The sequence below is a fragment of the Silicimonas lutimaris genome (assembly GCF_047314965.1).
In the GTDB taxonomy this organism is placed as follows: Bacteria; Pseudomonadota; Alphaproteobacteria; order Rhodobacterales; family Rhodobacteraceae; genus JAVJUV01.
In genome coordinates, this window is the sequence record NZ_JBLBVK010000058.1 from 168,872 (window position 1) to 225,264 (window position 56,393).

General features: G+C 60.6%; 54 protein-coding genes (2 of these 54 running past the window's edge). 23 read left to right on the plus strand and 31 right to left on the minus strand.

The features are described from left to right. Positions 1-456: the 5' portion of a TetR/AcrR family transcriptional regulator gene (locus ACKLNI_RS20460; protein ID WP_413720963.1), read on the minus strand. 147 nt of this gene lie to the left of the window's left edge; only the first 456 of its 603 coding nucleotides appear in the window; it begins with the start codon at positions 454-456; the stop codon falls past the left edge of the window. A 112-nt stretch (positions 457-568) separates the two neighbouring features. On the opposite strand from ACKLNI_RS20460, the gene ACKLNI_RS20465 reads away from it, so the two are divergent. Together ACKLNI_RS20465 and ACKLNI_RS20470 are read left to right on the plus strand one after the other, a co-directional pair. Beyond that, complete coding sequence (locus ACKLNI_RS20465; RefSeq protein ID WP_413720964.1) at positions 569-1,021, plus strand: ABA4-like family protein; 453 nt, start codon at positions 569-571, stop codon at positions 1,019-1,021. 4 nt (positions 1,022-1,025) lie between these two features. Next, positions 1,026-1,820, plus strand: a complete 795-nt coding sequence (locus ACKLNI_RS20470; RefSeq protein WP_413720965.1) for a hypothetical protein — start codon at positions 1,026-1,028, stop codon at positions 1,818-1,820. A gap of 62 nt (positions 1,821-1,882) precedes the next feature. Here ACKLNI_RS20470 and ACKLNI_RS20475 read toward each other — a convergent pair whose 3' ends face one another. After that, positions 1,883-2,437, minus strand: a complete 555-nt coding sequence (locus ACKLNI_RS20475; RefSeq protein ID WP_413720966.1) for a GcrA family cell cycle regulator — start codon at positions 2,435-2,437, stop codon at positions 1,883-1,885. Between the two features lie 527 nt (positions 2,438-2,964). On the opposite strand from ACKLNI_RS20475, the gene ACKLNI_RS20480 reads away from it, so the two are divergent. Next, positions 2,965-4,149 carry an aspartate aminotransferase family protein gene (locus tag ACKLNI_RS20480; RefSeq protein ID WP_413721135.1) on the plus strand — a complete coding sequence of 395 codons (1,185 nt, stop codon included), beginning with the start codon at positions 2,965-2,967 and terminating at the stop codon, positions 4,147-4,149. A 70-nt stretch (positions 4,150-4,219) separates the two neighbouring features. Next, a complete protein-coding gene (argF, locus tag ACKLNI_RS20485; RefSeq protein WP_413720967.1) occupies positions 4,220-5,146 on the plus strand; it encodes an ornithine carbamoyltransferase in 927 nt (308 codons plus the stop codon). A gap of 6 nt (positions 5,147-5,152) precedes the next feature. Here argF and ACKLNI_RS20490 read toward each other — a convergent pair whose 3' ends face one another. Continuing rightward, complete coding sequence (locus ACKLNI_RS20490; protein WP_413720968.1) at positions 5,153-6,304, minus strand: hypothetical protein; 1,152 nt, start codon at positions 6,302-6,304, stop codon at positions 5,153-5,155. Positions 6,305-6,398: 94 nt separating this feature from the next. On the opposite strand from ACKLNI_RS20490, the gene ACKLNI_RS20495 reads away from it, so the two are divergent. After that, entirely contained in the window at positions 6,399-6,689 is a 291-nt protein-coding gene (locus ACKLNI_RS20495) for a hypothetical protein (protein ID WP_413721136.1), read from the plus strand. On the opposite strand, the gene ACKLNI_RS20500 is transcribed toward ACKLNI_RS20495, so the two are convergent. The 5 genes from ACKLNI_RS20500 to ACKLNI_RS20520 form a co-directional block, all read right to left on the minus strand. Beyond that, positions 6,686-8,233, minus strand: a complete 1,548-nt coding sequence (locus tag ACKLNI_RS20500) for a Ppx/GppA family phosphatase (protein WP_413720969.1) — start codon at positions 8,231-8,233, stop codon at positions 6,686-6,688. The genes ACKLNI_RS20495 and ACKLNI_RS20500 overlap by 4 nt on opposite strands. Before the next feature lie 81 nt (positions 8,234-8,314). Continuing rightward, positions 8,315-9,745 (minus strand): cardiolipin synthase, encoded by a 1,431-nt coding sequence (cls, locus tag ACKLNI_RS20505; protein WP_413720970.1) that lies wholly within the window; start codon positions 9,743-9,745, stop codon positions 8,315-8,317. Positions 9,746-9,816: 71 nt separating this feature from the next. Beyond that, on the minus strand, positions 9,817-11,994 hold the full coding sequence (locus ACKLNI_RS20510; RefSeq protein ID WP_413720971.1) for an RNA degradosome polyphosphate kinase: 2,178 nt from the start codon (positions 11,992-11,994) through the stop codon (positions 9,817-9,819). Between the two features lie 50 nt (positions 11,995-12,044). Then, on the minus strand, positions 12,045-12,716 hold the full coding sequence (locus ACKLNI_RS20515; protein WP_413720972.1) for a P-loop NTPase family protein: 672 nt from the start codon (positions 12,714-12,716) through the stop codon (positions 12,045-12,047). A gap of 85 nt (positions 12,717-12,801) precedes the next feature. Beyond that, on the minus strand, positions 12,802-13,869 hold the full coding sequence (locus ACKLNI_RS20520) for an AI-2E family transporter (RefSeq protein ID WP_413720973.1): 1,068 nt from the start codon (positions 13,867-13,869) through the stop codon (positions 12,802-12,804). Positions 13,870-14,092: 223 nt separating this feature from the next. Between ACKLNI_RS20520 and proS the strand changes: the two genes are divergently transcribed. From proS to ACKLNI_RS20540, 4 genes are all read left to right on the plus strand, one after another. After that, positions 14,093-15,427: a proline--tRNA ligase gene (gene proS, locus ACKLNI_RS20525; RefSeq protein ID WP_413720974.1), complete on the plus strand. Its 1,335-nt coding sequence runs from the start codon at positions 14,093-14,095 to the stop codon at positions 15,425-15,427. A 3-nt stretch (positions 15,428-15,430) separates the two neighbouring features. Further along, positions 15,431-16,153, plus strand: a complete 723-nt coding sequence (locus ACKLNI_RS20530; RefSeq protein ID WP_413720975.1) for a ThuA domain-containing protein — start codon at positions 15,431-15,433, stop codon at positions 16,151-16,153. 228 nt (positions 16,154-16,381) lie between these two features. Further along, complete coding sequence (locus tag ACKLNI_RS20535; protein ID WP_413720976.1) at positions 16,382-17,917, plus strand: trimethylamine methyltransferase family protein; 1,536 nt, start codon at positions 16,382-16,384, stop codon at positions 17,915-17,917. Between the two features lie 55 nt (positions 17,918-17,972). Continuing rightward, on the plus strand, positions 17,973-18,794 hold the full coding sequence (locus tag ACKLNI_RS20540) for an enoyl-CoA hydratase-related protein (RefSeq protein ID WP_413720977.1): 822 nt from the start codon (positions 17,973-17,975) through the stop codon (positions 18,792-18,794). 94 nt (positions 18,795-18,888) lie between these two features. On the opposite strand, the gene ACKLNI_RS20545 is transcribed toward ACKLNI_RS20540, so the two are convergent. Then, entirely contained in the window at positions 18,889-20,364 is a 1,476-nt protein-coding gene (locus tag ACKLNI_RS20545) for an NAD-dependent succinate-semialdehyde dehydrogenase (protein ID WP_413720978.1), read from the minus strand. A gap of 81 nt (positions 20,365-20,445) precedes the next feature. On the opposite strand from ACKLNI_RS20545, the gene ACKLNI_RS20550 reads away from it, so the two are divergent. Then, positions 20,446-21,237 (plus strand): alpha/beta hydrolase, encoded by a 792-nt coding sequence (locus ACKLNI_RS20550; RefSeq protein ID WP_413720979.1) that lies wholly within the window; start codon positions 20,446-20,448, stop codon positions 21,235-21,237. An 83-nt stretch (positions 21,238-21,320) separates the two neighbouring features. Here the strand turns inward: ACKLNI_RS20550 and ACKLNI_RS20555 are convergent, their stop codons facing one another. Continuing rightward, positions 21,321-22,298, minus strand: a complete 978-nt coding sequence (locus tag ACKLNI_RS20555; RefSeq protein ID WP_413720980.1) for a P1 family peptidase — start codon at positions 22,296-22,298, stop codon at positions 21,321-21,323. Next, a complete protein-coding gene (locus ACKLNI_RS20560) occupies positions 22,295-22,642 on the minus strand; it encodes a hypothetical protein (protein WP_413720981.1) in 348 nt (115 codons plus the stop codon). Before ACKLNI_RS20560 ends, ACKLNI_RS20555 begins: the two co-directional genes overlap by 4 nt. 155 nt (positions 22,643-22,797) lie before the next feature. Between ACKLNI_RS20560 and ACKLNI_RS20565 the strand changes: the two genes are divergently transcribed. Together ACKLNI_RS20565 and ACKLNI_RS20570 are read left to right on the plus strand one after the other, a co-directional pair. Beyond that, positions 22,798-23,427 (plus strand): DUF1523 family protein, encoded by a 630-nt coding sequence (locus ACKLNI_RS20565; protein WP_413720982.1) that lies wholly within the window; start codon positions 22,798-22,800, stop codon positions 23,425-23,427. Between the two features lie 28 nt (positions 23,428-23,455). After that, complete coding sequence (locus ACKLNI_RS20570) at positions 23,456-24,385, plus strand: SMP-30/gluconolactonase/LRE family protein (protein WP_413720983.1); 930 nt, start codon at positions 23,456-23,458, stop codon at positions 24,383-24,385. Between the two features lie 67 nt (positions 24,386-24,452). On the opposite strand, the gene ACKLNI_RS20575 is transcribed toward ACKLNI_RS20570, so the two are convergent. After that, a complete protein-coding gene (locus ACKLNI_RS20575) occupies positions 24,453-25,181 on the minus strand; it encodes a VPLPA-CTERM sorting domain-containing protein (protein ID WP_413720984.1) in 729 nt (242 codons plus the stop codon). A gap of 337 nt (positions 25,182-25,518) precedes the next feature. Beyond that, positions 25,519-26,460, minus strand: coding sequence for an Acg family FMN-binding oxidoreductase (locus tag ACKLNI_RS20580; RefSeq protein WP_413720985.1), 942 nt, complete (start codon positions 26,458-26,460; stop codon positions 25,519-25,521). A gap of 277 nt (positions 26,461-26,737) precedes the next feature. On the opposite strand from ACKLNI_RS20580, the gene parE reads away from it, so the two are divergent. From parE to ACKLNI_RS20595, 3 genes are all read left to right on the plus strand, one after another. Continuing rightward, positions 26,738-28,696: a DNA topoisomerase IV subunit B gene (parE, locus tag ACKLNI_RS20585; protein ID WP_413720986.1), complete on the plus strand. Its 1,959-nt coding sequence runs from the start codon at positions 26,738-26,740 to the stop codon at positions 28,694-28,696. After that, positions 28,697-29,461, plus strand: a complete 765-nt coding sequence (locus ACKLNI_RS20590) for a hypothetical protein (protein WP_413720987.1) — start codon at positions 28,697-28,699, stop codon at positions 29,459-29,461. It abuts the gene before it with no gap. Positions 29,462-29,995: 534 nt separating this feature from the next. Next, positions 29,996-30,127, plus strand: a complete 132-nt coding sequence (locus tag ACKLNI_RS20595; protein WP_413720988.1) for a hypothetical protein — start codon at positions 29,996-29,998, stop codon at positions 30,125-30,127. A 55-nt stretch (positions 30,128-30,182) separates the two neighbouring features. Here the strand turns inward: ACKLNI_RS20595 and ACKLNI_RS20600 are convergent, their stop codons facing one another. Next, a complete protein-coding gene (locus tag ACKLNI_RS20600; RefSeq protein WP_413720989.1) occupies positions 30,183-30,665 on the minus strand; it encodes a DUF4188 domain-containing protein in 483 nt (160 codons plus the stop codon). Between the two features lie 200 nt (positions 30,666-30,865). Between ACKLNI_RS20600 and ACKLNI_RS20605 the strand changes: the two genes are divergently transcribed. Further along, positions 30,866-31,582 carry a DUF5765 domain-containing protein gene (locus tag ACKLNI_RS20605; protein ID WP_413720990.1) on the plus strand — a complete coding sequence of 239 codons (717 nt, stop codon included), beginning with the start codon at positions 30,866-30,868 and terminating at the stop codon, positions 31,580-31,582. A gap of 126 nt (positions 31,583-31,708) precedes the next feature. On the opposite strand, the gene ACKLNI_RS20610 is transcribed toward ACKLNI_RS20605, so the two are convergent. The 12 genes from ACKLNI_RS20610 to alr form a co-directional block, all read right to left on the minus strand. Beyond that, positions 31,709-32,110, minus strand: coding sequence for a c-type cytochrome (locus ACKLNI_RS20610; RefSeq protein WP_413720991.1), 402 nt, complete (start codon positions 32,108-32,110; stop codon positions 31,709-31,711). Position 32,111: 1 nt separating this feature from the next. Beyond that, positions 32,112-32,513 (minus strand): c-type cytochrome, encoded by a 402-nt coding sequence (locus tag ACKLNI_RS20615; protein WP_413720992.1) that lies wholly within the window; start codon positions 32,511-32,513, stop codon positions 32,112-32,114. Between the two features lie 142 nt (positions 32,514-32,655). Then, the gene (locus tag ACKLNI_RS20620) at positions 32,656-33,330 is read right to left on the minus strand and encodes an ABC transporter ATP-binding protein (protein ID WP_413720993.1); all 675 of its coding nucleotides are present in this window, start codon (positions 33,328-33,330) and stop codon (positions 32,656-32,658) included. After that, positions 33,323-34,606 carry an ABC transporter permease gene (locus ACKLNI_RS20625; RefSeq protein ID WP_413720994.1) on the minus strand — a complete coding sequence of 428 codons (1,284 nt, stop codon included), beginning with the start codon at positions 34,604-34,606 and terminating at the stop codon, positions 33,323-33,325. Before ACKLNI_RS20625 ends, ACKLNI_RS20620 begins: the two co-directional genes overlap by 8 nt. 135 nt (positions 34,607-34,741) lie before the next feature. Beyond that, complete coding sequence (purF, locus tag ACKLNI_RS20630) at positions 34,742-36,223, minus strand: amidophosphoribosyltransferase (protein WP_413720995.1); 1,482 nt, start codon at positions 36,221-36,223, stop codon at positions 34,742-34,744. A 689-nt stretch (positions 36,224-36,912) separates the two neighbouring features. Then, on the minus strand, positions 36,913-37,479 hold the full coding sequence (locus ACKLNI_RS20635) for a CvpA family protein (protein WP_413720996.1): 567 nt from the start codon (positions 37,477-37,479) through the stop codon (positions 36,913-36,915). A 34-nt stretch (positions 37,480-37,513) separates the two neighbouring features. Further along, positions 37,514-38,878, minus strand: coding sequence for a DNA repair protein RadA (gene radA / locus ACKLNI_RS20640; protein ID WP_413720997.1), 1,365 nt, complete (start codon positions 38,876-38,878; stop codon positions 37,514-37,516). A 40-nt stretch (positions 38,879-38,918) separates the two neighbouring features. Then, positions 38,919-39,542 carry a hypothetical protein gene (locus ACKLNI_RS20645; RefSeq protein ID WP_413720998.1) on the minus strand — a complete coding sequence of 208 codons (624 nt, stop codon included), beginning with the start codon at positions 39,540-39,542 and terminating at the stop codon, positions 38,919-38,921. A 146-nt stretch (positions 39,543-39,688) separates the two neighbouring features. Next, complete coding sequence (locus tag ACKLNI_RS20650; RefSeq protein ID WP_413720999.1) at positions 39,689-40,387, minus strand: RraA family protein; 699 nt, start codon at positions 40,385-40,387, stop codon at positions 39,689-39,691. A 4-nt stretch (positions 40,388-40,391) separates the two neighbouring features. Further along, positions 40,392-41,153: an ABC transporter ATP-binding protein gene (locus ACKLNI_RS20655; protein WP_413721000.1), complete on the minus strand. Its 762-nt coding sequence runs from the start codon at positions 41,151-41,153 to the stop codon at positions 40,392-40,394. Next, the gene (locus ACKLNI_RS20660) at positions 41,150-41,920 is read right to left on the minus strand and encodes an MlaE family ABC transporter permease (RefSeq protein ID WP_413721137.1); all 771 of its coding nucleotides are present in this window, start codon (positions 41,918-41,920) and stop codon (positions 41,150-41,152) included. Before ACKLNI_RS20660 ends, ACKLNI_RS20655 begins: the two co-directional genes overlap by 4 nt. Next, entirely contained in the window at positions 41,920-42,966 is a 1,047-nt protein-coding gene (gene alr / locus ACKLNI_RS20665) for an alanine racemase (RefSeq protein WP_413721001.1), read from the minus strand. Before alr ends, ACKLNI_RS20660 begins: the two co-directional genes overlap by 1 nt. Positions 42,967-43,065: 99 nt before the next feature. Between alr and ACKLNI_RS20670 the strand changes: the two genes are divergently transcribed. From ACKLNI_RS20670 to ACKLNI_RS20680, 3 genes are all read left to right on the plus strand, one after another. Further along, positions 43,066-43,707, plus strand: coding sequence for a histidine phosphatase family protein (locus tag ACKLNI_RS20670; protein WP_413721002.1), 642 nt, complete (start codon positions 43,066-43,068; stop codon positions 43,705-43,707). Positions 43,708-43,719: 12 nt separating this feature from the next. Beyond that, positions 43,720-44,331, plus strand: a complete 612-nt coding sequence (locus ACKLNI_RS20675) for a glutathione S-transferase family protein (protein ID WP_413721138.1) — start codon at positions 43,720-43,722, stop codon at positions 44,329-44,331. Between the two features lie 89 nt (positions 44,332-44,420). After that, on the plus strand, positions 44,421-45,392 hold the full coding sequence (locus ACKLNI_RS20680) for a DUF3179 domain-containing protein (protein ID WP_413721003.1): 972 nt from the start codon (positions 44,421-44,423) through the stop codon (positions 45,390-45,392). Between the two features lie 73 nt (positions 45,393-45,465). Here the strand turns inward: ACKLNI_RS20680 and carB are convergent, their stop codons facing one another. Both carB and ACKLNI_RS20690 read right to left on the minus strand, forming a co-directional pair. After that, on the minus strand, positions 45,466-48,813 hold the full coding sequence (gene carB, locus ACKLNI_RS20685) for a carbamoyl-phosphate synthase large subunit (protein WP_413721004.1): 3,348 nt from the start codon (positions 48,811-48,813) through the stop codon (positions 45,466-45,468). An 84-nt stretch (positions 48,814-48,897) separates the two neighbouring features. Further along, complete coding sequence (locus tag ACKLNI_RS20690) at positions 48,898-50,196, minus strand: glycosyltransferase family 87 protein (protein WP_413721005.1); 1,299 nt, start codon at positions 50,194-50,196, stop codon at positions 48,898-48,900. Positions 50,197-50,588: 392 nt separating this feature from the next. Between ACKLNI_RS20690 and aspS the strand changes: the two genes are divergently transcribed. The 3 genes from aspS to ACKLNI_RS20705 all read left to right on the plus strand — a co-directional run bounded on the left by aspS (position 50,589) and on the right by ACKLNI_RS20705 (position 54,028). After that, positions 50,589-52,364, plus strand: a complete 1,776-nt coding sequence (gene aspS, locus ACKLNI_RS20695) for an aspartate--tRNA ligase (RefSeq protein WP_413721006.1) — start codon at positions 50,589-50,591, stop codon at positions 52,362-52,364. Between the two features lie 125 nt (positions 52,365-52,489). After that, complete coding sequence (locus tag ACKLNI_RS20700; protein ID WP_413721007.1) at positions 52,490-53,176, plus strand: GNAT family N-acetyltransferase; 687 nt, start codon at positions 52,490-52,492, stop codon at positions 53,174-53,176. A gap of 120 nt (positions 53,177-53,296) precedes the next feature. Next, positions 53,297-54,028 (plus strand): BglII/BstYI family type II restriction endonuclease, encoded by a 732-nt coding sequence (locus tag ACKLNI_RS20705; RefSeq protein WP_413721008.1) that lies wholly within the window; start codon positions 53,297-53,299, stop codon positions 54,026-54,028. On the opposite strand, the gene ACKLNI_RS20710 is transcribed toward ACKLNI_RS20705, so the two are convergent. From ACKLNI_RS20710 to ACKLNI_RS20720, 3 genes are all read right to left on the minus strand, one after another. Continuing rightward, entirely contained in the window at positions 54,025-54,600 is a 576-nt protein-coding gene (locus tag ACKLNI_RS20710) for a L,D-transpeptidase (RefSeq protein WP_413721009.1), read from the minus strand. The two genes, ACKLNI_RS20705 and ACKLNI_RS20710, sit on opposite strands and share 4 nt — an antisense overlap. A gap of 146 nt (positions 54,601-54,746) precedes the next feature. Beyond that, positions 54,747-55,379, minus strand: coding sequence for an MT-A70 family methyltransferase (locus ACKLNI_RS20715; RefSeq protein WP_413721139.1), 633 nt, complete (start codon positions 55,377-55,379; stop codon positions 54,747-54,749). 88 nt (positions 55,380-55,467) lie between these two features. After that, entirely contained in the window at positions 55,468-56,184 is a 717-nt protein-coding gene (locus ACKLNI_RS20720; protein ID WP_413721010.1) for a response regulator, read from the minus strand. 146 nt (positions 56,185-56,330) lie between these two features. On the opposite strand from ACKLNI_RS20720, the gene mce reads away from it, so the two are divergent. After that, a protein-coding gene (mce, locus tag ACKLNI_RS20725; protein WP_413721011.1) for a methylmalonyl-CoA epimerase crosses the window boundary here: on the plus strand, positions 56,331-56,393 show its beginning. The gene runs 342 nt beyond the window's last position; 63 of the gene's 405 nt are visible here — the first part of the coding sequence; the start codon lies at positions 56,331-56,333; the stop codon falls past the right edge of the window.

A 56,393-nucleotide genomic window follows, 5' to 3' on the forward strand; every position in this document is an offset into this window, starting at 1 on the left:
GGTTCTCAGCTGACCATGGGGCAGGGCGCCCTTGTCCCAGTCAAGACCGGTCGAGATGTCTTCCAGAACGGCATAGCTCTTGCGGGCCTCGGTCGACAGGTCTTCGTCCGCGAAATCGCAGTACAGCGGCGAGAACATCATCGCGAACAATGCAGGATGAGCTTCGGCGAAGGCGACATAGCCGTCGATGGCAGCGCGCAACCGCTCCTTGCCTGGCGAAGTTTCGGAGACCCCGTCGCGCATCGCCCGCGCATGCATCCGAAATCCTTCCGCTCCGATCGCTGTCAGCAATCCCCGCAGCGAGCCGAAATGGTTCTTCGGGGCCGTATGACTGACGCCGACCCGGGCCGCGATGGCGCGCAAGGACAATCCGGGCAGGCCGTTTTCTTCCAGAATCTCCATACCCGCCTTGATCAAAGCGTTCCTGAGGTCGCCGTGATGATATTTTTTTTCCATTTTTTCAGTACTTTGCCGAACAACATATTTCCAATGTAAACATTTTTCTGGACAGAGCAAGAGAATCGTCGCAGGTATATTTCCAATGGAAACTTTCAGTGGAGCGTCTCGCATGACCCCGGAAACTCTTTTCAGTATGGCAGGTGCCCTCGTGATGCCCGCATGGCTTTTCCTGATCTTCGGCCCGCGCCGCTGGCCGCTCTTGAACGCCATTCCCGCCTATGCCGTGCCCCTGGCACTTTCGGCGCTCTATGCGGCGCTGGTCCTGACGCATTTCTCGGCAGCGGGCGGCGGCTACGGAACGCTCGCCGAGGTCCGGACACTGATGTCCTCCGACATGATGCTGCTGGCGGGGTGGGTGCATTACCTTGCCTTCGATCTCTTCATCGGGGCGTGGGCGGCGCGGCGCATGGATGCAGCCGGAATCTCTCGGATCATCCAGGCATTCGTCCTCCCGACGATCTTCCTCTTCGGACCGGCCGGACTACTGCTGACCTTCGCCATCGAGGCAGGAACGCGTCCCGTGCGGCTTTTCCCTTTCCCATCCTCCCTTCAGAAGGCCTGAGACAATGACCACGATGACCCTTCCCGCCGTGACGCGGGCAAATCCCTCTGTCTTCACGCAACTGACCGCCGCCGCGCTCGCCTTGCTCTTCATTACGCTTCTGTGGTCGCTCGTCGATCCGCGGCTGCTCGACGATGTGCCGGTCTGGATGAAACCCGCAAAATTCTCGCTGTCCTTCGTCGTGCATTTCGCAACGCTCGCGTTGATCACGGCCGCACTCTCTCCGGCGTCACGAAAGAGCCGCCTGATCGGCGTTGCCGGCGCCGTGATGGCCGTCGCGTTTCTCACCGAGATGGCCTACCTCTTCCTGCAGGCGGCACAGGCCGAGCACAGCCATTTCAATCTCTCGACACCGTTTCATTTCATGGCCTACCAGGTCATGGGGCTGGGGGCGGTGCTTCTGATCGCGATGCCCATACTCGTGGCTCATGTCGCGCGCCGTGAGACCGGCCTCGGTGCGGGCACGCGCGCCGGTATCTGGTGGGGGGCGCTGGTCTCGTTCGGGCTGACGCTGGTTGTCGCCGGCTACATGTCGAACGGCACCGGCCACTTCGTGGGAACGCCGTCACCCGGCGCGGCGACGATTCCGTTTCTCGGCTGGTCCGCCGAGGTGGGCGATCTGCGGCCTGCCCATTTTCTGAGCCTGCATGCGTTGCAGCTTCTCCCGCTGATCGGTCTCTGGGCCGACCGCACCGGAAGACCGGCCCGGATCATCCCCGCTGCCGCCACCGTCTACGCGCTGATCACATTCGGGGTTTTCGCCCAGGCGCTCATGGGGCTTCCGCTGATCCGGCTCTGAACACAGGTCACAAAAAGGAAAGGGCCGCCCCGGGGCGGCCCGCCTGCATTCTGTCGCCGTGCTCAGCGCCGCCGGTCGCGGCGGCTGGACATCGGCTGAAACGCCACGCTGACATGGGCTTCGCAATAGGGCTTGCCCTGCTGGACCGCCAGGCCGCAGAACCAGAAATCATCCGTCGCGGGGTCGCCGATCGGCCACTTGCAGGTGCGTTCGGTCAGTTCCATCAGGCTGATCTTCTTGGCGGTCTTTTCCACCTCGCGCACGTTGGCCAGGGTTTCCGCCGGAATCTCGTTTGCCGAAGGCTGCGGCGGCAGCGGCTGGCCGGCGGGCACGATGGGTTTGCGCGGTGTAACGGTGACTTCCACAACTTTTTCCTTTGGTGCCGGCTTGGCGGCTTTTTTCGGTTCGACCTTGGGGGCGGTTTCCACCTTGGCCGGTTTCTTTTCGGGTGCCGGAGCCGCGGCGGACCCGGCGCGGTTCGACAGCCCAAGGCGATGCACCTTGCCGATCACCGCATTGCGGGTGACCCCGCCCAGTTCCTTGGCGATCTGGCTGGCCGACTGGCCCTCGGTCCACATCTTCTTGAGAAGCTCCACGCGCTCGTCCGTCCACGACATCTGATTTTTCCTGCCTTACCGATGACGCTCTATTCTAATCACAGACCGTCCGGATACAAGGGAAGGCGCGTATGTCCAATCCGCCAACTGTCACCGCATTGGCACAATTCCCTTACTAACCGTTGAATGTCGTTGGTTTTCTCACCAATCCCACAAAATCGCCGAATTTGGGCCGAAGTCGATGAGTTTTGTCCCACATGCACTTGATCGGAGATCCTTGATGCTGAAGTTCCAGTATTTCATCGCGGTTATCGCCCTTCTGGCGCTTGCCGTCTGAAGGCGCTTCGGAAAGTACGAAGATGCGGGTGGCGGCCATTTCCGTGCAGGCGCCCGAAATAGGCCTTCCCAAATTGGCCGTGGCAGGATATGCCGCGCGCATGGTCCACATGGCACGCCATAACCTCCGACGCCGACGCTGATCCCAGCGTCCGTCTCCGCGCGTCTTCCACGCACATCCCTTTCCACAATTCGTTGACTTGACGTGTCCCGACTGGCACGTCTTTGGCTCTCTGAGAAGGAACCTCGCGATGATCCCGTCGATCCTGCCGACCTATAACCGTGCGCCGCTTTCGTTCGTGAAGGGCGAAGGCTCGTGGCTGATCGAGGAGGACGGACGCCGATTCCTCGACCTCGGCGCCGGCATCGCGGTCAACGCGCTGGGCCACGCCCATCCCGCGCTTGTCGCAGCGGTGACCGAACAGGCAGGCAAGCTCTGGCACGTGTCGAATCTCTACCGGATCCCCGGCCAGCAGGAACTGGCCGACCTCCTGACCGAGGCCACCTTTGCCGATACCGTCTTCTTCACCAACTCGGGCACCGAGGCGATGGAACTCGCCGTGAAGATGGCCCGCAAATACTGGTACGAGAAGGGAGAGGACCGCACCGAGATCGTCGCCTTTACCGGCGCGTTCCACGGCCGCTCCTCGGCCGCCATCGCCGCCTCCGGCGCCGAGAAGATGGTCAAGGGCTTCGGTCCGCTGCTGCCGGGCTTCGTCCAGGTGCCCTTCGGCGACCACGATGCCATCCGCGCCGCGATCACCGACAAGACCTGTGCGGTCATCATCGAGCCGGTGCAGGGCGAGGGCGGTATCATCCCCGTGCCTGACCAGTGCCTCAAGGGGCTCCGGGATCTCTGCGACCAGACCGGAACGCTCCTGATCTTCGACGAGGTCCAGTGCGGCATGGGCCGGACGGGACGGCTCTTCGCCCATGAATGGGCGGGCGTTACGCCGGACATCATGATGGTGGCCAAGGGGATCGGCGGCGGTTTCCCCCTCGGCGCAGTGCTGGCCACGGAAAACGCCGCTTCCGGCATGACCGCCGGCACCCACGGCTCCACCTATGGTGGCAACCCGCTGGCGATGGCCGTCGGCATCGCGGTGATGAGGATCGTCGCGGACGACGCCTTCCTCGATGAGGTCAACCGCAAGGCGGGCGCGCTCCGGCAGAAGCTGGAAGGCCTCGTCGCGTCCCACCCGGACGTGTTCGAACTGGTGCGCGGACAGGGGCTGATGCTGGGCCTCAAGTGCAAGGTGGCGAATACCGACATGGTCGCCGCGGGCTACGCGCAGGAACTGCTGACCGTTCCGGCCGCGGACAACGTCCTGCGTCTCCTGCCGCCGCTCACCATCACCGACGACGAGATCGCCGAGGCCGTCAACCGCCTCGATCGCGCGGCGACTTCGCTGGAGCAGGCAAAGGGCGGCGCCTGAGCTTCTTCTTTTCCGAAATACTCCGGGGTCCGGGGCAGCGCCCCGGTCCACCCCATCAAGGCAGACCGACATGAACCACTTCCTCGATATCCACAAAACCGACCCCGATGCGTTGCGGTCGATCCTGTCCAGCGCGCAGTCCATGAAAGAGGCGCGCCAGGGGCGATCCAAGGGGGCTCGCGATGACGAACAGCCGCTCGCAGGCCGGATGGTCGCGCTGATCTTCGAGAAGCCTTCGACGCGGACCCGCGTGTCCTTCGATGTGGGCGTGCGCCAGATGGGCGGCGAAACGCTGGTGCTGACCGGCTCCGAGATGCAGCTCGGACACGGCGAGACCATCGCCGACACGGCCCGCGTGCTGTCGCGCTATGTCGACATGATCATGATCCGCACCTTCGACGAAGAAGCACTGCTGGAACTGGCCGAGCATGCGACGGTTCCCGTCATCAACGGGCTGACCAACCAGTCGCACCCCTGCCAGATCATGGCCGACATCCTGACCTTCGAAGAGCACCGTGGCCCGATCGCTGGACGGAAGGTCGTCTGGTGCGGCGACGGCAACAACGTCTTCACCAGTTTCGCCCATGCCGCAGGTCAACTGGGGTTCGACCTGACCTTTTCCGGTCCGCCGCCGCTCGATCCTGATCCGTCTGCACTGGAATTCGCCCGCGCTAAGGGCGCTCGGGTCGAGATCGTGCGCGACCCGCTGGCCGCCGTCGAAGGGGCAGATCTTGTCGTCACCGACACCTGGGTCTCGATGCATGACAGCCAGACCACGCGCGAACGCCGCCACAACCAGCTGCGCCCCTACCAGGTGAACGAACGCCTGATGGTGCATGCGAAAGACGACGCCCTTTTCATGCATTGCCTGCCGGCCCACCGCGGCGAGGAGGCCACCAATGCCGTGATGGACGGCCCGCACTCGGTGATCTTCGACGAGGCCGAGAACCGGCTCCATGCCCAGAAGGCGATCATGCGTTGGTGCCTCGCCGTGTGACGGCGCCTACTTGTGGGCGTCGCGGTAGGCGACAAGGGCCGCCTCGCCGGTCCTCAGATCGACCAGGTATGTCCGGTATGACCCTTGGCCTTCTTCGTCGAAGGGAAATCGGCGGCCGTCGGCGGTGGTCAGAACCATGTCGCCCGATACCGCGATGGGCAGAAGCGGAGTTGCCGGGCCGTTGCCGGGATCGTAAAGGTCCGTCAGACCCGGCAGCGACGACTGTTTCAGGGGCACCTGGGTAAGACCGCGCTTCCGATCGAAAACCGCCAGCCCGGTGCCCATCAGTCCCACGCCCAGGATCAGCCTGTCCTCTTCGCCATCATAGATCATGCCGGCGGCATCCATGTTTTGCATGCTTGCCAGAACGCTCCAGGTCTCGGTCCCCATATCGTATTGATAGATGAAGCCCTCGCCACCATAGGTTACGCCGAAGATGCGGCCGGCATCGCGATCCATTGCCGCGGCCGCGGGATGGGATATTCTGGGCACGTCGAGTGACGCGGAAACGCTCCGCTCCACGCCGCTTTCATCAAGGTAGGCGAAGCCATCGTTGGTCATGCGCGCACCCGATGAATCGGGTTGCCGATCCGCCAGATAGGGGCGCAGCGCCGCCGGAACCAGATCGGGGCTCAGAAATGCCCGCAAGTGGTCGGGCCCCAGTTCGGGAGCGTCATCGACGGCGACCACCGCGAACCCTTCTTCCGGGGCGCTGTAGCTGCCCGAGAACGACGAGAGCCGCTCCAGACCGGTCTCACTCGCCAGCAACGAGATCAACGACCGGAACTTCACACCCTCGCGCTTGTAGGCGTAGGAGCTTTCGGGAAGGACTATGGGCGTGACCTGCTTATCATTCAGAAAAACCTCGGACCGCTCGGGCTGATAGCCCGAGATGTAGACGGTCTCGACCCGTGTGCCGGGGCGCGTCGTCAGTCGCCAGCGAACCGGCTCGTAACTGCTGAGCGACAGAATCACCGGGACGTCACCCCTGTCGATGACCGCCCGCACTTCGGGCCCACGAACCACGCCATCGGTGCGGATATTGCCCTCATATACTCCGATGACATGCAGTTCGGGGGTTTCGTTCGCGGCCACTGGCCCGGCCAGAAGCAGCAGGAACAACAGGAACGGTTTGAAAATCGGTTTTTCAAATAGCATCGATTACACCCTGAATTGGCTCATCAGACCTTGAATCCAATCCAAATGCGGCAAATGGAAGACAGGAGTTGGACCAATGTGCTACACTTTTCCAATGCGAATTTTGAGCTTGATACTGGCCCTCTGCCTTGCGTTCCCTGCCCACGCCCAGGATGATCAGCCCCAGGGCCGCGACCTCATGGGCGAAGCGCTTCGTCTCTTCATGAAGGGCCTGATGGCCGAGATGGAACCGGCGCTCGACGATCTGGGCAATCTTCTCGACAATCTCGACGCCTATCACCCGCCCGAAGTGCTGCCGAACGGAGATATCATCATCCGTCGCAAGACGCCTCTCGAGAAAGACCTGGAAGACGAGATCGGGGAAGAGGGCGAGGTCGAGCTCTAGCGCCCTTTCACGACGACCTCGACGCCGCCAAGAGCCTCGGCCAGCGACGTCAGCCGTGCCTCCGCGACCTCTCCGAAAAGCCCGCGCGTACCGGGCGCAAGATGCAGCTCCAGCACCTTTTTCTTCGGGAAATACCTGAGCGACCCCATCGTCTCGTTCTCCGAGGCCGTCAGCATGGCGCCGAAACGCAGCGCCTTGCCCAGGATCTCGGCCCGTTTGAGATCGTCCTCCTCCAGAAGGTCGAAAAGCTCGTGAAACGGCGAGCCGTCTCGGTTGTTCTTGTAGCGATGCAGAAGCGCGACACCGAGGAAGATCCGCTCCCGGTGGCTCATCCCGCCAAGATTCGCCCGGGTCACTTCGTCGAAACAGACTTCGTGGCGATAGTCGGGATGCGCGCGCCAGCTGACGTCGTGCAGCAAGCAGGCCGCCTTGATCAGGCGTTGCTCGGGGGCGTTCCGCGCGGTGAACAGCGGTAGCACGAATTCGTAGAGCCTCTTGCCGAACCCGGGCATCCGCGCGTCCTTTGCCTCGGCAAAGCGGCAGGCTTCGATCAGCGGGTCACGGTCCCGCAGACGCTGAGGCATCTGCTCGTAGAGCATACCCTCGCGGATGCCATAGCTCGACACGGCGATGTCATGGGGCTTGAAGGTGCGGATCATGTGCTTCAGCACCTGCGCCGCCAGCGGCACAAGGTCCATCCGGCTTTCGCCAAGTCCGGTGCGCAGGCGCAGTTCGTTCAGATCGCTGTCCTCGATATACTCGATCGTCGCGTTCACCGCCTTGCGGCTCATCTGGTACTCGTGAAGCACATAAAGCGGATAGCCGCGCCGCTCCATGTCGATCCGTGCGATCGCGCGCCACGAACCGCCGACAAGAAATAGGCGGTCTGGCTGCGGCCCCATGATCTCGGCCAACTTGCCGATCTCTTCCTGCAGGTGCTTCTTCAGGGCCTTCTTGCCGCCCTTCACGGTCTTCAGGCGCTGCGGCCCTAGTTTCGATGAGACCCGCTTGCCCACCTGGCCGTCGTGCAGTTCGGCCAGTTCCATGGACGAGCCGCCGATATCGCAGACAAGCCCGTAGGCGCCCGGCCAGCCAAGCAGCACACCCTGCGCGGACAGCCGCGCTTCCTCTTCTCCGTCGATGACCCAAAGGCGGAGGCCGGTCTCACGCAACACGTCCTCCCTGAACGCGGGACCGTCCTCCGCCTCGCGCACCGCGGCAGTGGCCACTGCCGTCAGCGGTGCGATTCCCATATTTTCCGCCAGAAGCTGGAACCTTTTCAAGGCCGACATGGCGCGAAGCTTGCCTTCCGGATTAAGACATCCGGTTTCCGCAAGCCCGGCACCAAGCCCGGCCATGACCTTTTCGTTGAAGAAATACGCTGGCGACCGTGCTGCGCCGTCGAAGACGACAAGGCGCACCGAGTTCGACCCGACATCGACAACGCCCACGCGAGAAAGCGCCCGCGCCGACGGGTCGTCGAATAGAGGCCGTCCGAACGGTCCCCAGTCCTCGGTCGTGGCGGCGTCGCCGCGTCCGTCCATGCATATCCCCCCGGAAGATTGCACCGGGACATTGCACAGCGTGGGGCAATGGGTCAATGCCGGGCTTGGACTTTGGAAGGGTTAGAGAACCGGCCCCATCATTGCGACGGCATTGTACCAGGCGCGCCGGAACCGGGACCAGGCCATCACCTCTTCCAGCGACACTTCGCGGGACTCGTCGAGATAGGTATCCTGCCGGCCACGGATCTCGGCCGTCAGCGCGACGTCCTCCAGAAGGATGTTGTTCTCGTAGTTCAGGTCGAAACTCCGCCTGTCGAGGTTCGCCGAGCCGATCAGTGAGACCTTGCCATCCACCGTCATCGACTTCGTGTGCAAAAGGCCGCTGCGGTACTCGAAAATGCGAACGCCGGCCTCCAGCAGTTCGGGATAGTAACTGCGGCTCGCAGGGGCAACGACCGGGGAATCGTTGCGCTCCGGCAGGATGAGAACGGTTTCCACGCCGCGCCGTGCCGTGGTGCACAGCGCAGCCTGCATCGACTCCGAAGGCACGTAATAGGGGGTGGTCACCACCAGTTCGCTGCGCGCCGAATGGATGAGCACTTCGAACATCTCGGGCATCGCCGACGAACGCACGGTCGGCCCGGTGCCGACCACCTGGGCAATGATGCCCGGATCGGCCTGCGCAGGCGGCACGGACTGGAGAAGGTCGCTCAGGTCCTCGCCGGAATGGACCATCCAGTCCTCGGCGAAGAGCTTCTGGTTCTGCAGTGCGACCGGGCCCTCGAACCTGACCATCAGGTCCACCCAGGGGGCGAATTTCGGCTTGATGCGGAACTCGGGATCGGCGCAGTTCTGGCTGCCGCAATAGGTGACCGTCCCATCCACGACGACGATCTTGCGGTGATTGCGCAGGTCGACCCGTCCCCGGATCGGGTGAAGAAGCGGCTGGTCCACGGGAAGCGCGCGGGCAAGGCGCACTCCGGCGGCCTCCATGCGCTTCCAGTCCTCGGACCGAATCATCTTCCGCGATCCCAGGTCGTCGGCCATGGCGCGCACCGTCACGCCGCGCTTCGCGGCACGGCAGGCGGCATCGACGATTTTCAGACCGTTCGTGTCCGACAGCCAGATATAGAACAGCATGTGGACGTGGTCCTGCGCGGCATCCATGTCTGCCACGATGGCATCGATTGCAGAATTCGAATCGGGCAGCAGCCGGGCCGTGTTGCCTGCGGAGGCGCTGAATCCGCTGATCGAGGTACCCGTCCGGAACAGGTGGTCGTGCTCAGGGCTGGCGGGTGGCACCCGGGCAGCGCCGGTTCGCAGCTGATCCGCAACGCGCTGATAGGCGCGGATGCGTTTCCACCCGATATTCGTCTCGCCGAACAGGACATATGCGCCAATCCCAACTGCGGGCAGCACGAGGATGACGAGGATCCATGCAACGCGGGAAGACGGCTCACGATTCGGTCTGAGCAGGGCGCGCAGGACGAATGAGGTGACCAGCGAGAGGTGCAGCAGCACGCCTGCCACGAGGATCAGCAGTGATGCCATGCCGTCAAACTTCGCCTTCTCTCGATCCGGGTCCCAGTATTGCCGTTTCGCCTGCGCAGGTCGAGTGCCTGCTAGTCGTCGCTATGGGTCAGCTCCGGCACATCCGAGGCCCCGGCTGATCCGCGGCCGGACAGGCTGGGGTTCTCCATGAAGAACCGATGGCAGTTGAACGGTGTCTCGCCCTCGGGCGCGGCGGGCCGATGGAACGATCCGTCCGGCGACATGATCCAGCTTTGCGCCACGTCGGCCATGTTTGCGGCCATGATCTGCGCAACGATCTGCGCCTTCACGGTCGGGTTCGTGCATTCGACCAGGGTTTCCACCCGGCGCACGAGGTTCCGGCCCATCCAGTCGGCGGACGAGATATAGACCCGCGCCTTCTTGTGGGGCAGGCCGTGGCCCGCGCCGAAACAGACGATGCGGCTATGCTCCAGGAAGCGGCCCACGATCGACTTGACCCGGATGTTATCGCTCAAACCCTTGATGCCGGGTCGCAGCCCGCAGATGCCGCGGATCACGAGGTTGATCTTCACGCCGGCCTGGCTGGCCAGGTAGAGGGCGTCGATCACGTCGGGATCGATCAGCGAGTTCATCTTGGCCCAGATTTCCGCAGGCCGTCCCGCCAGCGCGTATTCGGCCTCCTCGGCGATGCGCGTCAGCAGCGTGTCCTTCAGCGAGATCGGCGAGATCGCGAGGTTTTCCATTCCCTCGGGCTGGGCATAGCCCGACAGGTAGTTGAAGACCTTGGTCGCATCGCGCCCCAGCGCGGCGTCGCATGTGAAAAGGCTGAGGTCGGTGTAAATCTTCGCCGTGATCGGGTGATAGTTGCCAGTGCCGAAATGGGTATAGGTCACCAGCTCACCGCCCTCGCGGCGCACCACGGTCGAGATCTTGGCGTGCGTCTTGTAGTTCAGGAAGCCATAGACCACATGCGCGCCCGCGCGCTCCAGCCGGCGAGACTGCCGGATATTCGCAGCCTCGTCGAACCGCGCCTTCAGTTCCACCAGCGCCACGACCGACTTGCCGTCCTCTGCAGCCTCGCAAAGCGCGTCGACGATCGGGCTGTCGCGGCTGGTCCGGTACAGTGTCTGCTTGATCGCCACCACGTTCGGGTCCGCCGCCGCCTGCTTCAGGAAGCGGATGACCATGTCGAAGGTCTCGTAGGGGTGGTGCAGCAGCATGTCCTTCTGACGGATCGCCGCGAACATGTCGCCTTCATGGTCCTGAACCCGTTCGGGAACCCGCGGCGTGAACGACGGCCACAGAAGATCGGGCCGGCTCTCCAGCACCAGTTCCTTCAGATCGGCAAGGCCGATCATGCCGCCTAGTTCGATCACCTCCTGCTCGTTCACTTCCAGCTCTTCCATGATCACCCTGCGCAGCCCCTTTGGCGCACCGGCCGACATGGTAAGCCGGACGACCTCGCCCCGGCGCCGCCGCTTCAGGGCGACCTCGAACTCGCGCACAAGATCCTCGGCCTCGTCCTCGACTTCCAGGTCGCTGTCCCTCAGCACCCGGAACGAGCAATGCCCCGTCATCCTGTAGCCGGGGAACAGGCGGCCCAGATGCAGGAGCAGAACTTCCTCCAGGCGTATGAAACGGGACTGGCCAGAGGGATCGGGCAGCGGAATGAAGCGATCGACCTGCGCCGGGATCGGCAACAGCGCGCGCAGCGGGCGCTTGTCCGATTTGCGCTCCAGCTCGAGCGCCAGAGAATATCCCTCGTTCGGGATGAACGGAAACGGGTGTGCAGGGTCGATGGCCAGCGGAGACAGGATCGGAAAGACCTGCGTCAGGAAGACCTGGTCCAGATAGGCCTCGTCCTCCGGCGTCAGCGCGTCACGGTTCAACAGCGAGATTCCCGCCGCGGCCATCTCCTCCATCAAACCGCGCAGCACGACCTGCTGGCGTTCCAGCAACTGGCGCGCATCGGCGTTGATCAGCACAAGCTGTTCGGCCGGGCTCAGCCCGTCGGCGGCGGGCGTGGTGTTTCCGGCCTGTGCCAGTTCGCGCAGGCCGGCGACGCGCACCGTGTAGAATTCGTCAAGGTTGGTGGCCGAGATCGACAGGAACCGCAGACGCTCCAGAAGGGGGACGCGGGTGTTTTCGGCCTCTTCCAGAACACGCCAGTTGAACGCCAGCCATGAAAGTTCGCGATTCATGAACCGGTCGGGCCCTGAAAAGTCCTTGCCTTTCAGTATTTTCGGCGCCGGAAAGGGCGCGTTCAGAAAGTCCGTTTCAACAGTCATGATTGCCGATGTGAAAGGAAAATGTGACGTGAGAATGACAACTATCGCGCTTATTCGGGTGGATTGTCCAGAGCGCGCCTGGCCAGGTCTCGGGTCACGGGTCGCTTCTCGGCCAGGGCCGCCGCGTCAAGGCGGGCGACGGCCCGTTGCGCCGCGGCGAACGAACGGTCGATCCGCGCCACCAGCCAGGCGATCAGGTTCGGCGACACCTCGACCTGCCGATCGGCGAACAGCTTGACCAGAACCGCTGACAGCAGCGCGTCGTCGGGCTCATCGATGTGGACGACCTCGGCTGCCTCAAGCCGGCTCTTCAGATCCGGCAGCGCGACGGCCCAGCGGGCCGGCGCGCGGCGGGCCACCAGCAGAAGGGGCAGACCCGTTGACGCCAGGTGGTTGTGCAGGTGGAACAGCGCCTCTTCGACCTCGGGCGGCAGCGCGGCGGTGTCGGCGACTTCGATGGCCAGAGGCGTCGCGACCCCGGTGACGTCAAGACCGGTCAACGCCGCCATGTCCAGCACCCGGCCGCCCTCGGCTTCGGCCCAGACGTGGGCGAGGTGCGATTTTCCCGCGCCCTCGGGGCCCACAAGCGCCAGCTTGCCACGCGTCCATCCCGCGGTGTCCTCCAGCCGCGCGACGGCCATCGCGTTCGCGTCCGAGACGAAGAAATCGCCGCGGTCCCGCGACGTCTTCACGGGCAGGTCGAAGACAAGTTGCCTGGTCATACGCGGGCAGGTCCCGTGAACGGGCTGAAACAGCAGAGGCACGTCTCACAGGGCGCCGTCTCGATCTGGTCACCGGTCAGCACCATTACTCCGCGTCCTCTTCGGACACCCCCCGGTAAAGGCGGCTGCTTTTGTACTGCGCTATGGCAAAGCGGGTGAGGACGCCGAGTGCGGCCGCAACCGGGACGGCGACCAGAAGGCCGACGAACCCGAAAAGCGCCCCGAAGGCCGACAAGGCGAAGATCAGCCAGACGGGATGCAGTCCCACCGACGAGCCCACCATCCGCGGCGTCAGGATATTCCCTTCGACGAACTGGCCCGACTGGAAGATCGCCCAGACCAGCAGGATCCACAGCCAGTCACCCCAGAACTGGAACAGCGCCAGACCGATCGCCAGAAGCCCGCCGACCAGCGCGCCGACATAGGGGATGAACGTCAGGGCGCCAGCGATAAAGCCGACGACCAGCCCGAAATTCAGGCCGACCACCATCAGCGCCACGGCATAATATGTGCCGAGGATCAGGCAGACGGTACCCTGGCCACGGACGAACCCTGCCATCGTCTTGTCGATCTCTCCGGCCAGCTTGCGGACAATCGGCGCATGATCGCGCGGCAACAGCCCATCGACGCGCGCCACAATGTCGTCCCAGTCGTATAGAAGGTAGAACGCCACGATGGGCACCAAGATGAAAAGGACGATCGCGTTCACGATGCCGCTGAACGAGGCCAGAACGGTATTCAGCAATTCGCCGCCCTTCGACTGGATCGTTTCGCCCACGGATGCCAGCGAACGCCGGAGCGTGGACGACGAATCCATCAGTTCAGGGAAGCGGTCGGTCAGGAATGTCTGAAGGCGCTGCGCGATCTGCGGGACCGCCTCGATCAGGGCGGCGGTCTGCGAGACAAGCAGCGGTACGATCAGCAGTGCGAGAATCACGAAGATCAGGATCGCGAAAAAGGTGATGATCCCGACCGCCAGCGCGCGAGAGCATCCAAGCCGCTCCAGCCGGTCCGCGACAGGGTCAAGGAAATAGGCGATCGCCGCGCCCAGAACGAAGGGCAGGATCACGTCGCCCAGCGTCCAGAGAATCACGAAAAAGACCGCTGCCGCGATTCCCCAGTATTTCGCTTGTTTCCGGACGGGCAGGGCCATGCGGGAGTCCCTCGTACTGTGTGCCTAGGTTTTCGCAGGCGCTGGCGCAGGGTGCAAGGGGCGGCGCTTGCCGGATCGCGCAGCCGCAGCGTTCCGGTGTCCTGCACCTGCCATACGTTTTGCCGACAGGTCGCCGACGCTTTGCCGACAGGTCTTTCGCCCGCTTGCCTGCCTCACGCCGATAGCCTAGACCGACCTGACCCACACCCGAACGAGAAGACAAATGCGCCTGACCCGCTACTTCCTCCCCGTCCTCAAGGAAACGCCCGCCGAGGCGCAGATCGTGTCGCACCGCTACATGCTGCGCGCGGGCATGATCAAACAGGCTTCCGCCGGCATCTATTCCTGGTTGCCCCTCGGCTACAAGGTGCTGAGAAACATCGAGAATATCGTCCACGAGGAGCAGGTTCGCGCGGGCCATATCCCGATGCTGATGCCCACGCTGCAATCGGCCGATCTCTGGCGCGAGTCCGGTCGCTACGACGACTACGGGCAAGAGATGTTGCGGATCAAGGACCGGCACGACCGCGACATGCTCTACGGTCCCACGAACGAAGAGCTGATCACCGATATCTTCCGCTCTTATGTCAAGAGTTACAGGGACTTGCCGCTCACTCTTTATCATATCCAGTGGAAGTTCCGCGACGAGATCCGTCCCCGGTTCGGGGTGATGCGTGGTCGGGAATTCCTGATGAAGGACGGCTACAATTTCGACCTCACCAAGGAAGACGCGCTGCACGCCTACAATCGCCATCTGGTCAGCTACCTGCGCACCTACGAGCGCATGGGGCTTCAGGCGATCCCGATGCGCGCCGATTCCGGTCCCATCGGCGGCGAAGACACCCATGAATTCCTCGTCCTGGCCGAAACGGGCGAGTCCGAGGTGTTCTACGACAGTGCCATCACCGACCTGAAGTTCGGCGACCGCGAGATCGACTACGACAGCCACGCCCAGTGCCGCGCGGTTCTCGAGGAATTCACCTCGCGTTACGCCCGCACCGACGAAACCCACGACGAAGCGGTGTTCAACCAGATCCCCGAAGAGCGCCGCCGCAGCGCGCGCGGGATCGAGGTTGGCCAGATTTTCTATTTCGGAACAAAGTACTCCGAGCCGATGGGCGCCGTGGTGCAGGGTCCCGACGGCCAGCAGGTTCCGGTGCACATGGGCAGCCACGGCATCGGCGTCAGCCGTCTTCTGGGCGCGATCATCGAGGCCAGCCATGATGACAAGGGGATCATCTGGCCCGAGGGCGTCACACCGTTCCATGTCGGTATCGTGAACCTGCGCCAGGGCGATGCGTCGACCGACGCGGCCTGCGAAGGCCTGTACAAGGCCCTGACCGACAAGGGGCTCGAGCCGCTCTACGACGATCGCGACGAGCGGGCGGGCGGTAAGTTCGCCACGATGGACCTGATCGGTCTGCCCTGGCGGATCACTGTCGGGCCGCGTGGCCTGGACAAGGGCGTGGTCGAACTGACCTCACGTCGGACAGGCGAGAGCGAGGAAATGTCTCCCGAAGCAGCCGCGGACCGGATCGCGCAGATTTACGGAGTTTGAAGAATGGCCGGCAAGGCACTGATAACATGGGGCGGTTGGGAAGGTCACGAACCCGAAAAAGTCGCCGCTCTTTTCCGTGCCATGCTGGAAGATGCCGGGATGCAGGTCACCGTTACCGACAGCGTGGCCTGCTTCGACGAGGCCGACAGCTTGCGCGATTACGATCTCATCGTTCCGGTCTGGACCATGTCCGAGCTTACTCGTCAGGCGGCGATCAACGTCTCCGAAGCGGTCTCGCGCGGCACGGGTCTTGCCGGGTGCCACGGCGGCATGTGTGACGCGTTCCGGTCGAACGTCCTCTGGCAATGCATGACCGGCGCCAACTGGGTCTCGCATCCCGGCGGGGATGGTGTGAATTACACCGTGAAAATCGTTGATCCGGAACATGAATTGGTCTCGGGAATTGGCGATTTCGAGGTGTCGACAGAGCAGTACTATCTGCACGTCGACCCGGCCAACCACGTGCTTGCCACCACCCGTTTCCCGACAGTCACCTGGTATCACAGCCCGAACGGTCCGGTGGACATGCCGGTGGCGTGGACGCGCCGCTGGGGCCTTGGCCGCGTGTACTACAACTCGCTTGGTCACAAGGCCGGCGTGATTGCCGAGGGTCCGGCACACGAAATGCTCCGGCGGGGCCTGCTCTGGGCAGCAGAGGGCAAGGCGGCAGCGCGTGCCACCGGCGAAAGCCACGCCGACTACGCTTCGGAAGGCAGCCACTTCTGATCGGTCGGCATCGCCCGAAACCGACGCTTCCTTTGGCGCAAACGCGACAGATCCGTTGCCCTACAACGCTAGCCTTCCAGAAAAGGGAGGAGATGCGGGCGTGTCCGGAGATCAGTGGCGCATCGATATCGTGGATCGAACGATCGGGGCGGATCGCGGGCGAGCAGCGCGAGGTGGTCCGTTGGGTTGAACGAAGATAATTCCAGTTTCAACTCAAGGATCCCATAAATGACCCAGAATACCCGCCGTCAGGGTGGCCGCGCCGCCCGCCAGGCCCTTCGCGCCGCACCGCTTGCCCAGGATTTGAGGCCGATCCGGCCCGGACTTTCCGGCGGCAGCTTTGGCCCGCTCTCTCCCGCCGACCAGCAGGCAATCCACCGGACCGCGCTTCGCGCGCTGGAAGAGATCGGTCTGGCCGATGCTCCGAAATCCGGGATCGAGATACTTACCGGAGCCGGCGCGATCCTTGGCGAGGATGGCCGTATCCGTTTCCCGCCGGCGCTGGTGGAGGACATGCTGGCAAAGGCGGCCCGCGGGATCACGCTTCATGGCCGCGATCCGGCGCATGACATGCACCTTACCGGGCATCGGGTGCACTACGGAACGGCCGGAGCGGCGGTTCACCTCGTCGATGCGGTAACGCAGGATTACGCGGAATCCACCCTTCAGGACATCCACGACGCGGCCCGGATCGTCGAAAAGCTGGACAACGTCCACTTCCTGCAGCGCCCGATGGTCGCCCGCGATCTGCCGGACAATTTCGAGTTGGATATCAACACGCTCTACGCCTGTGCGACGGGTACGAGCAAACACATCGGAACCTCGTTCACCGAAGCGGCCAACGTGCCCGAATGCCTCGCTCTCGCCTACGCGATCTCGGGCGGCGAAGAGGCTTTCCGGGCACGGCCCTTCGTGTCGAACTCCAATTGCTTCGTCGTGCCGCCGATGAAGTTCGCGACGGAATCCTGCGAGGTGATGGAAGCCTGCATCCGGGGCGGCATGCCTGTCCTGCTGCTGTCGGCCGGTATGGCGGGCGCGACCGCGCCGGCGACGCTCGCTGGCGCCATCGCACAGTCGGTCGCCGAATGCCTGGCCGGCGTCGTCTACGTGAACGCCCTCTCTGAGGGTCACCCCGCCATCTTCGGGACCTGGCCCTTCGTCGTCGACCTGCGCACCGGAGCCATGTCGATCGGTTCGGGAGAGCAGGCGCTTCTGACCTCCGGCTGTGCCCAGATGCACCGCTTCTACGATCTGCCAGGCGGCGCCGCCGCTGGCGCCTCTGATTCCAAGCTCCCCGACATGCAGGCGGGCTGGGAGCAGATGTGCTCAAACGTCATGGCCGGGCTTTCGGGCCTGAACATGGTCTACGAGGCCGCCGGCATGCACGCATCTCTTCTCGGCTTCTGCCATGAAAGCCTGATTCTGGGTGATGACATCATCGGTCAGGCCATGCGCTGCGTGAAAGGCATCGAGGTCAACGATGAGACCCTCGCTCTCGAGGCGATGCGTCAGGTCTGCCTTGGGGGTCCCGGTCACTATCTCGGCGTCGGGGATACCCTGGCGCGTATGGAAACCGATTACGTCTATCCGCGCTTCGGCGACCGGACCAGCCCCAAGGAATGGGCCGAGAAAGGCAAGCCCGACCTCGTGCTGAAAGCCCGCGCGCGGAAAGAGGCGATCCTGTCCGAACCCAGCCGTGCCGCGCTCGACCCGCTCCAGGATCAGCAGATCCGCCGCCGCTTCCCAATCCGTCTCCCGCTCTGAACTGGCTCTTCCCGGCACTTCGGTGCAGAATGGCACCGTCCAAAGGAGCAAACGCATGACCGAACCCGTCAGGGCCGCGCGGCCCGAAGACACCATGGCTGTCAGAAGCGAGATCTCCGGTGCAGTCCTCTGGCTGACGCTGGCGCGGCCTGACCGTGGAAATGCACTCTCGCGCGCCACGATGCAGGAGTTGACCCGCGCGCTCAAGGTGGCCGAAGCCGACAGCGCGGTCCGGGTCATCGTCATCGCTGCCGAGGGACGGATATTTTCGGCGGGCCACGATATTTTCGAGATGGAGCCGGGCGGCGGCGAGGCCGCGGCCCGCGCGGCGCAGCGCGAAGTCCTCGAAGTGTGCCGCGATCTCATGCTGACGATCATGCGGCTGGACAAGCCGGTGATCGCCTCCGTCCAGGGGATCGCGACGGCCGGTGGCGCGCAACTCGTCTCGGCCTGCGATATGGCGGTGGCCGCAGAAAGCGCGCGGTTCTGCACGCCCGGCGTCAACTTCGGCGGTTTCTGCACCACCCCGCTCATCGGGATCGGTCGAAACATCCACCGCAAGCACGCGATGGAGATGGCCCTGACCGGCGACCTGTTCAGCGCCGGGGATGCCTATCGCTTCGGTCTGGTGAACCGCGTGGTGCCCGACGATCTCCTGCGCGCCGAGACCGAGGCGCTGGCCCGGAACATCGCCCGCCGCGGCCCCGAGGGCATCCGGCAAGGCAAGGCGGCCTTCTACGCTCAGGCGGAAATGCCGATCGACGACGCCTATATCCTGGCCATCGACAAGATGATCGACGCCTGTGCCTGCGATGACGCGCGCGAGGGTCTCGCGGCGCTTCAGCGCAAGGAAAAGCCCCGGTGGGACCGGGACTGATCACAAACTGCTCGACTGAGATTTCCCATTCTTCCTGGGCGAAATACGGCGGGGGTCCGGGGGCGGCGCCCCCGGTCCTTCGACCGCAAGACCGTCAGACGCTCATGCAGATGTATTTCATCTCAAGGTAGTCCTCGATCCCGTGCCGCGATCCTTCTCGGCCGAGACCCGACTGCTTGACGCCACCGAACGGCGCCACTTCGGTCGAGATGATCCCGGTGTTCACGCCGACCATTCCGTATTCCAGCGCCTCGGCGACCTTGTAGACGCGGGACAGGTCCCGTGCATAGAAGTAGGACGCCAGCCCGAAGATCGTATCGTTTGCCATTTCAATGACTTCGTCCTCGTCCCTGAACCTGAACAGGGGCGCCAGGGGGCCGAAGGTTTCTTCCTTCGACACCTTCATATCCTGCGTCACGCCGGTCACGATCGTCGGTTCGAAGAACAGGCCGCCCAAGGCATGTTCCGCGCCACCATAGGCCACGGTGCCGCCCTTGGCCTTTGCGTCTTCCAGATGCTCGCGCACCTTGGCGACCGCGGCGGGTTCGATCAGCGGACCGAGATCCGCGCCCTCCAGTCCGTCGCCGACCTTCATCTGCGCCAGCCTTTTTCCAAGCTTCTCGGCAAAGGCGTCATAGACCCCGTCCTGCACGTAGATCCGGTTTGCGCAGACGCAGGTCTGGCCGTTGTTGCGGAACTTGCAGAGGATCGCGCCCTCTACGGCAGCGTCGAGATCCGCATCGTCGAAGACGATGAAGGGCGCGTTCCCGCCAAGTTCCATCGAGCATTTCATCACCTGGTCCGCTGCCTGGCGAAGCAGGATGCGGCCGACCTCGGTCGACCCCGTGAACGAGAGCTTGCGCACCATGTGGTTCTCGCAGAATTCCTTGCCGATTTCCGAGGCGGCCTCCGAGGGCAATACGGAAAAGACGCCTTTCGGTATGCCGGCGCGGTCGGCCAGTACGCCAAGCGCCAGGGCCGAGAGCGGCGTCTGCGATGCAGGCCGGACAAGGAAGGCGCATCCGGCCGCCAGCGCCGGCGCGGCCTTGCGTGCAATCATCGCGTTCGGGAAATTCCATGGCGTGATCGCGGCGGCGACACCGATCGGCTGCTTGATCACCGTCAGGCGCTTGTCCGCCTGATGTCCCGGAATGGTCTCGCCATAGATGCGCTTGGCCTCCTCGGCAAACCATTCGACGAAAGAGGCGCCATAGGCGATTTCGCCTTTCGCCTCTGCAAGAGGCTTGCCCTGTTCGGCCGTAAGGATGGTGGCAAGGTCGTCCGCGTTCGCCATCATCAGGTCGAACCATTTCCGAAGGATGTTCGCGCGCTCCTTGGCCGTGCGCGCCGCCCATTCTTTCTGGGCGGAATAGGCAACGTCGATGGCCGTGGCCACCTGCGCGCGGTCGAGGTCGGCCACGTGGGCGATCACGTCGCCGCGGGCCGGGTTGGTCACCTCGAAAGTTCCGCCGCCTGCGCCATCCGTCCATTCGCCGGCCAGATAGGCTTGTGTTGCCAGAAGGTCCGGGTCTTTCAGAAGGGAGCGGAGGTCGGTTTTCGTATCGAGCATGGGTTGGGTCCTTTCTCTGGCCATCAGCCTCGGATCGTGGTTTTTCGTAGCTATAGATCCGCGTACTGCCAGAGGACAGGGATGAAGAACGATATTGCCTACAACAACGTGGATTTCATTCCAGGCGGCCCGGCCTATCCCGAACGCTGGGAGGAAGAAGCACGCGCCTGGCGCGAACGTGAGGCGGCGGTTGGGCGTGCGCGGCTGAATCATGCTTACGGTCCCGCAGAGCGCCAGAAAATGGACGTGTTTCATCCGGCCGGACGTGCCGAGGGCCTCGTCGTCTTCGTGCATGGTGGATATTGGCTGCGATTTCACCGGCATTTCTGGTCGCATTTTTCCGAAGGTCTGACTCACCGGGGCTGGGCGGTTGCGATGCCGTCCTACACGCTGGCGCCCGAGGCGCGGATCTCGGACATCACGCGGGAGATCGCGCGCGCCGTCGAGGTCGCGGCGGCGCTCGTGCCGGGACCGATGCGCCTCACGGGACATTCGGCGGGCGGTCATCTTATGTCGCGGATGCTCTGCCAGGATGTCGTGCTGGAGTCAGGGACGCGTGCGCGTCTCGAGCGCGCGGTTCCCATTTCGCCGGTCGGGGATCTGCGCCCGCTTCTGGACACTTCCATGAACGAAGGATTGCAGCTGGACGAGGCGGAAGCCGAGGCGGAAAGCCCGGTACTTCATCCCGCGCCGGATGTTCCCGTGACGGTCTGGGTGGGTGCAGACGAGCGCCCGGTCTTTCTGGATCAGGCGCGCTGGCTGGCCGAGGCCTGGGGGGCGGAGCACCGGATCGCGCCCGGACGGCACCATTTCGACGTGATCGACGAGTTGCGCGAGGCGGGCAGTCCCCTCGTCAACGCGATTCTGAGTTGAGGTTTCGCCTGCCTGCGGCAGGCGACCCGCCGGGGGATTTCATCCCCCGGGTCCCCTGAAAGTATTTTCGGCCAAGAGGAAGATCAGCCGAAGGTCTGCCGCCATGTCGGCACACGGTCTTCCGGGGCGGGAAGGGCATGAAACACGGCCCGCCCGATCGCACGGGCCAGGCACGTGGCGGCGGCGTGGCCCAGGAGAAGGCGATCCGTATCGTTCATGTCGTGCTGACCGGTCGAAGCGGCAAAGACAAGATCGCCATCCATGGGCGTGTGCGCCGGTACGATGGCCCGCGCCATGCCGTCATGCGCCGCCGTTGCAAGGCGTGTCGCCTCGGCCTTGGTCAGTCGCGCGTCTGTCGCGACGACGGCGATGGTCGTGTTGGCGGCGCTGAACAGCTTTGTCCGTGGCGAAGGGGCTGGATCGGGCGCTGGGCCAAGGCCGCCGAACTCGTCGTCTTGCTCGAAGGGCGCCGCCCAGAAATGGGGTCCGTCGCCGACGGTGACCTGCCCAAGCGCGTTCACCGCAACGAGGGCGCCCACGGTCACGCCCGAGGCAAGCACCGCCGACGCGCTGCCGATGCCGCCTTTCAGTCCGGCGACCGTTGCTCCCGTTCCGGCACCGTGGCTGCCAAGCTCGATTTCGCTCCGGCGCGCCCTGTAGGCCTGCAGTCCCAATTCCGGATACGGGTTCTGCGCCCAGTCCTTGTCGCCGCCATTCGCCAGGTCGAAGAGGATCGCCGCCGGCACGATCGGCACCCGGTGACCGGCGGCTTCGAACCCGCGACCGTCTCCGGCCAGTCCCTCCATGACGCCGTCCGCGGCCGCGAGCCCGAAGGCCGAGCCGCCGGATAGTACAAGAGCATCGACAGCGGGCACCATCGCATCCGGACGCAGCAGGTCTGTTTCCCGCGTGCCGGGCGCGCCGCCCATCACGTGAACGCCTGTGACCATCGGCCCGTCACCGACGACGACGGTCACCCCCGACTTCCGACGCAGGTCCGTCGCCTGGCCAACGCTCAGGCCCGCGACATCCGTGATCAGGTTAGCCGGTCCCGGCCTCAAAGCCGAAGCTCGGATGGTTCGATCAGGCTTCCCGCGAATTTTCCGAGCAGGCGCAAGGGGGAATGTTCGGGCGGAAACCGGGGATTGGCCGTAAGAGCCGAGGGACGCAGAATAACGGCCGTATCGTCGCCAGCCTGCATCGCTTGGATCCTCGCCACGATCTGAGGCCGGAAATAATGGGCCAGCCTGACATCGGCCGCTTCCCGAATGACATCGACATCCGCAAGATCGAAGTCCAGGCCGAAATCATCGGCCGCGTCCTTCAGGGCGACAAAGGCCAGGGGCTGACTTTGGAAGGATCCCGAAAGTACTGTCAGAAGCACGGGCACGCGCGCGCCAGCCATCTTTTCCCCCAATCGTGCCGCTCGCCGGGCGCAATCAATTCGGCGAGAATGGCTTCAAGCAATTAAAAAGGCATCTTGCACGCAAAAACGGTTTCAGGGAACCCCTTGCGGGAAGGGGCGCGGGCGTCCTATCTCGAAGGGGAAAGGGGCACGTCATGACTTATCTCAAGTGGACCATCAGGATCCTTCTCTTGCTGATCGTGGGCGGGTTCCTGCACTACAACCTGCCGGACCGCGATATCGTGCGGATCGTGAACACCGAAGTGCGGCGGGTCGATTTCGGAATGAACTCCGTCTTCTGGCAGAATTCCGGTGCGGGAGATTCGGTGTCGGCGATCAACAGGGACGTCTTTTTCATCGAGACGATCCGGCCAGATGGAAGCCCGCTGGTCTTCCGGAACGAGGACACGGGCTGGGGCTGGCCGCCGTATTTCAAGTTCGATACGGCCGATCTGCAGACCCAGGCGAAGAACCTTGAATCGACCGAGGCCAGTCCACAATGGGTCGCAGTCCGGCACTATGGCTGGCGAAGCACGCTGATCTCGATCTTCCCCAACGCGACGTCACTGAAACCGGTCGCCAGCCCGGATGTCCGGCTTATCCCCTGGTTCAACATCGTGTTCCTGGTCATCCTTGTGGCTATTCTGGCGACGATATGGCGTCTTTGGCTGAATTTCCGCCGCGCCCGCATCGACCCGGTCCTTGAAGATATTGACGAAGGTGTGGATGCGGCGCAGGGGCGGGCGGGCGCGTTTCTTGACCGGGTATTCGGCAAACGCCGATAGGGACGGGCCATCTGGGAGGAAGAAAGAGATGTGGGAACAGACCGAAAGCTATCCTGACCCCCGGGTCGAGATCATCGATGAGCGTTTCGCCGACCTGGTCGTTACGCATGCGGCCGTCGAGCGGCTCTATACCGGTCTGCGCTGGGGTGAGGGACCGGTATGGTTCGGCGATCAGCGATGCCTTCTCTTCAGCGATATCCCGAACAGCCGAATGCTCAAATGGGAAGAGGAGACCGGCGCGGTCTCGGTTTTTCGCCGTGGCCCCTTCACCAATGGCAACACTCGTGACCGCCAGGGGCGACTGGTCTCCTGCGAGCACGGACCGCGCCGGGTGACCCGGACCGAACTGGACGGAAGCATCACCGTCATAGCCGACAGCTATGACGGCAAGCGGCTGAACTCTCCGAACGATGTCGTGGTGAAGTCGGACGGATCGATCTGGTTCACCGATCCTTTCTTTGGAATTCGCGATTACTACGAGGGCTACAAGGCCGAACCCGAGCTTCCGACAAGCGTTTACCGTGTCGATCCGTCGGGCGAGATCGCGGCTGTCATCACCGACATTCCACTTCCCAATGGTCTGGCATTTTCACCTGATGAATCAAGGCTCTACGTCGTACAATCCGGTGTTCCGCGCGGCATTCACGTCTACGACGTGACGCCGGACGGGCAGGGCGTTGCAAATGGCCGTCGGCTGATCGAGGCGGGTGACAAGGGCGCGCCCGACGGTTTCCGGCTCGATACGCTCGGCAACCTCTGGTGCGGCTGGGGCGTGGGCGAGGGGTTGAACGGTGTACGCGTGTTCGACCCGGAGGGCACGGTGCTGGGTCACATTCACCTGCCGGAGCGCTGCGCCAACGTGGTCTTCGGCGGCCAGCACCGGACACGGCTGTTCATGACCGCCAGCCAGTCGCTGTATTCGATCTATGTCAGGGTTCAGGGCGTCGGCTACGCCTGAGCAAAACCGCAGGCGTAGCGACAGTTGATGTTGCGATCTCCTCCCGGCGGAGGAGGTGGCAAAGGCCTCAGGCCGTTTGTTTGCGCCGGCGCATGGCGGCGAAACCGCCGAGACCTGCCATCAACAGAAGGCTGCTTGCGGGCAGAGGCACTTCGCTGACGCTGATGTCATCGATGGAGAAACCATCGTTCAGGCGCAGCGTCTGGAGGTCTGATTTGTAGTTCGTGAAGAACAGCGTCGCGCTGCTGAAGGCGCCACCCAGGTCAATCTCGACAAGCTTCTGCGCTCCATTCGCCAGACCGCTCAGGACCGTCATCGTGCCGCCGAGATCAAGAACCATGCGGGCGCCCACATCCGTGGCATCAGCCAACGAAAAGACGATACGGTCAAACATCGACCCGCCAAGTGAAATGTCCCAACGGATGCCATAGGTGTCGTTGCTGTCCAGAAACTTGTCGTCGGCGCGGTCTCCGGTCAATGCGGCCGTCGTGCTGACCCTTCCATAGACATTGCCGTCCCGGACGGCCAGCAAGGAGCCATCATTGGCGAAGCCTGCTCCGGTCACTGTGCCGCCCGATCCTGTGCCCCCAAGTGTCGAGAAGCTTCCAACCGAAGTGGAAAACCCATCGGCCACGTTGCCTTCACTGAAGGATTCAAAATCCTCGGTTACCACGCTGCCGAACGTGTCGACGACGGCTTCGTAAGCACTCTTGTCAAAGGATGAAACGGAGATTGTTGCGGCTGATGCAGGTGCCGCAAAGGCAGCCAGCGCCAAAATACATATGGATTTCTTCATGTTACCCACCTTACCAATTAACATTCGGGTGCTATCAGGACGGCGCCTTCAAAGCCATCTCAAATAGGTGAACAATTGGTTTCGGTATGTGCGAGAGTATCGGCCAGCCGATGCGCTTGTGCTCTTTGGCGCGGGAAGGAGACTTCGGCGCCGGCAATGAATTCCAGAGCAGGAGCCCCGTTGGGTCGGCGGCCGTTTCCCCGACCAGTCGGCGCTGTGATTGATCCTTTGCGTACTTCGCGCAGGAGGCCAGACAGCCGGTGTGTCCGGTCCATGTCCGGGGTCAGGCGCTGGCAGCGCCCAACAGATCGTCCCGGAGAGAGGGTCCGCGTACGCTCTAGCCCGATCGGGGCTTGATGACCTCTTCCAACGGGCGTCGAACTGCTGCCGGCAAACTGTCGCCAGGATAACCAAGGCGCATGAGTATCTGAGGAACGCTATTTCCCGCGCACAGGCTGGCAAGCCGTTGTCTCAGGTCCGGTGTCTGCACCGGTTGGTTAAGGTAGGATGCCTGAAGGCCGAACGCCGCGGCTGTCAACAGCACCCGTTCCAGCGCCTGACCTGCCGCGAGCCGATTGGCAACGTCATCCGCCGGGATGGTCAATACGGCAAGCAGCGGAGAGTTCTCTGCCAGATCACTGTCTTTCGCGCCGATACCTCCGCCCATGTCGAAACTACGCACCACGATCTGTGCGGCAGGTACGGCAAGCCAGGGTAACGAAAGACCGTCGCCCTTCCGTCTGGGATGCATCCATTGTGCAAGCTCACGCCGCCAACTCGGGTTCGACCATTGGATCGCATCGCCTTCGGCCACGAGACGTGCCGCGGCTTTGCGCGTGTCCTCGCTGATCAGGGGAACAAGTCGTGCGCCCTCCACATCGGCGGCAGCAAGAAGCGCAGTCACCACATCGTCGGGTATGGTCTTTGGCAGGAAACGCTTGCGGTAGGTGCGCCGTTCCGAAATCGCCTCTGCCAGCCCTGCAAGTTCCTGATCTGCAGGGCCGGACAAGCTCACTTCGGCAAGGACGTCTTCGTCCTCTTCATCGGGGAGTAGGGATACATTGGCTCCAAGCCCCTCTTTTGCCGCCGCCGCCCGAAGGTTCAGCAAGGCGCATCCGCAACTGATGACAAGTTCCCGGTCGTCCGGATCGTTCACCGGGAGCGCCCGCGTCCGATCGGCAATCAGCCGAAGTTCCGAATCTCCAAGTTCAAATATCCACGGTTGGGTATTGTGGCTCGAGGGAGCGAGAACCGCTCTGCCTACCAGTCTTTCGATCAAGTCTCGGTCAAACATATGTGGTTTCGGTGTTGGACGGTGTATCCTGAGGGGACGCGATGCCCGAAGTGGGGAAGCACTGCTTCACTCTGGTTTGCCGCTGTTGCCCTGTCATTGACTTGCCTCAATGGTCCGGGGTTCGAGTTTTGCCTTCACGAAGGCAGCTGGCCGGTTTCCGCCCCCGGATGGCGCGTTGGCGGGGCGTTCGCATGTCTAAACCATTGCCCATTCCGCCCCCTGCTGGTCTAATGTCCGAAAGCCAGAACAAGAGCAGACACCCATGGCCAATGATCTTCTGACCCCGGCGGGCGCAGACACCTACGACGCAACCTCGATCGAAGTGCTCGAAGGCCTGGAACCCGTTCGCAAACGCCCCGGCATGTATATCGGTGGCACCGACGAGCGCGCGCTTCACCACCTGGTCGCCGAGGTCCTCGACAACTCGATGGACGAAGCGGTGGCAGGCCACGCCAACCGGATCGAGATCGAGTTGCACGAAGACCATTCCGTCACCATCCGCGACAACGGGCGCGGCATCCCCGTCGATCCGCATCCCAAGTTTCCCGACAAGTCGGCACTCGAGGTGATCCTCTGCACGCTCCACGCGGGCGGCAAATTCTCGGGCAAGGCCTACCAGACCTCGGGCGGCCTTCACGGCGTCGGCGTCAGCGTGGTGAACGCGCTCTCCGATCATGTCCGGGTCGAGGTGGCGCGGAACAAGGAGCTTTACGCGCAGGAGTTCTCGCGCGGCATCCCGCAGGGGCCGGTGGAAAAGGTGGGGCCAGCCCCGAACCGGCGCGGCACTTCCGTCACCTTCCATGCCGATGGAGAGATCTTCGGCTCGCTCAAGATGAAACCCGCCCGCCTCTTCAAGATGGCGCGCTCCAAGGCCTATCTCTTCTCGGGCGTCGAAATCCGCTGGAAATCGCGCATCGACGACGGAGAGACGCCCCTTGAAGCCTCGTTCCACTTCCCCGGCGGCCTCTCGGATTACCTGGTCGAGACGCTGAACGGCGCCACCACCTATGCCGAACGCCCCTTCGCGGGCCTCGTCGACTTCCAGGAAAAGTTCGGCGAACCCGGCAAGGTCGAATGGGCGATCAACTGGACGCCATCCCGCGACGGGTTCATCCAGTCCTACTGCAACACCGTACCCACACCCGAGGGCGGCACCCACGAATCCGGCTTCTGGGCCGCGATCCTGAAGGGCATCCGCGACTATGGCGAGCGGGTGAACAACCGCAAGGCCAAGCTGATCACGCGCGAAGACCTGCTGACGGGCGGCTGCGCGCTCGTCTCGGTCTTCATCCGCGATCCGCAATTCGTGGGCCAGACCAAGGACAGGCTCTCGACCGAGGCCGCGGCACGGATGGTCGAGAACGCGGTGCGCGACCATTTCGACAACTGGCTGGCGGCGGACACGAAATCGGCGGGCGCGATCCTCGATTTCCTCGTGCTCCGGGCCGACGAGCGCCTGCGCCGGCGCGAGGAAAAGGAAACCGCCCGGAAAACCGCCACCAAGAAGCTGCGCCTGCCGGGCAAGCTGACCGACTGTTCCGCCAAATCGCGGGAAGGCACCGAGATCTTCCTCGTCGAGGGCGATTCGGCGGGAGGCTCGGCCAAAGGCGCGCGCAACCGCGAGACGCAGGCGCTTCTGCCTCTGAAGGGCAAGATCCTGAACGTGCTCGGCGCGGCGTCATCGAAGCTGGGCCAGAACCAGGAGATCAGCGATCTCTGCGAGGCCCTCGGCGTCGGCATGGGCACGCGTTTCAAGCTCGATGACCTTCGCTACGAAAAGGTCATCATCATGACGGACGCCGATGTCGACGGGGCGCATATCGCCTCGCTGCTGATGACCTTCTTCTTCACCCAGATGCGGCCTTTGATCGACGGCGGCCACCTCTACCTGGCCTGCCCGCCGCTCTACCGCCTGACCCAGGGCGCGCACCGGCTTTACGTCGCCGACGACGCCGCGAAAGAGGCCGCACTGGCCAAGGGCTTGGGCGGCAAGGGCAAGATCGACGTCCAGCGCTTCAAGGGCCTGGGCGAGATGGACGCCAAGGATTTGAAAGAGACCACGATGAACCCCGAGACGCGGAAATTGATCCGTGTGACCATCGACGAGGACGAACCGGGCGAGACCGGCGACCTCGTGGAGCGGCTGATGGGCAAAAAGCCGGAATTGCGCTTCCAGTATATTCAGGAGAACGCGCGGTTCGTGGAGGAGTTGGATGTTTGAATGGAGAGCCTAGAGACTTCACTCCAAAGACTAATTTCATACCTTCCACTGCTTCCCGTAATCGGGTTCGTTTTTGCCCTATCGTATGAAGTCTCATTCTTTTATCAGCTGGATGTGTCTATCGGGCAGGTGCTGGGCATTGCAGACATACTTGAATCGAGTGCGTTTCTAGTCTTGCCGGCTATTCCTCTACTTATTTTCGGGTTTTGGCTGGGAGTTCCGGAAGACAGAAATGAAGACTCAGTCTATGAACGGACTTTGGGTTTTGGGTACAAGGCCGCCATATATTTGGCAGGCTTAACATGCGTGTTTGCTGCATGTGCTTTTTTGTTTTTTGGTATAGTGAGCAGCTTTGGATACACTTCATTTTTATTGCTGACGGCTTTCGTGATCCTTAGAATTACTGTTTTTCCGGTTCTTTCAGGACTTCAAGGCCACACACTAGTTGGCGGTTTGTTTATAGTTGCGGCATTGGTTTTTGCCGGGCAAGGCGCTCACGTCGCCTTTGAATTGAGGCAAGGAAACATAGAGAAGTTTCCCTTGCTGGTGGATGGCGTGGAACTTCTAGAGGATGAAAATCTACGCGTAGCGCGAGTCTTTTCTACGGGAGTATTGTTGGTGGCGAAAGAGCGCGATGTCTTCTGGTTTTATTCCGGCGATGGCATTCTGACTGAGTATCACTTGGAAAGTGAGCCCTTCGAGGGTCTGATTTGTTTTTATTTCCAATACTGCGAAACGAGCAGATGGGCCGCGATGGGAACGTAATAGCCAGCAAGCAAGTATAGGATTGGTTTCAAACCGATGCCTCGCCCCAACCACACCAAGCCCGGGCGACCCGCCCGGGCGCGCCCGTCCGGCGCTTCGCGCGTTCGCGGCTGAAATCGTCCACTGGACGATTTCCAGGACGCCGCTCACCCCTCCCCTCGGGAGCGCGCATTGCAACGGCAGCCACGACCGCAGCCGCCGGAGGGGCTGTGACGCCATAAAGCACACCCGCACAAACGCCCCAAAAGCGCGCTCCCAGGCTCGGGCGCGCCCGGTCCGCCGCCCACCCCGTAGGGCGGGGTTTACCCCGCCACTTCCACCGCGCCGCGCCGGGCCGCGCGGTGCCGGGGTAAACCCAGGCCTACGCCCCCAAAAATTCCCGCCACACCCACTTGCGCGTTCCCCCAAACAGGCACAGATCTCTCCCCGCAGGCATTCGCCTGCTGCCCTAAGGGATCATCGCCCCGGACTGTCCGGGCAACCCTGATCTTCTGAAGCATTCCGGGCCAAACGGCCCCGTTCAGGAGAACCCACATGTCGAAAGAAAAGAATCGCGGCAACAAGGAAGCCAAGAAGCCGAAGAAGGAAAAGCCAAAGGTTCTGGCCACGGCGAATTCCAACCTCGGCAAGGCCCAGCCCAACATCGCAGGCAAAAAGGTCAAGTAACCCCGCCCAGCCGCCACGCCGCGTCGGTTCCCCCGCGCGGCGTGCCCCCCGGCGATTACTCGGCCGCGAATTTCATCCGCTGCCGCGCGGCCTCGCGGTTGCCGGTGGCGGGCACCAGTGACGAGACCTTGCCCAGCCCCATCTTCGGCATGCCGGAATAGATCGCCTCGTATTCCCCGGCATGGACCTTGTAGGTCTCGTGCCAGATGCCCACGTCCTCGCGCGCGCCCTTCATGGCGCGGTTGAATTCGATCCAGGCGGGCCAGTGCGCCTCATCCTTCGAGCGCGCATAGGCTTCAAGATGCTCGAAACTTTTCCAGTACTGCGCCATGTTGAACTTGGACAGTTCCTGATGGCCCAGGAACCCGGTCTCTTCCGAGGGTTTGGCGTAGAGCTCCTTCAGCATCACGCCCATGGCCTTGGCCACCGGCATCCACTTCCCGAACTTGTGCCACTTGTTCACCCGCATCCCGATCAGGAAGACGACGAAGTCGCCCTCGATCTCGGCCGCCATGCGCTCGGCGATAATGTTCGTCATATCGATCTCCCCCGCTTCCATTCAGGTCTCATAGCACATTCCAGGGCCAAATGGATCTGCGCCACGCGGGGTGCCATACGCTTGCCATACGTTTTGCCGACGCTTTGCCGACGCTTTGCCGACCGGGTGTTTCGGGAAAATATTCCTTGACCGGCATGTATCTGCTGCGCAGGCTGACCCGAAAGGGAAGGGGACCCGTCATGTGCTGGAGCACCTCGGCTTCCGTCGCCATGGTCGCTATCGGCGGTGCCGCGACGGGCGTGACATATGTCCGGGGAGAACCTCGGGCGATATGGGTAACCCTCGGTTTTTTCACGCTAATAGAAGGTTTTCAGGCGGTCGGTTACGGGGTTGCCGATCAATGCAGTTCACCCGTGAACCGCTCGCTCACATGGGCGTCGTACCTGCATATCGCGATCCAGCCGATCCTGATCAACGCCTTCGCCATGGCGATTGCCCCCCGCGTGATAAGCCCCCGTTCAAGAAGGAATATCTACCTCGTCGCAACCCTCTGCTCCGCCATACTCATCCTCCAGGTCATCCCCCTCGAAACCCTCGGCCCCTGCCGCCCCGGCTCCCCCCTTTGCGGTCCGGAGGCCTGTCTTTTCAAAGGCGACTGGCATATCGGCTGGCATCTGCCGCTGAACGGTTTGTTCAATACGGTCCTGCATGTCCCGCTGATCACCTTTCCCAGCTATTTCTTCGCGGTTTTTATCCTGCCGTTATCCTATGGCGCCTGGCGGCTGGCGTTGTTTCATTTTCTCGTCGGGCCCGTCACAGCTCGCATGTTGACCACGAATTCCAGTGAGATGCCGGCAATCTGGTGCCTGTTCTCGATCGGAATCATTGTTATCGCGCTCACTCCGCGCATTCGTTATGGCGTGTTCGGTGCACTGCGACCTTACGGAACGACGTGACCGTAAAGAAAAAACCGGGCCCTCGCAGACCCGGCTCAAGTTGGACGCGCGAACGCGCCACTCCCTTTTGTCGTAAAATACATTTTGTAACAAATATCCCAAAGCACTTTTCGCCCCGACGTAGGGTCAACTATCCGATTGGATAGTCTGTAGCCACGTCACAATATCCACGATCGACTGTGCAGTGATAATCGGCTGTCCGGTCTCGGCGGCAATCGCAGAATCCGGGAAGTCGAAAATCTCTCCGAACAACGGCATATCACCTCCGTGGGCCAGCATCGGATCGCGCCCGTCGATCTGTCGGACAACGCGGAAGGTGGGGAAGACGCCATTGTTCATCAGGCTGAGTTGTGTCAGGTCGCTCGGCGGGATCGTGAGAGCCTTTGACATCAAGCCGTCACCCTTGGCTGTCTCTCCATGGCAAGCGGCGCAGAAATCCATGAACAGCAGCTTGCCCTCGGCTGCATCGGGTTCAGCCGCGAATGCTGATGTGGCAACGAAGCAAAAAACCAGGGCAGGTATACGCATCTCAAGAGCCTCCCTGGATGGATTGAAGCCATGTCGCAATATCCACAATGGCCTCGGGAGCGATCAGTTCGCTTCCGTCTGGTGCGAGGATCGCTACGGACGGCCCCTGCAGGAGCAAGCCGAAAAGCGGCATTGGTCCGCCGTGTGCCAGGACTTCGGTCGTGCCGTCTATACGCCGGACGACACGGTCCAACGGAAATGTCCCTCCGTTGCCGGCGGAAAGTTTCGTCAGGTCCGAAGGTCGGACTGCCATGACTGGGGCCATCGGACCATTGCCCATGGCATTCGTTCCGTGGCAGGTCGCGCAGTGATCAGCGAACAGGCTCTTACCGCGTTCCGGATCATCGGCATTGGCGGCGGTCGCAAAGAGAACAAGGGTCAGCCAATACGCGGTTCGTTTCATGGGCGAAGCTCCTTTTTCTTTATGCTGCCCGACGCCAGTGAAACTGCCTTGATCCAAAGCAAACCGAGATCGAACAAGGTGCCTTTCCGGAATTACTTGCACCGAAGCAATGGCGCCACGTTGCGTTGTCTCGGCCAGGGTGTCAGGCAAGCTGTCCGTTTTCCAGCCTCACTATCCGGTCCATTCGGGCGGCGAGTTCGAGGTTGTGGGTTGCGATGAGGGCGGAAAGCCCTGTCTCACGAACAAGTTCCATGAGTGCCTCGAATACCTTGTCTGACGTGGCCGGATCGAGGTTGCCGGTCGGCTCATCCGCCAGAAGAACGCGAGGTTTGTTTGCCATGGCCCTGCAGAATGCTACACGCTGCTGCTCGCCGCCCGATAGCTGCGCAGGTCGATTGTTGGCCCGGTGGTCGACGCCTACGCGCGCAAGAAGCTGCATCGCGTGCTCTCGGGCGGCATGTTCGGGGACGGCGTTAGCCAGTTGCGGCAGAACCACATTCTCGATCGCAGAGAACTCGGGCAGGAGATGATGGAACTGGTATATGAAGCCTATTTCTTCGCGACGCGCAGCTGTTCGCCGTGCATCTGAAAGCCCGGTCATGTCCGTACCACCGATAGAAACCTGGCCGCCGTCGCAACTGTCGAGTAGTCCTGCGATGTGGAGGAGCGTCGATTTGCCAGCGCCGGAAGGGGCCACGAGGGCGACCACTTCGCCCGCTTCAAGCGTCAGAGACGCGCCATCCAGAACTTTGAGGGCGTTGGGCTTTCCCCTGTTGTACGTCTTGGAGACCGCGTCCAGCTTCAACGCATTACTCATACCGCAGCGCCTCCACCGGGTTCATCCGCGCGGCGCGACGCGCCGGGATGAGGGTAATTCCCCAAGACAGGACCAGAGATAGCGACACCGCGGCCAACACATCATTGAGTTCCAGTTTAGCGGGAAGCCTGTAGATGCCGCGCACCGCGCCGTCCCAAACGCCGCCACCGGAGGCACCGTTCACGATGGCAAGGATCTGATCGAAATAGATTGCGAACAGGCAGCCGAGGATGACGCCGAAGATCGTTCCCAAAGTCCCTACCAGTGCACCAGTAAGGAAAAAGACCCGCATGATCGCTCCCTGCGTCAGTCCCATGGTGCGAAGGATGCCAATGTCTCGGCCCTTGTTCTTCACAAGCATTACGAGACCGGAGATGATATTCATCGAGGCAATCAGGACCAGAACGCTCATCAGCACGAACATGACAGTGTCTTCGACTTCGAGCGCACGCAGAAAGCCACCGGCACTGTCCTTCCATGTCCAAAGAAGAGAACGTTCGCCGGCGGCGGCGCGAAGCGACTGGGCCATTCTGTCGATGGCTTCCGGTTCCGCCACGCTGACGTCGATCTCATCTGCCACTCCGTCTCGATTGAAATAGGCTTGGGCTTCAGCGAAGGGCAGGTAGGCCCGGGCGCGATCTATGTCATAACGGCCAGAGTTAAAGATGTAGGCGACGGTGTATTCGTTGACCCTAGGGCTTGTGCCGAAGGGGCCCTTGACGCCGTTTGGATTGATGAATCGAACGACATCGCCGACTGTCACACCGAGCGCACGCGCGGCTTCTCGGCCAATGGCGACGCCGTTTGGGAAATCATCCAGCGAACCGAACGCAGTCTCCGGGTCCGAGATGCGTGGGATCTCCGCCAGATGTTCCGGTGCGATTCCAAAGACTTCCATTCCGGTATTTTCATCCCGGAAGACGGCCATGACCTGACCCTTGACCAGAGGTGCGACGCGTTCCACGTCGTCAACCATTCGGAGACGTGCGGCCCAGTCCTCATAGTCGGGGATGACGTTGGTAATGCGGCCGTTTTCGTCCTGGTAGGCTTGAGAGTACACGGTGACATGCGCGTTTGCGCCCAGAATTGTCGATACGAACTCGTCCCGGAAGCCGGATCTCACTGCCAACGTTATGATTAGGGCTGCGACCGCAAGTGTGATGCCGATGAGCGAAATCCAAGTCATAACGCTCACGCCGCCTTCGGCACGCTTCGCGCGTAGATACCGCCAGGCGATCAGGAACTCATAGCGTGCAAACGGCGCTGGGGTGGCCATGGCTGCTCCGGTGTTTTCGATTGAATGAACGGAAGGCCGCGTCGGGTCAACCGGGCATTCGCCGCGCCCGCAGCTATCCGCTGGAAAGCAGCGCGCCAAAGTCCACTTCAGGTGATTGGGCCTTTCGGGAACTACCTACTCGGCGGCCTTGAGCGTGAAGCCTTTTTCGATCTGGTCTGAAGGGGCAACTGGGTATTCACCAGAGAAACAGGCGTCGCAGTAGGCAGGCGCCTTAGGATCACGTCCAGTTGCCTCGCCAACTGCCCGATACAGGCCGTCGAGTGAAATAAACTTGAGGCTGTCGACACCAAGGTGCTGCCGCATCTCTTCTTCACTCATTGTGGCAGCCAGAAGCTTCTCGCGCTGTGGAGTGTCTACGCCGTAAAAGCAGGGCCACGCTGTAGGCGGCGATGCTATGCGGAAATGGACCTCGGCGGCGCCCGCATCCAGGATCATCTCCTTAATCTTGCGGCTGGTCGTGCCTCGCACGACCGAGTCATCGACAAGGATCACCCGCTTGTCCTTGATCAGCGCTCTGTTCACGTTGAGCTTCAGACGGACACCCATATTGCGGATTTGTTCGGTCGGCTCGATGAAAGTGCGGCCCATGTACTGGTTGCGGACGATCCCCATTGCGTAGGGAATACCGGACTGACGGCTATAGCCTATGGCCGCGGGTGTACCACTGTCTGGGACGGGACACACGAGGTCAGCCTCCACGGGCGACTCCTTGGCCAGTTCTTCGCCAATGGCCGACCGGGTTTCATAGACTGACCTGCCGCCAAGGGTGGAATCGGGCCGCGAGAAGTAGACATGTTCGAAAATGCAAAAGCGTGATTTCTTTTGTTCGAACGGTCGGTGACTGGTGATCTGATCGTTCTCGATAACCACCATTTCGCCCGGCTCGATCTCGCGCACGAAATCAGCGCCGATGATGTCCAGCGCACAGGTCTCGGAAGAAAGGGCCCAGCCCTCGTCGCCGACCCGTCCTAGAACCAGAGGGCGCACACCAAGAGGGTCACGTACGCCGATCAGTTTGGTGCGCGTCATCGCCACGACCGAGAAAGCCCCCTCGACCCGGCGGAGCGCATCTTTCATGCGTTCCGGGACCGTCTTCTGAAGACTACGGGCCATCAGGTGAATGATGCATTCGCTGTCCGATGAGGATTGGAAGATCGAACCGCGCTCGATCAACTCGCGCCTCAAGGCGTCAGCGTTGGTTATATTGCCGTTGTGTGCAATCGCGGCGCCGCCCATTGAAAATTCGCCGAAGAAGGGTTGGACATCGCGAATCTGGGTGTTGCCCTTCGATCCGGCGGTGGAATACCGGACGTGGCCAATCCCTAGCGGTCCGGGAAGCGAATTGATGACGTCCGGCTTCGTGAAGTTGTCGCGAACGAGGCCAAAGCGACGGGCGCTGTTGAAACCCTGGGAGGGTTCATAGGTTACGATGCCACCGGCTTCCTGCCCACGATGTTGCAAGGCATGAAGGCCAAGGGCTACGAAATTAGCAGCATCCGCAACTCCGATAACGCCAAAGATTCCACATTCCTCGCGGAGTTTGTCGTCGTCGAACGGATCCGTGGTAAGCGCGCGAGGTTTTGTCTGATCGGGCATCCGTGTCAGGCTCTGAATGGCAGCGGCGCCCCTTTCATACAGAAGCCTTTCCCGCATGTCACGGGCCTGCTTGTCCTTGACGTGCGCAAAATGAATGAAGGCCCGCGACGGGACGACGCGGGCCTTCTTGGGCGGTTTGTTGCACCGGACAGGCAGCACTCAAAACAGGGCGACACTCGTTAACAAAAAAACCTGTCACCGCCCTTACCAGGTGGCGCCGGGCTGCCTTGCGGCAAACCCGGCACCGAACTCACTCACTCGTTACGCGGAACCTTGGAACGCCCTCGGTCCCGCTCACGAATAAATGTATGCCAGCCGGGCTTGGCGTGAGTTTGGCGCAAATGATCAGCATCTGGGCTTCATTGTGATCAGGTATTCTTTGGGAAGATGGCAGGATTGGAGCTGATTTCTGAAGTTGTGGACAATCAGACGGACTTCCAAGGCGTCGCATCGAGAATCCGAGTTATTTCCGCGTTCATTGTCGGCAGACCAGCGACAATCAAGGGATCGAATGTGGCGGGTTGAAGGACGGGGCCTGCCTAATTCTGAAGGTTTCCCAATAGGAAACGGTATGTCTTTCACTAAATTCTTTGAGATTTTGCTGTTTCGTTGCAGCCGTAGGCGCCGGCAACGAGCGAATCGCGCCGACACCGTTCACAGACATCAGATAGAAAAGACGGTTTCCGATTTTATGTGTCTGAAGCTGCGGAGCACTTCCCGATCAGTTCTTCATAGCGGGCAGCGATCCATCCAGGAGCATCCTCGGGGATCTGTTTGTCGATGGCCTCGGATACTTGCGCGAAGACTACCGCAGACCGGCTGTCATCCACCATGGGAATTGGATCCGAGACAATGACACGTTCGTAGACGATGAAGGCGATCACAACGAGGATAACGCCGCGGAGCGCGCCGAACAGGAACCCGAACCCTTGATCGATGCCGCCAAGGGCGGAACGCTGGACCGCTCCGGCGAACAGGGGCGTGAAAACCGACACGAGGATCAATGCCAGCGCAAACACAGCTGCAAACGCCGCGATCATCGACAACTCACAGGAGTTTCCCAGGAAATCCTTGAGGACAGGTACCTCTTTCATCAAGGGCTCGACGGTTGGAGCAAAGACATAGGCCGCTATGGCGGCAAGAATCCATCCACCGATTGACAGTGCCTCGCGGACAAAACCGCGCGAATAGGCGAGAACCGCCGAGAGGATTATGATCACGGCAACGATGCCGTCGATGATTGTGAAGCCGTCCATATTGCTGCCTCGTCGTCTTTCGCCCTTGGCGGGTCTAGCCCGCTCCGAAGATGTCACCCACCATCGTCGCGAGGTCCGGCAATTTCTGTACCTTGAGACCCGCGACAGTCCCGATCTTGCTGCGATCCGGCAAAAGCGCTTGGGTGAACCCGAGCTTTTTCGCCTCTTTCAGACGCGTTTCGGTCTGACCTACCGGACGCACATGCCCTGATAGGCTGATTTCGCCGAAAACGACAGTACCCTTGGGAAGGGCGATATCTTCGCGGGCCGAAAGTAGCGCGGCGGCCACAGCAAGATCCGCTGCCGGTTCACTGACGCGCAGGCCGCCCGCCACATTGAGATAAACGTCCAGTCCGGCAAAGGGTATGCCGCATCGTGCCTCAAGGACTGCAAGTATCATTGAAAGCCGCCCGCCATCCCATCCTACGACGGACCTGCGCGCCTGCCCGGCAGGGGCAGGAGATACAAGCGCCTGGAACTCACAAAGCACCGGCCGCGTGCCCTCGATTCCCGCAAAGACTGCCGAGCCCGAAGCGGGGGTGTCATTCTCCGAGAGGAACAGAACCGAGGGGTTGGGGACTTCGCTGAGTCCTTCTCCGGTCATTTCGAAGACCCCGATTTCGTCGGCCGGCCCAAATCTGTTTTTGACCGCGCGCAGGATTCGAAATTGATGTCCGCGCTCGCCTTCGAAGTACAGAACAGTGTCGACCATGTGTTCCACGACCCGTGGACCTGCGATCTGGCCTTCCTTAGTGACATGTCCGACAAGAATGACGCTAACCCCACGCTTTTTTGCGAATGTCGTCAGTTCATGAGCAGTTGCACGGACCTGGCTTACTGATCCCGGTGCGCTGTCTACAGTATCGAGCCACATTGTTTGTATGGAATCGATTATGACGAGGTCCGGCGCCTCTTTTTCTATTGTGGTCAATATGTTGCGCAGGTCTGTCTCAGTCGCGAGTTTAACGGGGGCGTCGGCAAGACCGAGCCTTTTCGCTCGCATTCTTATTTGGGCCGAAGCTTCCTCGCCGGAGATATAGACCGAATGTATGCCTCTTCGGGCGAAAGCTGCAGCGCCTTGAAGCAAAAGCGTGGACTTTCCTATTCCTGGATCACCCCCGACCAAAATTGCAGAGGCCGGCACTATGCCGCCACCGAGAACCCGGTCTAACTCTGCAATACCTGATTTCGTGCGCTCAGGTGGCTTTTCGGTACTGGCCAGGTCCGAGAGAGGGATAGTCGTGCCGCGCGCTGCCCCCAGACCTTTTGCCGACGGGCCAGCTGAAAGAGGCGCATCCTCGGCAATTGTATTCCAAGCTCCGCAATCGTCGCATCGCCCGCTCCACTTCGAGTGGATCGCCCCGCAATTCGAACATGAAAATGATGCTGTCTTTGCCATACCGCTTTCTTGACCTGCGCAGCTTCGGGCTGCAAGCAGGTCAGGCGGATTTGCCTGCTTTCAGGAAGGGCATACTTTCGGCGGTCGTTCGTTCTGGTGGAGGCAACAATTTCATGCGTCGGCGGTCAGAAGAGGGATTGCCGCGCATGGAGCGTGCAATTCCCAACAGAGATTGCGTTGTCTCGGATATCCGGGAGCTTGGCGGATTGGGGTTGTTTGCGAAAATCTCCGAAATCCTTGGGGGCTCTACCGGGGTATGCTGGAAAACCGCCATCGGAGCTTCTGGCCACTGAGGCTCTTCAAGTAGCAGAGGAATGCCATCGGAGCGTTTGGCATTGGCCAATGTAGCGATTCGGCGGACGACATTTTCGAGTTCGCTGTCGTAGCTGACGTAGCGAGTGGAATTGCAGAGCATTACAACTCCGAACCAGATGGCCGGCAGCATGGTGGCGAAGAGCAGGAAGATCGGATGCGTGCGTCCAAAACCTGTGAGCCAAGGAGACAATCCAAGCGTCGTAAGGAAAGCGAGCATGAACATTGCGGCGTACAGCCATGCATTTGAACTTTTTGAAAGTAGGAAACGGCGTAGAGCGAGATACGTGACACTCAGGCAAACGACCAGAAACGCCGTTTTGAAAACAAATGAAAAAATCAGTCCAAGCATTGTCTTCTGTGGCTCCACAGTCGGATGTCCCGGACCCCTCCGGACCATAAGGAGCAATTCTGGTTAAAAAATGCTTGCGAGTCTCAAACTGTTTCCATTTTGGAACCGATGTGTTGCCAAGTTGCAAAACTTCAAGCGGGTTTATCTCAATCAACCCAACGTATGCGATCGCCGCTGAGAATGGTTTCTACGGCGCTCGGGGTGACCAGACCACTCGCCACGGCAGATTCTCCCGCCTTCTCAAGTTCAAGAATGTGTGCTGAGCGCTCGGCGACTGCGTCGATCTCATCGAATGGGATCACTACAACGCCATCGAGGTCGGCCACAATCATGTCTCCGGTATCGACCTGCTGGCCTCCGATCTGCAAAGGCAGACCAATTCTGCCCGGCCCGTTCTCATAAGGTGTTGAAGAAATGGTTCCCGTGCACCAGACCGGTAGACCGATTCCAATGACACCTTCAACGTCGCGAACCGGTCCATCGGTAACGACACCTGAGATGCCGGCATTGCGCATCATGCCCGCGAGGCTGTCACCAAAGACCGCACAGCCCTGGTGCCCGTCGACACCTGCGACCACGATATCGCCCGGTTTTGCGAACTTCTTGCACGCATGCAGCGCGAGAAGATCGGCGGCACCCGACCACGCGGTAAGCGCGGGCCCGACAACCGATTTCGGCAAACGTTGACCGCTATCGAGATGCCGGATCGAACCATGCAGTGCACCTCGGCCATCCATAGCGTCGGTCGCAACGGCCGACGGAATGCCTTTCAGCGATTGAATCTGAGCTTCGGTCGGACGTCGCAATGTCCGTTTGATGGTCAGAAGCGGCGGCGTTTCGTACATGCGGTCACCTCACGGTTTCGATTGGTCCTTCGGCGCTCCCGGTGATGAACTGCGTCAGGTAGGGGTCGCCGCTGTTGTCCATCTGGCCTACTGGTCCGGTCCATCGGATCTTTCCACCGTGCAGCATTGCCACATTATCGGCAATGGCGCGTACAGATGTCATGTCATGCGTGATGGTCATGGCAGTTGCGCCCATTTCGACCACGATCTCCCGGATCAGGTCATTTATGACTCCGGACATGATCGGATCGAGGCCGGTCGTCGGTTCGTCGAAGAAGATGATCTCCGGCTCTGCAGCAATAGCGCGCGCAAGGCCGACGCGCTTTTGCATCCCGCCCGACAATTCAGCCGGAAACAGGTCAGCCACATCGGGCGTCAGACCGACGCGGCGCAATTTGTCGAGAGCGATCTCCCGCGCTTCGGCTTTCGGTTTCTTCAGTGAGCCCCTCAGAAGCCGGAAAGCCACGTTTTGCCAGACCGGCAGAGAGTCGAAGAGCGCGCCTCCCTGAAACAGCATGCCGAACCGAGCTAGGAAGGCATCGCGGTCGGCGCTGCCTTGCTTCAACAGCGTTACGTCCTGGCCGTCGACAAGAATTTCGCCACTGTCGGGTTCGATCAGGCCGAGCACACATTTTAGAAGGACGGATTTTCCTGTGCCGGAACCGCCAATGATGACCATGCTTTCGCCCTTGGGAATCGACAGATCGACCCCGCGAAGAACCTGTTTCAGTCCGAAAGCCTTATGGACGCCCTTGAGTTCGATCATGCGGAGAAAAACAGTTCGGTAAGGATGAAGTTCGCCGCCAGTATTAGGACGCTTGCGGCGACGACGGCACCCTTTGTGGCCGCACCAACGCCAGCCGCGCCGCGGGCGCTCTGCATTCCGAAGAAACAGCCCATCAATGCGGCGAGAAAACCGAAAACCGCACCCTTCGTGAGCGATGATACGATGTCGAGCGTCTCAAGGAAATCAACGGTGTTGCGCAGGTAGGTCGCCGCGTTGAAACCAAGCCGCTCCGTGCCAACCAGATATCCGCCCATGATCCCGATTACGTCACCAACAGCGACCAGTACGGGCATCACCAGCGTGGCGGCCAGTACGCGGGGCAGGGTGAGATACTTCATCGGATTGGTGGATAGCGTTACCAGCGCATCGATCTGCTCGGTCACCTTCATGGTTGCGATTTCCGCGGCGATGGACGAGGTGACGCGGGCCGCTATCATCAGTCCGACAAGTACTGGTCCAAGCTCGCGCACCATGCCGATGGCCACGATCTGCGGGACGACGGCCTCTGCCGAAAAACGTGCGCCGCCGGCATAGATCTGCAGGGCCAATGCGCCGCCGGTAAAGATGGTCGTCAACCCGACTACAGGAAGTGAGAAGTACCCTATCTGCATGATTTGAATCAAGAACTCGCGCGGGTACCAGGGAGGGCGTGCAAGGTGGCTGACTGTTTCAGCCGCAAACAGGGCTATGCGCCCGATGGCTGACAGCAGGCCCAGAAAAGTACGTCCGATAGTGGCCAGCCAAATCACGCGATGCCCTCGTAGGTGCGAACATAGCGGGAGCCTAGCGACGTCAGGATTTCGTAGCCAATAGTGCCAGCGGCTTCCGCAAGGTCGTCGACCCCCTGGTGCGTTCCCAAAATCTCGAGGTGTTCCGGAACCTCATCAAGATGACTTACGTCGATGGTGATCAGGTCCATGGATACCCGACCGACCACAGGACATGGAACGTCGCCGGCAAAAACCTTCGCCCTTGGTCCCATGGCGCGGATCAGGCCATCGGCATAGCCGGCGGCAATGGTTGCAACCTGGCTTTCGATGTTGGCGGTCCAACTGTTGGCATATCCGACTGTCTCGAATGGACGCACGGTGCGCACCTGTATGACCGGAGCCGTCAGCCTGACCACGGGGGTCGCCTCGGAGAAAGGGAGACCTCCGTACAATCCCACGCCCGGTCTGACGAGGTCGAAATGATAATCTGGGCCCAGAAGGATCCCGCCGGTTGCTGCGAGCGAGCGTCGATGAGCGATTCCGTCAGTCAGCTCGTGAAAAGTCCTTAGCTGGTGATGGTTCATCGTGTGGTCCGGCTCGTCCGCACAGGCGAGATGGCTCATGACCAGCCGTGGTCCTGCGCTCATCAAATCGCTGCGCAGATCAGTCCAGTCGTCCGGCTCCATTCCTAGGCGATTCATTCCGGTGTCCAGTTGGACCCCAAAAGGTTTGCCGGGCGCCTCGTTGAAATGCCGGGTTACTTGTTCGGGGGAGTTCAGGAGCGGTATCAGGTTGGCCGAGTTCAGTACGTCCGTATCGTGGGCCATGTGCCCCGAGAAGACATAGATATCGGCATCCTTTCCCACCGCTTCCCGAACGGTTTTCCCTTCGCTGGCGACTGCCACGAAAAAGCTTTTGACGCCAGACTTCCAAAGACGGCGGGCGACGCGACTGGCGCTCAGACCGTAACCGTTGGCCTTCACAACTGCGGCTGTCTCGACGTGATCAGATGTCTTGGCGTTCAGCGCCGTCCAGTTGGCGGCGATGGCGTCAAGGTCGATGGTCAAGTGTGCGGAGCCCATGGTCTCTCGTTTCCGTCAAGCTAAAGGAAGGGTCAAGTGGAAAGGCGCGGATTGGCATTTCGCCGCGTGTCGGGTACGTCCTTCGGGAAGGAGATGCGCATGGGCGAAATCATCATGGTCCGCCACGGGCAGGCCAATAGCCAAGCCACCACCGAAGAAGACTATGACCGGCTGAGCGATCTCGGCAAAACCCAATCGAATTGGCTGGGCGACTGGCTTCGCGGGCATGACTACATCTTCGATCATGTCGTCTCCGGCACGCTGTATCGACACCGCCAGACGGTGGCTGGCATGGGCTATGACGCCGACGAGGATCCCCGACTGAACGAGATCGACTATTATACGCTCACTGACGCGCTGCACCGGATCAAGGGAGAACCACTGCCGACGGGCGACACTTTCGCGGACCACATGCCCAAGGTCTTCGCCGCCTGGCGCGAGGCCGAGATCGAAGGTGCAGAACCTTACCATGCATTCGAGGATCGAGTGGCCGCGTTGTTGGCAGATGCCGCGCAGCCGGGACGTCGCGTCCTCTGTGTGACGTCGGGCGGCGTTATCGGCATGGTGCTGCGGCACCTTCTTGATCTCGACATCCTGAAGATGAGCCGGGTCATGCTGCCTATCTGGAATACTTCGATCCACCGACTTCACGTCCGTCAGACCGAGACCATTCTCGCGGGCTTTAACGCGATTCCCCATCTGGAAGAGCCAGGCCGCGCCCATGCCCGAACCTACTATTGAGGCCCATACATGCTGAAACTCTATTGTGCTCCGAGAACGATCTCGATCGCGGTGACGACGTTACTATACGAGAGCGGAATTCATTGGGAACCGATCAGGGTCGATATCGCCGGGGGTGAGCAGACCCGCCCTGACTATCACGCGATCAATCCAAAGGGTCGGGTTCCTGTACTCATGACCCCAGAAGGGGCACTGACCGAGACCGGCGCAATCCTCGAATACTTGGCCGAGACTGCTGCGCCCGGTTACGTGCCTGCCGATCCATTGGCTCGGGCACGGATGCGCGAGGTCATGTTCTATCTCGCTTCGACCATGCACGTTAATCACGCCCACAAAATGCGCGGCCGTCGCTGGGCAAACGAGGAGGCTTCGCTTGCCGACATGACGGCGAAGGTGCCCCAAACGATGACGGCCTCCTGCGCTTACATCGAAAGTCTGATCGTTGGTCGCTATCTATTCGGTGCCGATCCTACTCTCGCTGATTTTTACCTTTACGCCATTTGCACCTGGCTTGAGGGCGATGGGGTGAATGTGTCTCAATTTCCCAAGCTGTCCGCATTCATCGAGGCGATGGAGGCTACTTCGGGAGTGCGTCAGGCACGTGCGGCCGGTCTTATCATTTGAGCCTGACGTTTGATCAAGCTCGCGTGAGGTAGGCTGTGCCGAGCTGATTTTCTATGTCACCTTCGGAATGAGATTTCGGAGGAACTGCCATGCACACTTTCCGATTGGCATTCGCCGCCGCATTTTTCCTTGTGTTCAATTCAGCCTCCGCCGACCCCAACTTCTGGAGGCACGAATGGCCGGAGACCGATTTCTCTGTGACGTCCATCGACAACTGGGTCGAGATCATGTCGGGTGGGCCACCGAAGGACGGTATTCCGGCGCTGGACGATCCTCAGTTAATTTTAGTCGCTGATGAAAAACGGATCGGAGACCGGGAGGCGGTGATTACGGTGGAGATCCAGGGCGAGCGCCCTCGCGCCTATCCGATCCGTTACCTGACGTGGCATGAAATCGTGAACGACGAAATCGGTGGCGTGCCCGTGGCTGTCACGTTCTGTCCCCTCTGCAATTCGGGAATCACGTTTGATCGGCGTGTGAAAGGGCGCGTCCTTAGCTTCGGCGTTTCGGGCAAACTCCGTTTCTCGGATATGGTTATGTATGATCGTGAAACTCAAAGCTGGTGGCAGCAGGCTATTGGCGAGGGGATCGTCGGAGAAATGACCGGTGTGCAACTGACTGCGCTTCCGACTTGGATGGAAAGCTGGGGTGAATATCGGGAACGCAATCCCGATGGCCTCGTGATGGCTCAACCGGCCTGGCCAAGACAATACGGAAGAAACCCTTACGTCGGTTACGACAGTTCCCGCCGTCCGTTTCTCTATAATGGTGAATTGCCGCCCCACGATATCCCAGCGTTAATGAGAGTCGTCCGGGTGGGTGATCGCGCGTGGACGCTCCAGCGCCTCATGGACGAGGGCCAGATCGTTGAAGCCGGAGTGACAATCAACTGGGCCTCAGGTCAGGCCTCGGCGCTTGATCACTATGGCATAGGCGAGGGCAGGGATGTGGGAACAGTACGCGTTCGCGATGCTTGGGGAAAAGATGTCCCGCATGATGTCATGTTCGCTTTTGCCTTCCACGCCTTCTATCCGGACGGAGAATGGATGCTGGGTAGGTAACTGCAGATCAGAAGGTCTGCCGGCAGGCCAAGTTTTGCCCTCGAAAAACGTCCACCTCGATGGGGCAGATGCCTCAGGCCCCTTGCAGCGACCTGACCCCCAGTTCCCCTTCCGCTCGCGATGCCATCGCAAGTGCCGCTGCATGAGCTGCTGCCGCAGTGGTGAAGTAGGGGATCTTGTCCATCAAGGTCACGTTCCGCATTGACCGAGAGTCCTCGATAGCCTGCGCGCCTTCCGTGGTGTTCATCACGAGGTGGACCAAACCGTCCTTCATCACGTCAACGATGGTGCGGCCTCCTTCATAGGCCTTGTTCACGACCTTCGAAGATATGCCGTTTTCAGTCAGGAATGCAGCGGTGCCACGCGTCGCGAGTATTTCCAGGCCAAGATCGTGCAAAATCCGAGCCGTCTCGATCAACTGGGGAGTCTTGTCCTCGTCCTTGATCGAGAGGAATACGGTTCCTGTCTCCGGCAGATGCGTACCTGCGCCAAGCTGTGCCTTCAGGAATGCCCGCGGGAACGATCTGTCCCAGCCCATCACCTCACCGGTCGAGCGCATCTCGGGCCCAAGCAGCGTATCGACGCCCGGGAAGCGGGCAAAGGGAAGTACCGCTTCCTTGACGCTGAACCAGGGCGTGCGGAAATCGGCCAGCGCCATCGGGTCGCCCATCGGGATCGTGACGTCGTCACTGACAGGCTGGTGCGGTGCAGCTTTCGGGAAGGCCGAGAGTTTCTCGCCTGCCATCAGACGCGCTGCGATCGATGCTATGGCTGAGTCGGTCGCCTTCGCCACGAACGGAACAGTACGGGACGCGCGCGGATTCACTTCGATCAGGTAGACTTCGTACTCACCCTTTTCGTTCGCTTTGATCGCGAACTGTACGTTCATCAGGCCAACGACGCCCAGTTCACGGGCCAATGCTTCGGACTGGTGGGTCAACTCATCAACGATCTCGGCGGAGAGCGTATGGGGAGGCAGCGAACAGGCGCTGTCACCCGAGTGCACGCCTGCCTCTTCGATATGTTCCATGATCCCGGCCACGTGAACGGTTTCGCCGTCACAGAGAGCGTCGACATCGACCTCGGTTGCGCCGGAAAGATAGGAATCGAGAAGAACAGGGCTGTCACCCGACACCACCACGGCGTCGCGGATGTATCGTCTCAGGTTGTCCATGTCGCGGACGATTTCCATTGCCCTGCCACCCAGGACATAGGATGGTCGAATTACGAGCGGAAAGCCGATGTCTTTTGCAATTTCAAGGGCTTCTTCATCAGAGTGGGCAATGCCGTTCTTCGGTTGCTTCAAACCGAGTCGGTTTACCAGATCCTGGAAACGCTCGCGGTCTTCGGCGAGGTCGATGGCGTCGGGCGTTGTGCCGAGGATCGGTATGCCGGCATCATGCAGGGCATTTGCCAGTTTCAAAGGCGTCTGGCCGCCAAACTGAACGATGACGCCATGCAGTGTGCCGTTGTCTTGTTCAACCCGTAGGATTTCCATGACGTGTTCGAACGTCAGTGGTTCGAAATAGAGACGGTCCGAAGTGTCATAATCGGTCGACACGGTCTCGGGGTTGCAGTTGACCATGATCGTCTCATAGCCGACATCCGACAGCGCGAAGCAGGCATGACAGCAGCAATAGTCGAATTCGATGCCCTGGCCGATCCTGTTGGGACCACCGCCAAGGATGACCACCTTTTTACGATCCGAAGGTCTCGCTTCGCATTCAACATCGCCCATGACGGGTTCTTCGTATGTCGAGTACATATAAGGTGTTTGCGCCTCAAATTCCGCGGCGCAGGTATCGATGCGCTTGAAGACAGCGGTAACGCCAAGGTTCTGACGTGCGCGGCGCACGTTGTCTTCAGTGCGGCCTGTCAGCTTGGCAAGACGCGCATCCGTGAAGCCCAGCATTTTCAGCTGGCGGAGACCGTTTTCGGTAACGGGAAGACCATCCCTGCGGACCACGTCTTCGGCCTCGATGATTTCGCGGACTCTGGCGAGAAACCAGGGGTCAAAACTGGTCACGGCCTGGATTTCGTCGTCTGTCAAACCATGACGCATCGCCTGAGCAATCGTTCTCAAGCGGTCGGGAGTCTGCTTGGATATAGCGGCGATGATGGCGGCCTTATCAGGGGCACCTGGGATTTCAACCTCGTCGAATCCGGTCAGGCCTGTTTCCATCGAGGCCAATGCCTTCTGCACGGATTCGTGAAATGTCCGACCGATGGCCATTGCCTCGCCTACCGATTTCATCGCGGTGGTCAGGTGGGGCTCCGATCCGGGAAATTTCTCGAAAGCGAAGCGTGGGATCTTGGTGACGACATAGTCGATCGTCGGCTCGAAGGAGGCAGGCGTGACCTTGGTAATGTCGTTGTCGAGTTCGTCGAGGGTATAGCCCACGGCGAGTTTCGCGGCGATCTTGGCGATCGGGAAGCCGGTGGCTTTGGATGCCAGAGCGGACGAGCGAGATACCCGCGGGTTCATCTCGATGACGACCATTCGTCCATCTTCAGGGTTCACGGCCCATTGAACGTTCGACCCGCCGGTCTCGACGCCTATTTCCCTCAAGACCGCGATCGAGGCCGATCGCATGATCTGATATTCCTTGTCGGTCAACGTAAGAGCCGGGGCTACGGTGATCGAGTCCCCTGTATGAACGCCCATCGGGTCAACATTTTCGATCGAGCAGACGATAATGGCGTTGTCGGCGCGGTCGCGAACGACCTCCATCTCGTATTCTTTCCAGCCCAGAAGACTTTCGTCGATCAGGATTTGCGCGACCGGACTGGCCTCCAGTCCCCGTCGGCACATCTCGAAATATTCGTCCCGATTGTATGCTACACCTCCACCGGTACCTCCGAGCGTAAACGCAGGCCGGATTATGGCTGGAAGGCCGACTTCGTCCAAGGCGGCCATAGCGGATTCGAGACCTTTCGGAACATCATAACGCCCCGAGGCGGTCTTTGGCGCAGCCACGATCGTGGCGCGAGGGTTTTCCAGGCCGATTCGATCCATGGCCTCGCGGAACAGCTTGCGGTCTTCGGCCATCTCGATGGCCTCGCGCTTTGCACCGATCATCTCGACGCCGAACTTTTCCAGGACGCCCATTTCCTCCAGCGCAAGAGAGGTGTTGAGTCCAGTCTGTCCACCCATCGTCGGCAGCAGAGCGTCAGGACGCTCTTTCTCGATGATCTTGGCCACGACTTCGGGGGTTATCGGTTCGATATACGTGGCATCCGCCAAACCCGGGTCGGTCATGATCGTGGCCGGGTTCGAGTTGACGAGGATGACGCGGTAACCTTCCTCTCGGAGCGCCTTGCAAGCCTGGGCTCCAGAATAGTCAAATTCGCAGGCCTGTCCTATCACGATGGGACCAGCGCCGATGATCATGATCGACTTGATGTCGGTTCTCTTCGGCATCCGCTCTTCCCCTCACTGACCGCAAATTGTCGTGCGTTATAGGGATAAGCGAACCGGGTGCAAGGGGGGCGTTCAGATTGATGCTCAACCTGGCTGGTTCAATGTGTCGGGTGCTCTGTTCGCAGTGCCAGAGGAAGCACGGATAAAGATCATACCTGTTGCGACGATTGCGGCGAGCGATAATAGAGCGGTGTGTTGGGGATAGAAAGTCTCGAACGGGAAGGCCTTGGCCTCCGTCAAGAGCTTTCCCATCCAGAGGTGGCTGAAGCCCAACCAGACCGGGATCGAGGCCAGTGTGGCCCAACGCCAACCAAAATTGGGGGAAAGAGCCAAAAATATCAGAAGTGGCAGGGTGTAATAGTGCATCCACGCCAAGGGCCCGAAAAACAAAGACGCAACGGATATGAGGAGCAGCCTCACCCTTGCGCGATCATCGAAGGGCATGGAAGCCGTGATCCAGATGCTGAATCCGACGGAGACCACAAGTATTGCGCGGCTGAATTGTGAAACCCATGCGGTATCCAATCCCATCCTTGGGTCCGAGCAGGGGTCGCAGGGAAGAAAAGGCACGAAAAAGTCGTGTGCCGCAGTTTCAAATGTCAGATTCAGCCCCACGATGGGCATCAGTGATTCCATCCACGACACCCCCCGAAGGAAAGCCGCGTGTGGTTCGACGCCTGCAACAGCCAGACTTATCGCAGCAGCACTCGCCGCCGTGAGCGCAGTTGCTCCCGCGGCTCGCCAGCGGCGGTCAGCCAAAAAAATCACCGCGAGAATAATTGGAGTCACCTTGATGGCGGCGGCCAGCCCCAAAAGGACACCTGCCGTCGTATCCCGACCGGCGATATACCTTTCAAATCCGAGCAGGATCAGGAAGATTACGAGCAGTTGCGGTTGCCCTAGAGAAAGCGCGGCAGCAGCTGGAATTGTGGTTTCTACAAATAGAACGGCAAAGCCAGCGAACAGAACCGGTGAAACCGGTGTCCGCATGAGCCGCCATGCGATTAAGATCGAAGCTGCCAGGCTGGCCACAAGCAATACGCGTGCCCCATTGAAAAAACTGATGGGGTCGAAGGTGCCTGTAAACGGGGCTACGGCGAAGGCCCAAAGCGGTGGATAGACGTAATGCGACCCGCTATGTCCGGTTATTCCGTGGCTTTCGAGAACACCCCGCCATGCGGGATCATTGGCTATGGCAAAGCTCTTGGCGTTGCCGCCGTACAGCATGGGCGTGTCGCCGATCCAGGCAAAATGCCCGGCGATATAGATCGCGGCCATGTCGATGGCATAACTGTCCCAATAGCGCCAGACGGTCCAAGATGCCCAGGCGACCAACAGCAGGATGGCCCCTGCCATATCTCTTGATTGGTTCTTGCCCGTCATCGTTTTCCTTGCTTGCGCAAGCGCCGTTCTACAGGGCAAAGGAGACATTTGTTGGACAGGGATTGGGCGCGCTTTCGAAACAGTCTTACAGGTGCTCACATTTTGACTTCCTCGGTCTGTATGCTCTCCCATCGCACCTAGGGGAGTTATTGCGCCTATAATTCTTACATTTGTAGGTGGTCTCGTAAGCGCACCGACCATTTACGCCCTGCGACTTTCCCGAGGCGTCCGAATTCCATTCACTCGCGGGACTCGCGAGTTGCATCATTGGTCTCTGGTTCTTTTATTTTATTATGGAAATGTGCTGGTCCATTCTGACCGCCGCTTGACTTCCTTGCTTCGAAAAGGTGTATCGGCCCGAACCTCAGATATGATGCCCCAAGGGGAAAACCATGCACGCTTTTCGCAGCCATACCTGCGCCGCACTCAATGCCTCTCATGTGGGAGAAACCGTCCGCCTCTCGGGTTGGGTCCACCGTATCCGCGACCACGGAGGTGTGCTGTTCATTGATCTTCGCGATCACTATGGCATCACGCAAGTGCTGTGCGACCCCGATAGTCCGGTGTTCAACGATGTCGAGAAGGTGCGCAGCGAGTGGTGCATCAGGATCGATGGTAATGTTAAGGCGCGAGATCCCGAGCTGGTAAACCCCAAAATCCCGACAGGCGAAGTTGAGGTTTTCATTCGCGACATGGAGGTACTTGGGGCGTCAGAAGAGTTGCCGCTCATGGTTTTCGGCGACCAGGAGTATCCCGAGGAAACCCGCCTTCGTTACCGCTTTCTTGACCTTAGGCGTGAAGCCATGCAGTCGAACATGAAGTTGCGCTCTGATGTGGTGGCTTCGATCCGGCGTCGGATGTGGGACCAGAAATTCCGGGAATACCAAACGCCGATCATCACAGCGTCGTCGCCCGAAGGCGCCCGCGACTTCCTAGTGCCTTCGCGGCTCCACCCGGGCAAGTTCTATGCGCTGCCGCAAGCTCCGCAGCAATTCAAACAGCTTCTGATGGTGTCGGGCTTTGACAAGTATTTTCAGATTGCGCCCTGCTTCCGCGACGAAGATCCTCGTGCCGACCGTTCGCCGACGGATTTCTACCAGCTCGACCTTGAGATGAGCTTCGTCACGCAGGACGATGTCTTCGAGACCGTCCAGCCCGTGATCGAGGGGATCTTCGAGGAATTCGGGGGCGGCCATAAGGTCGACAAGCTCTGGCCGAAGATCAAATATGCTGATTCCATGAAGTGGTATGGGACCGACAAGCCGGATCTTCGCAACCCGATCAAGATGCAAGACGTGTCCGACCATTTCCGGGGGTCGGGTTTCGCCATTTTCGCAAAGTTGCTCGAGCAGGAAGGCACAGAGATTCGTGCGATTCCGGCTCAGAGCGGGGGCAGCCGGAAATTCTGCGACCGGATGAACGCATTCGCCCAGAAAGAAGGCCTTCCGGGCATGGGATATATCTTCTGGCGGGAAGGCGAAGACGGTATGGAAGCTGCCGGACCCTTGGCAAAAAACATCGGACCCGAGCGTACGGAAGCCATCCGCTTGCAGCTAGGTTTGGGCAAGGGTGACGCTGCTTTCTTCCTAGGGGGCAAGCCGGAAAGCTTCGAGCGCGTGGCAGGCCTTGCCCGGAACGTGATCGGTGACGAACTGAACCTGTCTGAAAAGAACCGCTTCGCCTTCGCTTGGATCGTCGATTTCCCGATGTATGAGAAGGACGACGAAGGCGGAATTGATTTCAGCCACAACCCGTTTTCGATGCCGCAGGGTGGGATGGACGCGCTTAAGGGCGATCCTCTTCAGGTTCTCGGTTATCAGTACGACCTCGCCTGCAACGGCTATGAACTGGTGTCGGGCGCGATCCGGAACCACAAACCTGAAATTATGTTCAAGGCGTTCGAGATTGCCGGTTACGGCGAGGATGAGGTGCGGAAGCGCTTCGGTGGAATGGTCAACGCTTTCAGATACGGCGCTCCACCACACGGGGGGTGCGCGCTTGGAATCGATCGCGTGGTGATGCTGCTGGCTGACGAGGCGAACATTCGTGAAGTCATGCTGTTCCCGATGAACCAGCGGGCCGAGGATCTGATGATGGGCGCGCCCTCCGAGCCAACCAACGAGCAGCTTCGCGAATTGCGGCTGCGTGTTCTACCACCTGAGGCCTGAATTACAGTCAGGCGTTGATTTTTCCCGTGGTTTGTCGACGCCGCACCAGCCGGCAGGCTTGCCGCGGGCGGTGTGAAACATCTTGATTGACAGGACAATGCCATGGGCTTCAGCCTTGTGACGCAATGAGCCTTACCGACTGGTCTCCTCCGCCATTGCCGTCCCGGTCTCCGATCCGGGGTCGCTACGCGACGCTTGAACCGCTCGCGCGCGCCCATGTGCGCGGGCTTCGCGCGGCGCATGGCGAGACCGGTGCTGACGCAATGTGGACATACCTTCCGGTCGGGCCATTCGAAGATGCCGGCTATGCCAACTGGGTCGAGTCAAACCGCATCCTGCACGATCCTCTACATTTTGCCGTCCGAATGGGAGATGGCCGCCTTGGCGGAACATTGTCTCTCATGCGCATTCACCCTTCCGCCGGGACGATCGAAACGGGCTGGCTGACATTTGCGCCTCGGCTGCAAAAGACACGCGAAGCGACGGAAGCGGTCTATCTTCTGATGCACTGGTCATTCCAGGCCGGCTACCGTCGTTTCGAATGGAAATGCGACGCCGCAAACACCGCCTCTCGCCGCGCTGCGCAGCGCTTCGGACTTTCGTACGAAGGCATCTTTCGGCAGGCGGCCGTTGTAAAGGGACGGAACCGGGATACGGCATGGTTCGCGGCAATTGACGGCGAATGGCCCGCGCTTCGTGATGCCTTCGAGCGTTGGCTGGACCCGGCAAATTTCGATGTTGATGGCAATCAGATTGAACGGTTATCCGACCTGACTGCACCGATCCTGGTCGCCAAGGACCCGGGACTCTAGAGCAAGACTGTCGCGGGCTTGATCGTCGAGAAGTCCCAGGAATGGAACGATCGGTGGAGGCCGGCAACTGCAGAAGTCTGAAGCTTGCTGAAAATACAGTCGGCGGCTAACACATCAATCATGCTTGATACGCTGAAAGAAGCCGGATTCGACATCCTCACCCGGAATCACGCTTCGGCAATTCTTGCCTATGATTTCCCGCGTGAACTCGAACTGCTTACTCGCGTACTTTCCGAATTTCGAATTCCACTGACTGAGGTTGTCATGGGGGGCGGGGGAGAAGCAGGGTTAACGCAACGCTTGCGGCATGAACTGTCGGACCTAAATTGGCGAAAACACAAGTTTTCCGTGCAGACCATTGTCGATGGGCGGGAGCGAGCGGGCGTCAGCCACGAGGTTGATCACGTCAAGTTCGCCGAGAAGGGGGCCTTGGCCCTGGAAATCGAGTGGAACAACAAGGATCCCTTCTTTGACCGCGACCTCGAAAACTTCCAGAGGCTGCACGCTCTCTCTGCTATAAGCCTTGGGATCATCGTGACCCGTGGCGCGTCAATGCAGGACAGTTTCCTGACGCACATCACGAACTGGATGAAGAGCAACGGATTGACTTCCGAGGATGACCTTGACCGGCTGGGTATAGGTGCGCGCACTCATGCGCAACAAAAGGCCGTCGCCGACCAGGTTGCTCGCGGTACACCGTTTGACGAAGCGTTTGCGCGCAAGTTCGTCGCCGACAAATTCGGTCAGGCCACCACGCATTGGGCAAAGCTGGAAGACCGGGTCTTGCGCGGCGTAGGTAATCCTTGTCCACTTCTTTTGATCGGTCTTCCGGCTTCTATCCTGACAGACTAGGCCTGCATTGGGTGCAAGTGCACCACAGTACCCATGGGAACGCGATTATAAAGGTCAATCGCGTAGTCGTTGATCAGCCGGGCACAGCCATTCGAGACCCGAGTGCGGATCGTTCTCGGTGCGTTAGTCCCGTGAATGCGCAACATGCTATCGCCTCCATTCGGATGGAACAGATAGAGCGCGCGGGCACCCAGCGGATTGTTCGGGCCGCCCGGCATCGCCTTCTCTTCCCATTGAGCATACTGCGGATTGCGCTGGATCATCTCGGCCGTGGGTTTCCAGGTCGGCCATTCCTTCTTTGCCCGGATCACGTAAGTTCCCGGTTCCCAAAGGTGGCGCTGGGCGACCCCAACCGGATAGTAGATTGCGCGGCCGTCCTCGAGCGTGAGGTAGAGCGCGAAGTGATCCGGATAGACATAGATATGGTTGGCTGGCGTGCCTTTTTTGACGCGTACAACGCGGGCCTTGAATGGATCGATTTCATCGTCCTTGCTTTGGGCAGCAAGTCCTGGATTGGCAGCAAATGTAGCAGCCGCCGCTCCGCCGAGTAGAAGTTCACGGCGTTTGAGCATTGGTATAAACCTCGTCAACACAATTTCCCCAGAGGCCAAATTACCATCAGGTTGTGCGTGGGTCAGGGCATTCGCGTGGAATTTGCGGGGAAATTTTCGGGACTGTCGCTTGATTGCCTCTTCAATTGGAGACTTTTCACCCGAGATTATTCTGCCGCCACCCCAGAATTATAGCTGTAGGTTTTCCAGTCGGGCTTGTAGTCCGCATCTGCCTGATTGCCCCAAACAGTCCAGCCTTTTCTAACGCCGCGACCGAACAATTCAAGGTAGGGGCCCCAGGAACAATCCTCGATGAGCCCGTACTGCTCGTCCGGTTTGCGGGAATGTTCACGCTTGCGGGACTGGATCATGTTGACCTGGCGACGACCAGGCGCCTCGGTTCTCGCGTTCTTGCCGCGTGTGCCGAACAAAAGAATTTCGGTCACGTTCCGAAAGTAAAAGCCGACGCCGCGGCCATCCGAACCACCATCCTTCCGGACCTTGTGCCAGATGATGTTCGACTTGTATTCAAAGCCCCAGGCAGTGAGCACCTGCAGGCCTTCGGGCAATAATGCATTCGGCACCCAAAGGTAACAATGCGCGCGCTCTTCAAGGTGGTCGACGACGGGCAGCGCGCATATGTCTTTCAGTTCCATCGTGGGATAACGTGCCAGCCGCTTGTGCTCGGGCGCGACCTTGCCGGTCCGGTTGACGAATCTCCAAGGAGGGTCGGCAAGAACGCAGCCAAACCGGTCTGCGCCAAGAAAATTCTCAAGGTCTTGCGATGCGTCCTGCCCCATATCCAACATGATGGTCTTTCCGGCTCTCCTTGGCCAGTGGAACAATATAGGAACGCGGTGTTCGCGACAACCTTGTTTCAGCGGCCTGTCATACTTCCATGAGCGCACCGATCCTGTTCTGTATTTCAGTTGCGATCCGTCTTGGTGTAGTGAAGCCCGCCTGTCCGTTTCGCAATGACGCCACCGAATCTCCGAGTTCGGCCAACATTTTGTCACCCGCTGCCGAGGCAAGGCTTTTCAGGAACGCCGCAAGATAGTTCAAGGTGCGGGCGTCCGGATCCGTTGTCAGAAGATCGACTGCCAGAGAGAGGTCATCCTTCATTGCGATGGGGTCCGGCTTAACATGGTCTTCGACCGGAATTGCAACGCGCTTCGGTCGTGTTTCGGCGGGCAAGAGCCCCAGGAGTGTGGTTTGAAACGCAGATATCGATGTCAGCGGTTTCGGCAGGAAAATATGGGCTCCTGCATCCATCGCAGCCTCTGCCTGAGTCTCGTCCCCAGAAGTCGCGATCAGGCCCTCGATCCGTGGATCCGCGCGGGACAACTGCGATATCAGCGAAAGGCCAGAGCCATCCGGCAATCCAAGATCCACAATCGCGACGCGTGGTCGATATGCGCATAGATGCTTTGTGGCCGAAGCCAGGCTCTCCGCTCTTCGAATGCGTGCTCCTGACCTTTGGCAAATCAAGCGAACTGCGTCGCAGGCAAACCGGCTGTCCTCGACAACCAGGATCATCACGCCAAGCAGCGGTCTATCAGCCGTTGGGGGCCTCTGCATCAGCAGGTCTTCAAGTGTCTCCGGCATCCGGCTCTCCATTCTAGATTCGTGCCAGTTTGGAAGAGCAATGGCTAATGGACCGTTAAGCGTGTCGCCGCGCTGCGGCGGCGTGTCTCTTGTCGGGACGGAAACGCAAGCCCATAACCTCTCTCAAGAAATGAAGGGGAAGAACCATGATCGGACGCCTTAACCATGTTGCTATTGCCGTGCCTGATCTGGCGGCAGCAGCTGATCAA

Coding starts and splice junctions, on each gene's coding strand:
- ACKLNI_RS20590 (WP_413720987.1), top strand. CDS start 28,697: ATGGAGAGCCTAGAGACTTCACTCCAAAGACTAATTTCATACCTTCCA.
- carB (WP_413721004.1), bottom strand. CDS start 48,813: ATGCCGAAGAGAACCGACATCAAGTCGATCATGATCATCGGCGCTGGT.
- ACKLNI_RS20575 (WP_413720984.1), bottom strand. CDS start 25,181: ATGAAGAAATCCATATGTATTTTGGCGCTGGCTGCCTTTGCGGCACCT.
- purF (WP_413720995.1), bottom strand. CDS start 36,223: ATGCCCGATCAGACAAAACCTCGCGCGCTTACCACGGATCCGTTCGAC.
- ACKLNI_RS20490 (WP_413720968.1), bottom strand. CDS start 6,304: ATGCTATTTGAAAAACCGATTTTCAAACCGTTCCTGTTGTTCCTGCTG.
- aspS (WP_413721006.1), top strand. CDS start 50,589: ATGCACGCTTTTCGCAGCCATACCTGCGCCGCACTCAATGCCTCTCAT.
- ACKLNI_RS20545 (WP_413720978.1), bottom strand. CDS start 20,364: ATGCTCGATACGAAAACCGACCTCCGCTCCCTTCTGAAAGACCCGGAC.
- ACKLNI_RS20495 (WP_413721136.1), top strand. CDS start 6,399: ATGCGAATTTTGAGCTTGATACTGGCCCTCTGCCTTGCGTTCCCTGCC.
- ACKLNI_RS20470 (WP_413720965.1), top strand. CDS start 1,026: ATGACCACGATGACCCTTCCCGCCGTGACGCGGGCAAATCCCTCTGTC.
- ACKLNI_RS20540 (WP_413720977.1), top strand. CDS start 17,973: ATGACCGAACCCGTCAGGGCCGCGCGGCCCGAAGACACCATGGCTGTC.
- ACKLNI_RS20570 (WP_413720983.1), top strand. CDS start 23,456: ATGTGGGAACAGACCGAAAGCTATCCTGACCCCCGGGTCGAGATCATC.
- radA (WP_413720997.1), bottom strand. CDS start 38,878: ATGGCAAAGACAGCATCATTTTCATGTTCGAATTGCGGGGCGATCCAC.
- ACKLNI_RS20635 (WP_413720996.1), bottom strand. CDS start 37,479: ATGGACGGCTTCACAATCATCGACGGCATCGTTGCCGTGATCATAATC.
- ACKLNI_RS20565 (WP_413720982.1), top strand. CDS start 22,798: ATGACTTATCTCAAGTGGACCATCAGGATCCTTCTCTTGCTGATCGTG.
- ACKLNI_RS20500 (WP_413720969.1), bottom strand. CDS start 8,233: ATGGACGGACGCGGCGACGCCGCCACGACCGAGGACTGGGGACCGTTC.
- ACKLNI_RS20520 (WP_413720973.1), bottom strand. CDS start 13,869: ATGGCCCTGCCCGTCCGGAAACAAGCGAAATACTGGGGAATCGCGGCA.
- ACKLNI_RS20480 (WP_413721135.1), top strand. CDS start 2,965: ATGATCCCGTCGATCCTGCCGACCTATAACCGTGCGCCGCTTTCGTTC.
- ACKLNI_RS20705 (WP_413721008.1), top strand. CDS start 53,297: ATGCTTGATACGCTGAAAGAAGCCGGATTCGACATCCTCACCCGGAAT.
- ACKLNI_RS20625 (WP_413720994.1), bottom strand. CDS start 34,606: ATGGCCACCCCAGCGCCGTTTGCACGCTATGAGTTCCTGATCGCCTGG.
- ACKLNI_RS20720 (WP_413721010.1), bottom strand. CDS start 56,184: ATGCCGGAGACACTTGAAGACCTGCTGATGCAGAGGCCCCCAACGGCT.
- ACKLNI_RS20465 (WP_413720964.1), top strand. CDS start 569: ATGACCCCGGAAACTCTTTTCAGTATGGCAGGTGCCCTCGTGATGCCC.
- ACKLNI_RS20560 (WP_413720981.1), bottom strand. CDS start 22,642: ATGGCTGGCGCGCGCGTGCCCGTGCTTCTGACAGTACTTTCGGGATCC.
- ACKLNI_RS20600 (WP_413720989.1), bottom strand. CDS start 30,665: ATGACGAACATTATCGCCGAGCGCATGGCGGCCGAGATCGAGGGCGAC.
- proS (WP_413720974.1), top strand. CDS start 14,093: ATGCGCCTGACCCGCTACTTCCTCCCCGTCCTCAAGGAAACGCCCGCC.
- argF (WP_413720967.1), top strand. CDS start 4,220: ATGAACCACTTCCTCGATATCCACAAAACCGACCCCGATGCGTTGCGG.
- ACKLNI_RS20515 (WP_413720972.1), bottom strand. CDS start 12,716: ATGACCAGGCAACTTGTCTTCGACCTGCCCGTGAAGACGTCGCGGGAC.
- ACKLNI_RS20620 (WP_413720993.1), bottom strand. CDS start 33,330: ATGAGTAATGCGTTGAAGCTGGACGCGGTCTCCAAGACGTACAACAGG.
- ACKLNI_RS20690 (WP_413721005.1), bottom strand. CDS start 50,196: ATGACGGGCAAGAACCAATCAAGAGATATGGCAGGGGCCATCCTGCTG.
- ACKLNI_RS20510 (WP_413720971.1), bottom strand. CDS start 11,994: ATGACTGTTGAAACGGACTTTCTGAACGCGCCCTTTCCGGCGCCGAAA.
- ACKLNI_RS20605 (WP_413720990.1), top strand. CDS start 30,866: ATGTGCTGGAGCACCTCGGCTTCCGTCGCCATGGTCGCTATCGGCGGT.
- ACKLNI_RS20530 (WP_413720975.1), top strand. CDS start 15,431: ATGGCCGGCAAGGCACTGATAACATGGGGCGGTTGGGAAGGTCACGAA.
- ACKLNI_RS20615 (WP_413720992.1), bottom strand. CDS start 32,513: ATGAAACGAACCGCGTATTGGCTGACCCTTGTTCTCTTTGCGACCGCC.
- cls (WP_413720970.1), bottom strand. CDS start 9,745: ATGGCATCACTGCTGATCCTCGTGGCAGGCGTGCTGCTGCACCTCTCG.
- ACKLNI_RS20710 (WP_413721009.1), bottom strand. CDS start 54,600: ATGCTCAAACGCCGTGAACTTCTACTCGGCGGAGCGGCGGCTGCTACA.
- ACKLNI_RS20475 (WP_413720966.1), bottom strand. CDS start 2,437: ATGTCGTGGACGGACGAGCGCGTGGAGCTTCTCAAGAAGATGTGGACC.
- ACKLNI_RS20655 (WP_413721000.1), bottom strand. CDS start 41,153: ATGATCGAACTCAAGGGCGTCCATAAGGCTTTCGGACTGAAACAGGTT.
- parE (WP_413720986.1), top strand. CDS start 26,738: ATGGCCAATGATCTTCTGACCCCGGCGGGCGCAGACACCTACGACGCA.
- ACKLNI_RS20645 (WP_413720998.1), bottom strand. CDS start 39,542: ATGCTTGGACTGATTTTTTCATTTGTTTTCAAAACGGCGTTTCTGGTC.
- ACKLNI_RS20535 (WP_413720976.1), top strand. CDS start 16,382: ATGACCCAGAATACCCGCCGTCAGGGTGGCCGCGCCGCCCGCCAGGCC.
- ACKLNI_RS20670 (WP_413721002.1), top strand. CDS start 43,066: ATGGGCGAAATCATCATGGTCCGCCACGGGCAGGCCAATAGCCAAGCC.
- ACKLNI_RS20680 (WP_413721003.1), top strand. CDS start 44,421: ATGCACACTTTCCGATTGGCATTCGCCGCCGCATTTTTCCTTGTGTTC.
- alr (WP_413721001.1), bottom strand. CDS start 42,966: ATGGGCTCCGCACACTTGACCATCGACCTTGACGCCATCGCCGCCAAC.
- ACKLNI_RS20650 (WP_413720999.1), bottom strand. CDS start 40,387: ATGTACGAAACGCCGCCGCTTCTGACCATCAAACGGACATTGCGACGT.
- ACKLNI_RS20610 (WP_413720991.1), bottom strand. CDS start 32,110: ATGCGTATACCTGCCCTGGTTTTTTGCTTCGTTGCCACATCAGCATTC.
- ACKLNI_RS20700 (WP_413721007.1), top strand. CDS start 52,490: ATGAGCCTTACCGACTGGTCTCCTCCGCCATTGCCGTCCCGGTCTCCG.
- ACKLNI_RS20595 (WP_413720988.1), top strand. CDS start 29,996: ATGTCGAAAGAAAAGAATCGCGGCAACAAGGAAGCCAAGAAGCCGAAG.
- ACKLNI_RS20715 (WP_413721139.1), bottom strand. CDS start 55,379: ATGGGGCAGGACGCATCGCAAGACCTTGAGAATTTTCTTGGCGCAGAC.
- ACKLNI_RS20550 (WP_413720979.1), top strand. CDS start 20,446: ATGAAGAACGATATTGCCTACAACAACGTGGATTTCATTCCAGGCGGC.